Annotated in this window: 48 protein-coding genes (1 of these 48 only partly in view); 24 read left to right on the forward strand and 24 right to left on the reverse strand. The window is 52.8% G+C overall.

Annotation, left to right across the window (positions count from 1 at the left end; all coding sequences use genetic code 11):
• The 6 genes from BS640_RS04745 to ttcA all read left to right on the forward strand — a co-directional run.
• A protein-coding gene (locus BS640_RS04745) for an antibiotic biosynthesis monooxygenase family protein (RefSeq protein WP_084912083.1) crosses the window boundary here: on the forward strand, positions 1-299 show its 3' portion. It extends 13 nt beyond the left edge of the window; only the last 299 of its 312 coding nucleotides appear in the window; the start codon falls outside the window, past its left edge; the stop codon is at positions 297-299.
• Positions 300-302: 3 nt separating this feature from the next.
• Positions 303-692, forward strand: coding sequence for an amino acid-binding protein (locus BS640_RS04750; protein WP_084912084.1), 390 nt, complete (start codon positions 303-305; stop codon positions 690-692).
• Positions 693-697: 5 nt separating this feature from the next.
• Entirely contained in the window at positions 698-1,408 is a 711-nt protein-coding gene (locus BS640_RS04755; protein WP_026110665.1) for an ArsR/SmtB family transcription factor, read from the forward strand.
• A gap of 491 nt (positions 1,409-1,899) precedes the next feature.
• The gene (locus BS640_RS04765; RefSeq protein ID WP_084912086.1) at positions 1,900-4,068 is read left to right on the forward strand and encodes a right-handed parallel beta-helix repeat-containing protein; all 2,169 of its coding nucleotides are present in this window, start codon (positions 1,900-1,902) and stop codon (positions 4,066-4,068) included.
• Positions 4,069-4,137: 69 nt separating this feature from the next.
• Positions 4,138-4,815, forward strand: a complete 678-nt coding sequence (locus BS640_RS04770) for an oligogalacturonate-specific porin KdgM family protein (protein ID WP_017492843.1) — start codon at positions 4,138-4,140, stop codon at positions 4,813-4,815.
• A gap of 339 nt (positions 4,816-5,154) precedes the next feature.
• A complete protein-coding gene (gene ttcA, locus BS640_RS04775) occupies positions 5,155-6,081 on the forward strand; it encodes a tRNA 2-thiocytidine(32) synthetase TtcA (protein ID WP_017492844.1) in 927 nt (308 codons plus the stop codon).
• Positions 6,082-6,163: 82 nt separating this feature from the next.
• Here the strand turns inward: ttcA and BS640_RS04780 are convergent, their stop codons facing one another.
• The 6 genes from BS640_RS04780 to zntB form a co-directional block, all read right to left on the reverse strand.
• Complete coding sequence (locus BS640_RS04780) at positions 6,164-7,750, reverse strand: ABC transporter ATP-binding protein (RefSeq protein WP_084912087.1); 1,587 nt, start codon at positions 7,748-7,750, stop codon at positions 6,164-6,166.
• Complete coding sequence (locus tag BS640_RS04785) at positions 7,743-8,561, reverse strand: ABC transporter permease (protein WP_017494412.1); 819 nt, start codon at positions 8,559-8,561, stop codon at positions 7,743-7,745. The genes BS640_RS04780 and BS640_RS04785 overlap by 8 nt, the downstream gene beginning before the upstream one ends.
• A 22-nt stretch (positions 8,562-8,583) precedes the next feature.
• Positions 8,584-9,573 (reverse strand): ABC transporter permease, encoded by a 990-nt coding sequence (locus tag BS640_RS04790; protein ID WP_084912088.1) that lies wholly within the window; start codon positions 9,571-9,573, stop codon positions 8,584-8,586.
• A 23-nt stretch (positions 9,574-9,596) separates the two neighbouring features.
• Positions 9,597-11,141, reverse strand: coding sequence for an ABC transporter substrate-binding protein (locus tag BS640_RS04795; RefSeq protein ID WP_193791207.1), 1,545 nt, complete (start codon positions 11,139-11,141; stop codon positions 9,597-9,599).
• 68 nt (positions 11,142-11,209) lie between these two features.
• Positions 11,210-12,124 carry a homocysteine S-methyltransferase family protein gene (locus tag BS640_RS04800; RefSeq protein ID WP_084912090.1) on the reverse strand — a complete coding sequence of 305 codons (915 nt, stop codon included), beginning with the start codon at positions 12,122-12,124 and terminating at the stop codon, positions 11,210-11,212.
• Between the two features lie 413 nt (positions 12,125-12,537).
• Positions 12,538-13,521: a zinc transporter ZntB gene (gene zntB / locus BS640_RS04805; protein WP_017493663.1), complete on the reverse strand. Its 984-nt coding sequence runs from the start codon at positions 13,519-13,521 to the stop codon at positions 12,538-12,540.
• Positions 13,522-13,852: 331 nt separating this feature from the next.
• Between zntB and BS640_RS04810 the strand changes: the two genes are divergently transcribed.
• Positions 13,853-14,275: a hypothetical protein gene (locus tag BS640_RS04810; RefSeq protein ID WP_017493662.1), complete on the forward strand. Its 423-nt coding sequence runs from the start codon at positions 13,853-13,855 to the stop codon at positions 14,273-14,275.
• Positions 14,276-14,350: 75 nt separating this feature from the next.
• Here the strand turns inward: BS640_RS04810 and ycjG are convergent, their stop codons facing one another.
• Positions 14,351-15,331, reverse strand: coding sequence for an L-Ala-D/L-Glu epimerase (ycjG, locus tag BS640_RS04815; RefSeq protein ID WP_084912091.1), 981 nt, complete (start codon positions 15,329-15,331; stop codon positions 14,351-14,353).
• Between the two features lie 493 nt (positions 15,332-15,824).
• Here ycjG and tpx point away from each other — a divergent pair, with 493 nt between their 5' ends.
• Complete coding sequence (tpx, locus tag BS640_RS04820) at positions 15,825-16,328, forward strand: thiol peroxidase (RefSeq protein ID WP_084912092.1); 504 nt, start codon at positions 15,825-15,827, stop codon at positions 16,326-16,328.
• Between the two features lie 84 nt (positions 16,329-16,412).
• Here the strand turns inward: tpx and BS640_RS04825 are convergent, their stop codons facing one another.
• The 10 genes from BS640_RS04825 to ilvD form a co-directional block, all read right to left on the reverse strand.
• Entirely contained in the window at positions 16,413-18,101 is a 1,689-nt protein-coding gene (locus BS640_RS04825; RefSeq protein WP_084912093.1) for a thiamine pyrophosphate-binding protein, read from the reverse strand.
• Positions 18,098-19,165 carry a DUF6421 family protein gene (locus BS640_RS04830; protein WP_017493658.1) on the reverse strand — a complete coding sequence of 356 codons (1,068 nt, stop codon included), beginning with the start codon at positions 19,163-19,165 and terminating at the stop codon, positions 18,098-18,100. Before BS640_RS04830 ends, BS640_RS04825 begins: the two co-directional genes overlap by 4 nt.
• Positions 19,166-19,264: 99 nt before the next feature.
• Positions 19,265-19,786, reverse strand: a complete 522-nt coding sequence (locus BS640_RS04835; protein ID WP_084912094.1) for a gamma-glutamylcyclotransferase family protein — start codon at positions 19,784-19,786, stop codon at positions 19,265-19,267.
• A gap of 49 nt (positions 19,787-19,835) precedes the next feature.
• Positions 19,836-20,102 carry an acyl carrier protein gene (locus BS640_RS04840; RefSeq protein WP_017493656.1) on the reverse strand — a complete coding sequence of 89 codons (267 nt, stop codon included), beginning with the start codon at positions 20,100-20,102 and terminating at the stop codon, positions 19,836-19,838.
• Positions 20,103-20,182: 80 nt separating this feature from the next.
• Complete coding sequence (locus tag BS640_RS04845; RefSeq protein ID WP_084912095.1) at positions 20,183-20,836, reverse strand: glutathione S-transferase family protein; 654 nt, start codon at positions 20,834-20,836, stop codon at positions 20,183-20,185.
• A 132-nt stretch (positions 20,837-20,968) separates the two neighbouring features.
• Entirely contained in the window at positions 20,969-22,129 is a 1,161-nt protein-coding gene (locus BS640_RS04850) for a mandelate racemase/muconate lactonizing enzyme family protein (RefSeq protein WP_017493654.1), read from the reverse strand.
• A gap of 44 nt (positions 22,130-22,173) precedes the next feature.
• Entirely contained in the window at positions 22,174-23,367 is a 1,194-nt protein-coding gene (locus BS640_RS04855; protein WP_017493653.1) for a benzoate/H(+) symporter BenE family transporter, read from the reverse strand.
• A 140-nt stretch (positions 23,368-23,507) separates the two neighbouring features.
• A complete protein-coding gene (locus tag BS640_RS04860; protein ID WP_084912096.1) occupies positions 23,508-24,827 on the reverse strand; it encodes an LLM class flavin-dependent oxidoreductase in 1,320 nt (439 codons plus the stop codon).
• Between the two features lie 30 nt (positions 24,828-24,857).
• On the reverse strand, positions 24,858-26,057 hold the full coding sequence (gene metC / locus BS640_RS04865; protein ID WP_084912097.1) for a cystathionine beta-lyase: 1,200 nt from the start codon (positions 26,055-26,057) through the stop codon (positions 24,858-24,860).
• Positions 26,054-27,895 (reverse strand): dihydroxy-acid dehydratase, encoded by a 1,842-nt coding sequence (gene ilvD, locus BS640_RS04870; RefSeq protein WP_026110410.1) that lies wholly within the window; start codon positions 27,893-27,895, stop codon positions 26,054-26,056. The genes metC and ilvD overlap by 4 nt, the downstream gene beginning before the upstream one ends.
• Before the next feature lie 114 nt (positions 27,896-28,009).
• Here ilvD and BS640_RS04875 point away from each other — a divergent pair, with 114 nt between their 5' ends.
• Positions 28,010-28,912, forward strand: coding sequence for a LysR family transcriptional regulator (locus tag BS640_RS04875; protein ID WP_017491019.1), 903 nt, complete (start codon positions 28,010-28,012; stop codon positions 28,910-28,912).
• A 422-nt stretch (positions 28,913-29,334) separates the two neighbouring features.
• On the opposite strand, the gene tyrR is transcribed toward BS640_RS04875, so the two are convergent.
• A complete protein-coding gene (tyrR, locus tag BS640_RS04880; protein WP_017491018.1) occupies positions 29,335-30,906 on the reverse strand; it encodes a transcriptional regulator TyrR in 1,572 nt (523 codons plus the stop codon).
• Between the two features lie 250 nt (positions 30,907-31,156).
• Here tyrR and xthA point away from each other — a divergent pair, with 250 nt between their 5' ends.
• Positions 31,157-31,966 (forward strand): exodeoxyribonuclease III, encoded by an 810-nt coding sequence (xthA, locus tag BS640_RS04885; RefSeq protein ID WP_017491017.1) that lies wholly within the window; start codon positions 31,157-31,159, stop codon positions 31,964-31,966.
• Complete coding sequence (locus BS640_RS04890; protein ID WP_084912098.1) at positions 31,963-32,370, forward strand: pyrimidine (deoxy)nucleoside triphosphate diphosphatase; 408 nt, start codon at positions 31,963-31,965, stop codon at positions 32,368-32,370. The genes xthA and BS640_RS04890 overlap by 4 nt, the downstream gene beginning before the upstream one ends.
• 6 nt (positions 32,371-32,376) lie before the next feature.
• On the opposite strand, the gene BS640_RS04895 is transcribed toward BS640_RS04890, so the two are convergent.
• Entirely contained in the window at positions 32,377-34,305 is a 1,929-nt protein-coding gene (locus BS640_RS04895) for a DNA topoisomerase III (protein ID WP_017491015.1), read from the reverse strand.
• Positions 34,306-34,639: 334 nt separating this feature from the next.
• Positions 34,640-35,191 carry an NAD(P)H nitroreductase gene (locus BS640_RS04900; RefSeq protein ID WP_084912099.1) on the reverse strand — a complete coding sequence of 184 codons (552 nt, stop codon included), beginning with the start codon at positions 35,189-35,191 and terminating at the stop codon, positions 34,640-34,642.
• A gap of 185 nt (positions 35,192-35,376) precedes the next feature.
• On the opposite strand from BS640_RS04900, the gene sppA reads away from it, so the two are divergent.
• From sppA to BS640_RS04940, 8 genes are all read left to right on the forward strand, one after another.
• On the forward strand, positions 35,377-37,233 hold the full coding sequence (gene sppA / locus BS640_RS04905; RefSeq protein WP_017491013.1) for a signal peptide peptidase SppA: 1,857 nt from the start codon (positions 35,377-35,379) through the stop codon (positions 37,231-37,233).
• A gap of 163 nt (positions 37,234-37,396) precedes the next feature.
• Positions 37,397-38,407 carry an asparaginase gene (gene ansA, locus BS640_RS04910; RefSeq protein ID WP_017491012.1) on the forward strand — a complete coding sequence of 337 codons (1,011 nt, stop codon included), beginning with the start codon at positions 37,397-37,399 and terminating at the stop codon, positions 38,405-38,407.
• 9 nt (positions 38,408-38,416) lie between these two features.
• Complete coding sequence (gene pncA, locus BS640_RS04915; RefSeq protein WP_084912100.1) at positions 38,417-39,064, forward strand: bifunctional nicotinamidase/pyrazinamidase; 648 nt, start codon at positions 38,417-38,419, stop codon at positions 39,062-39,064.
• A gap of 65 nt (positions 39,065-39,129) precedes the next feature.
• Entirely contained in the window at positions 39,130-39,912 is a 783-nt protein-coding gene (map, locus tag BS640_RS04920) for a type I methionyl aminopeptidase (protein ID WP_017491010.1), read from the forward strand.
• A 327-nt stretch (positions 39,913-40,239) separates the two neighbouring features.
• A complete protein-coding gene (locus BS640_RS04925; RefSeq protein ID WP_084912101.1) occupies positions 40,240-40,485 on the forward strand; it encodes a hypothetical protein in 246 nt (81 codons plus the stop codon).
• A gap of 133 nt (positions 40,486-40,618) precedes the next feature.
• Positions 40,619-41,764, forward strand: coding sequence for an efflux RND transporter periplasmic adaptor subunit (locus BS640_RS04930; RefSeq protein ID WP_017491008.1), 1,146 nt, complete (start codon positions 40,619-40,621; stop codon positions 41,762-41,764).
• The gene (locus BS640_RS04935; protein WP_084912102.1) at positions 41,761-43,737 is read left to right on the forward strand and encodes a MacB family efflux pump subunit; all 1,977 of its coding nucleotides are present in this window, start codon (positions 41,761-41,763) and stop codon (positions 43,735-43,737) included. The genes BS640_RS04930 and BS640_RS04935 overlap by 4 nt, the downstream gene beginning before the upstream one ends.
• 29 nt (positions 43,738-43,766) lie before the next feature.
• Positions 43,767-45,113, forward strand: a complete 1,347-nt coding sequence (locus BS640_RS04940) for an efflux transporter outer membrane subunit (protein ID WP_227956145.1) — start codon at positions 43,767-43,769, stop codon at positions 45,111-45,113.
• Positions 45,114-45,200: 87 nt separating this feature from the next.
• Here BS640_RS04940 and BS640_RS04945 read toward each other — a convergent pair whose 3' ends face one another.
• Both BS640_RS04945 and msrB read right to left on the reverse strand, forming a co-directional pair.
• The gene (locus tag BS640_RS04945) at positions 45,201-45,476 is read right to left on the reverse strand and encodes a YeaC family protein (protein ID WP_017491005.1); all 276 of its coding nucleotides are present in this window, start codon (positions 45,474-45,476) and stop codon (positions 45,201-45,203) included.
• A 130-nt stretch (positions 45,477-45,606) separates the two neighbouring features.
• Positions 45,607-46,020: a peptide-methionine (R)-S-oxide reductase MsrB gene (gene msrB, locus BS640_RS04950; RefSeq protein ID WP_017491004.1), complete on the reverse strand. Its 414-nt coding sequence runs from the start codon at positions 46,018-46,020 to the stop codon at positions 45,607-45,609.
• 345 nt (positions 46,021-46,365) lie between these two features.
• Here msrB and gapA point away from each other — a divergent pair, with 345 nt between their 5' ends.
• Positions 46,366-47,364 (forward strand): glyceraldehyde-3-phosphate dehydrogenase, encoded by a 999-nt coding sequence (gene gapA / locus BS640_RS04955; protein ID WP_017491003.1) that lies wholly within the window; start codon positions 46,366-46,368, stop codon positions 47,362-47,364.
• Positions 47,365-47,481: 117 nt separating this feature from the next.
• Complete coding sequence (locus BS640_RS04960; RefSeq protein WP_017491002.1) at positions 47,482-48,348, forward strand: D-hexose-6-phosphate mutarotase; 867 nt, start codon at positions 47,482-47,484, stop codon at positions 48,346-48,348.
• A gap of 61 nt (positions 48,349-48,409) precedes the next feature.
• Here BS640_RS04960 and BS640_RS04965 read toward each other — a convergent pair whose 3' ends face one another.
• On the reverse strand, positions 48,410-49,264 hold the full coding sequence (locus BS640_RS04965) for an aldo/keto reductase (RefSeq protein ID WP_017491001.1): 855 nt from the start codon (positions 49,262-49,264) through the stop codon (positions 48,410-48,412).
• Positions 49,265-49,467: 203 nt separating this feature from the next.
• Positions 49,468-50,217 carry a MipA/OmpV family protein gene (locus tag BS640_RS04970; protein WP_017490999.1) on the reverse strand — a complete coding sequence of 250 codons (750 nt, stop codon included), beginning with the start codon at positions 50,215-50,217 and terminating at the stop codon, positions 49,468-49,470.
• A gap of 473 nt (positions 50,218-50,690) precedes the next feature.
• On the opposite strand from BS640_RS04970, the gene yeaG reads away from it, so the two are divergent.
• The 3 genes from yeaG to BS640_RS22180 all read left to right on the forward strand — a co-directional run.
• Positions 50,691-52,625 (forward strand): protein kinase YeaG, encoded by a 1,935-nt coding sequence (gene yeaG, locus BS640_RS04975; protein ID WP_017490998.1) that lies wholly within the window; start codon positions 50,691-50,693, stop codon positions 52,623-52,625.
• Positions 52,626-52,677: 52 nt separating this feature from the next.
• Positions 52,678-53,952, forward strand: coding sequence for a YeaH/YhbH family protein (locus tag BS640_RS04980; RefSeq protein WP_017490997.1), 1,275 nt, complete (start codon positions 52,678-52,680; stop codon positions 53,950-53,952).
• A 942-nt stretch (positions 53,953-54,894) separates the two neighbouring features.
• The coding region (locus BS640_RS22180) for a hypothetical protein (protein WP_206600909.1) at positions 54,895-55,214 on the forward strand (320 nt) is incomplete at its 3' end.

Genomic DNA, 55,214 nt, shown 5'->3' on the forward strand with positions numbered 1-55,214 from the left:
TTTTTGAAGCTGAGTCCAATATTACTCTGCAGGAAAGATATTTGGCGCTCGCCGCCGAGCTAAAACCGATGCTCGCAGAGATTGACGGGTTTATTTCCATAGAGCGTTTTCAGAGCCTGGCATCAACGGGGAAAATTCTATCACTTTCCTGGTGGCGCGATGAAGAGGCGGTCCTGACCTGGAAAAAGAATATCTTCCATATGAGCGCACAGGCGGAAGGTCGGGATTCTATTTTCACATTTTACAGAATTCGTATCGCTCAGGTCATACGCGATTATTCATCGGAAGACAGAGGATAACAAATGTACGATATTCACGTGATTCTGAAGAATATCCCGGGTGAACTGGCCTGGTTGGGTAAAATACTGGGGCATCACGGCGTCGGTCTGGAAGGAGGCGGCATTTTTACGGCAGGTAATGAATGCCACGCGCACTTCCTCGTTGAGGAGGGTAATAAAGCTAAATGGGTCCTTGAGAGTGAAGGGTTTAGGGTCAAAAGTATCAATGAACCCATCATCAGAAAGCTTAAGCAGGAGTGCCCCGGCGAGTTTGGCGAAATTGCCGCCGCGTTGTCTAAAAACGGTGTTAATATTCTGACTCAGTACAGTGATCATGCCAATAGACTGATTTTAATCACCGATAATCAACAAATTGCAGCTAAAATTACTGAGCCATGGGCTCCGGTTTCCTGATAAATATGCTTAACAAAATCGAAGTCGATGATAGTGATACTCAGCTCGAATCCTCTATGGCGGCCCTCGCGGCCGCCATGTCTGACCCGTCGCGCGTCAAAATGTTGTGTGCGTTGATGGACGGGAGAGCGTGGACCGCCACTGAACTCAGCGCCGTTGCGGATATTGCTTCATCAACGGCGAGCTCTCACCTGAACCGGCTGGTCAATAGCCATCTGATCACTTGCCTTTCGCAGGGGAGACATCGTTATTATCGCCTTGCAGGCCATGAAGTTGGGCAGTTGGTCGAGATGATGATGGGTGTGTCGTGGAAAAGAATTCCCCCGCCTAAAACTCGAACTCCGGTGCAATTGAGAGTGGCACGTACCTGCTATGACCATTTGGCCGGAGAAGTCGCGGTAGAAATTTACGAATCTATGAGGCGCGAGGGCTGGATAAACGATGATGGCACTCACCTCACGGAAAAAGGTCACGAAAATTTTCAGCAAATGGGCGTCGTGCTTGACCCTAAAACCAAACGAAAGCCTTGCTGCGCCTGTCTGGACTGGAGCGAACGACGCTCTCATCTAGGGGGAGATGCTGGCGCTGCTTTTTTTACTCTCTGTGAACACCGGGGTTGGCTAAAACGCGTTCAGGGTTTCAGAGAGGTGAATATCACCTCATCAGGAAAGGCTGCCTTTCGAAAATGGTTTGCTCTGTCAGGCAATCCAGACTGACCCACTACGCCCTTTTATCGCAGGGACTCAGCGGCCTACTCCTGTCAGTCCTCGAGAAATTCAGGCAGATTTACCTTAGTCAGATAATGCCGCTGTATGCCTGCTACAGGAGAATCAGGCCCCCTCAATGATTCCCTCGCTGTTGCGACTATAAACCCCAGCGCCCCCCAGCCGCTCGAATCAATAAATTGTCCGTTACAGCGCCTCAATCGCTTAAAAAGTTCTTCCCGCTCCTGGTCGGTAATCATGTCGGTGACGGTGATATCCAAAAGCACGCCCTACTTCGAGGCTGTGCCGAAATACTACGGGCATCGCAAAACGGTCCAAAAAAAGCTAACCCGCTTATTCAAACGTGAATCGCTTCACATTAATTCTCCCCAATCCTGCAATATAAAATGCTATACATTTAAAAATGAAACGTTGTTTCATTTTTAAATGGTCGGGTTCATCCCGTAACCAGCACAATTTATGTTTTTAGGATGAGAACAATTATGTGGGAATCTAAGGTATTGATTGTTGCGCTGTCATGCGGAATAAGTGCGCAAGTCTTGGCGGGTACTGTGCCTGAAGCGAGCAGTCTGATTTGGCACAGCATCACCTTCGGTCAGTCGACCGACGTTAATTTCGCCACCAATGTCCTGCAGGATAAAATTGGCATCAATGAAACGCTTCTGGCGGACGGGAAATCCGTTCCCACGGCCGGTGTAAAACTTGCCACACCTTTTACGCTGGAAAGTCGAGGCGGTAAAATAGGTAACAGCCATGACGGCCTGACTTATTTCTATACACGACTGCCGGCTGATGTAAATTTCCAGCTGGAAGCCGATGTCACGCTGAATCAATTAGGTCCTGAAAACGGGGCAAAACCTGCCGGACAGGAAGGTGCCGGATTATTAGTACGCAATATCCTGGGCAAGGCACGGCAACCAGTAACCAAACCCGGCGTTGAGGAGCTTCCGGCAGCCTCCAATATGGTGATGAACACGGTAATGGCAATCGGAGATAAGCCACAGGAAGTAGCCTTAATAGCCCGCCAGGGAGTGAAACATCCATGGGGTAATATCGGTATAGGTATTGTGCGCGAGGCCTATCATCCTTTGACAACGCCTGCACATTTCTCTTTGCGACTGACTCGGACCGATAATGGGTTTGAGGTCTCCTATGCGCCAGAAAGCAGCCACCGGTGGGTAAGTAAAACTCTCAATGGCGCTGACCTGATTACAAAGCTGGATAAAACGGGTTATTACGTTGGGTTTTTCGCCTCGCGCAACGCCCGCATTACCGTTAACCATACCAAACTGATACTCAGCGCGGCCGATACCCAACCGTCTCCGCCTTATGTCGCGCCGCCTCTCGAGCCCCATATCGAGATCATGTCATCGCCTGTTGTAGCAAGCCAGAACGGCATTTTCCAGCTGCGAACCAATGAGCGCGGGCAGATACAGATCAAAATGGGTGAACAAACGCTGCTTAGCCAGACGGCTATTGGCGGTGGTGAAGCGGTCGCTGTACCATTTCATCTCCAACAACCCGAGGGCAAAATAAACATAGAATTTATCCCGGATAACGCTAAACCCCTGAGCCGCATTTTCCCTGTCAAACGGGTGCCGGTGAGTCATCCGCAGCGGCTTTACGTTTCAGCCAAGGGGGCAGCAGATAACGATGGAACTCGGCAACATCCGCTGGATTTCGCGACCGCAGTCAACCTGTTAGCCCCCGGCGGCACGCTGTGGATGGCTGACGGTGAATACCCTGCCAGCGAGATCCCGGCAACGGCGAGTGGCACGGCAAAAAAACCTAAAACGCTGCGTCCGGAGAGTAATAACGTGGTGTTCAACGGGCTTACCCTCGACGCAAGCTATTGGCAAATTGAGGGGATCACCGTGACTCAAAAGAGCTTTCACATTGCTGGTAGTTATAATCACATCAACAACGTTAAGGCACATAACGCAGACGATACGGGTATTTGGGTTGCCTCACCGGAGGGTATTGGCCGCGCACTTTGGGCCAGTCATAATCTAATAAGCAATTCAGAATCCTGGGGAAATAAAGATCCGGGGCATAAAAATGCCGATGGATTTGCAGTGAAAATGCGCGTAGGAGAGGGAAATCGCCTCGTTAACTGCTACTCGCACGATAACATCGATGACGGTTTTGATTTGTTCAACAAGATTGAAGACGGTCCGAACGGCAGCGTCACAATAGAAAACAGCCTCTCGGTACACAACGGCAGCAACGGCTTTAAACTCGGCGGCGAAGGCCTGCCTGTCGCTCATGTTATCCGCAATAATGTTGCCGTAGAAAACGGCATGGACGGCTTCACCGATAACTTCAACCCAGGTGCCTTGATCGTTGAAAATAATCGTGCCGTTGACAATAAAAGATTCAACTTCCTGTTCCGTCCTTCACCCTATACCCCAGCGGATAAACAAGGAACGTTTAAAGCCAATATTTCGCTGAGATCCTCAGAGGGCAGATATAACGATGTAGTCAGCGGAAACGTAGACAGCAGCAATTATTTCTATGCCCATCGCAGAACGGTGAATGCTTTGCATCAAGAGATCCAGCCCGACAGCTTTATTTCCACGCGGCTTCCAAGCCCCATTTCACGTCTTCCTGACGGAGAATTTAATTACTCCAATTTTTTAGCAAGGAAATAAAGGCAGTTTCATTAACAGGAAGAGACGCTAAATACCCTAATACTGCTCAATATTTCAGGGAGCTCTAAAATGATAAATCACAGACTGCTGATCTGCGGCCTGCTGCTGGCCAGCGCAAGCAGTCATGCCGTTACCCTTGATATTCGACACGAATGGCTTGATGACAGTAAACAGCATAAAGACCGGATCTTAATATCACACCGCTTTGCCAATGGTATCGGTTTATCTTTCGAAGATAAATGGCGCTCCGGGGATAATAACCCCAATCAACCGTTTAACAGAATGGTGGGTAACGGCACGGAAACGACGCTTACCTATCAATATAAAGCAACAAAGTCGTTTTTTTTGCAGCCAGGATTTGCCGCAGAGGTGAATTCCGGCAATAAAGTCTACAAGCCGTCGTTGGCCGCTGGATACACTTTCTCCAGCGGCATTTATTTTAATACACGCTATCGTTATGAAGAGACACACTATGACAACGGTAATAATGATAAAAAAACTCATCGCGGAGAGATTTGGCTCGGCTATCGCCTTGCCGACTGGCGTTTCGAATATAACTATATTTATAAACACAGTAATCAGGTTCTGTTTGATAATGCTAAATGGGACTATGAAGAAGATTTTAAAGTTGCCTACAACATCAATCACCATTGGACGCCCTATGCCGAAATTGGCAATGTCTCGGTTCGAAAAAATACCCACGAAAGGCAGACCCGCCTGCGGGTGGGAATTCAATACAGCTTCTAAGGTTCGGTATAGGAAATGAAGCAAAATCTTGTCGAGTCCCTTTAACACCTCACGACATATCAGAGTACAAGTCTGATATGTCAGGGAATTTTTTAGGGCCTTTGCTGCACAGTCTGACTTTAGGTTAGTAGCAAACAGAACTCAACGCAGAAAACTGCCATGCCTTATACAGCCTCAATATCCTTAAAAACCCAGCCTAACCCCGCTTAAAACGTGTTGGCTTTCGCCCGCGTAATCCGTAACATACACGCCAATTAACTCCGTGCCGCATTTTGTCGGCTGGCGCCAGCCTGAATATTGCCCCACTGGTGCCCTTTTTAGATCTCGAGTGTCGATATAATGTTTGATAATCAAGAAGTTAGCAAGAAAGAGCAATACAACCTGAATAAACTCCAAAAGCGTCTGCGTCGTGACGTTGGTAAAGCTATTGCTGATTTTGGCATGATTGAAGAAGGCGACCGCATCATGGTCTGCCTGTCTGGTGGTAAAGACAGCTATACCATGCTTGAAATTCTGCGCAATTTGCAGCAAAGCGCGCCGGTCAATTTCTCTCTGGTTGCCGTTAATCTTGACCAGAAACAACCGGGTTTCCCGGCGCACATTCTGCCGGAATACCTTGATAAGCAGGGTGTCGAATACAAGATCGTTGAAGAAAATACCTACGCTATCGTAAAAGACAAAATCCCGGAGGGCAAAACCACCTGCTCGCTGTGCTCCCGTCTGCGCCGCGGTATCCTTTACCGCACGGCTACCGAATTAGGCTGTACCAAAATCGCGCTCGGCCATCATCGCGACGATATCCTGCAAACCCTGTTCCTCAACATGTTCTATGGCGGCAAACTGAAAGGTATGCCCCCTAAGCTGATGAGCGACGACGGCAAACACATCGTTATCCGCCCACTGGCCTACTGCCGTGAAAAAGACATCGAGCGTTTTGCGATTGCTCGTGGTTATCCGATTATCCCTTGCAACCTGTGCGGCTCGCAGCCAAACCTACAGCGTCAGGTCATTAGCGACATGCTGAAAGACTGGGACAAACGTTATCCGGGCCGTATCGAGACCATGTTCAGCGCCATGCAGAACGTCGTGCCTTCGCACCTTAACGATACCAACCTGTTCGACTTCAAGGGCATCAAGCACGGTGATGAAATCGTTGACGGCGGTGATTTGGCCTTCGATCGCGAAGACATCCCAATGCAGCCCGTCGGCTGGCAGGCGGAAGAGGACCTGGTAGTCGAACGTCTTGACGTCCTGCAGATCAAGTAATCCCCCGCCTCTGCGGACAAAATAAAAAACGCGCTGAAGCCTAAGCTTACAGCGCGTTTTTTATTACCTGTGTCGCAAAAAATCAGGCCGTCTGTTCTTCCAGCCAACCGATACGCATCTCTGGCACCGAACGCAGCAGCTCCCGGGTGTAATTATCCAAAGGCTCTGAAAGCGTGGTGTTCACCGAGCCATTGCGCACAATCTCGCCTTTAAACAGCACGGCGACTTCGTCGGCAACCTCACGCACCACCTGCAGGTCATGAGTAATAAACAGGTATGAAATACCGGTCTGATGCTGAATCTGACGCAACAGTGCCAACACGTCGCGGGCAACCAGCGGGTCCAGCGCTGAGGTGGGTTCATCACAGACAATCAGCTTGGGTTCAGCGGCCAGCGCGCGAGCAATACAGACGCGCTGCTTCTGTCCGCCCGACAGCGCCGCAGGATAACGGGCAGCCAGTTCAGGACTCAGCCCCACCTGCGTCAGCAGCTCGGAAACGCGCTCGGCACGCTGCTGGCGGGTAAGTTCGGTGAAACACTCGAGCACGCGCGAAATCTGCTTGCCGATAATCTCTTTCGGGTTCAGCGCAGTATCGGGAATTTGATGGATAAGTTGTATATCACGTAGCTGTTGGCGACTGCGCGCCCGCAGACCTGCGCTCAACGCCTGCCCTTCAATGCTCACTTCGCCGTTTTCCGGCTTGTGCAGCCCGCAAATCACTTTGCCTAACGTCGATTTACCGGAACCCGATTCGCCAATAACCGCCAACGTCCGCCCCTGGGGTAGTGACAGGGAAAGATTTTTTAGCACCGGCTGATGATGGTATCGCGCGCTGATGTTATCGATGCGCAACAGCTCGGGCTGATTCATCGGCATCGCCTCGCGCGGTTCACCCTGTGCGGTCAGCAGGCGTTTGGTATAGTCTTGTTCCGGCGCGTGCAGCAGTCTTTCGGTGGTCGCGTGCTCCACCGTCTTGCCGTGCTGCAACACCATGATTCGATTGCTTATCTGCGCCACCACCGCCAGGTCATGGCTAATATAAATGGCCGCTACACCGGAAAGGCGGATGACGTCGGCAATGGCTTTGAGCACGCCAAGCTGGGTGGTCACGTCGAGCGCGGTGGTCGGCTCGTCGAAAATCAGTAACTCCGGTCCCGCGCAGAGCGCCATCGCTATCATGGCGCGCTGAAGTTGCCCGCCGGAAACCTGATGCGGATAGCGCTGATAAAACTGCGCCGGTTCCGGCAGACCCAGCTGGGTGAACAGTTCGATAGCTTTCGCCTGCGCCTGTTGGCGAGGAAGAATACGATGCTTGAGCGTCGCCTCGATAACCTGTTCGCCGATAGTTATCGCAGGGTTAAACGCCGCGCCGGAAGATTGCGCCACATAGGCGATTTTTCTGCCGCGCAGCGTTCTCAACTGCCGCTGCGACTGTCGGGCCAATTCAGTGCCATTAAATCTGATACTGCCCGACGCGATGCGCATGCCGTGACGGCAGTGGCCGAGAATCGCCAGTCCGATAGTCGATTTCCCCGCACCAGACTCGCCAATTAGTCCCAGCACTTCACCGGCCTTCAGGTCGAAGCTGACATTATCGACCAAACGGCGCTGAGTTTTATCGCTCGAAACCACGACCAGCTGCTCAACCTGAAGCAAAGGATTACCCATGATGACCTCCCCATGAACGCGTCGAGCCGCTCATCAGCCAATCGGCGACCGCATTGATGGCGAGCGCCAGAACAGCAATCGCGCCGCCCGGAACCAGTGCGGCCCAGACGCCAAACAGGATGCCGTCTTTATTATCACGCGCCAGTCCGCCCCAGTCGGCCGTCGGCGGTTGAATGCCCAGTCCAAGGAACGACAGTGCGGACAGGAACAGCAAAATAAAGATAAAGCGCAGCCCAAACTCGGCAATCAGCGTTTGCAGCGAATTGGGCAAAATGACTCGCCAGAGGATCCAACCGAGGCTTTCACCGCGCAGTCGGGCGACGTCCACGAACTCCATCACGCCGATTTCAACCGCCAGCGCACGCGCGACACGCAGTACGCGGGTGGACTCCAGCAGCCCTAGCACCAGCGTTAGCGTCAGAATAGTTTTAGGCAACACCGCAAGCACGATCAGAGCGAAAATCAGCGTGGGAATAGCCATGATCATATCGTTGATGCGCGAGATAGTCTGGTCGAGCCAGCCGCCACTCACCCCTGCGATAAAGCCGAGCGTACAGCCCACGACGAAGGCCAGCACGGCGGCCAGAGCGGTAACGCCGAGCGACACCCGAGTCCCCCAAATCATACGCGACAGCAGGTCACGCCCCAGATTATCGGTGCCGAGACGCAGCGTGGCGTCGGGCGCCTGCCAGGCCATCCCGATGACTTTATCCGGCGCATAAGGCGCCAGCCAAGGCGCGAAGACGGCAATCAGCACGAACAGGGTCAGCCCTGTCAGTCCCAGAATTGCGGTTGGTTTTAATGCAGGCATCTCAAAATTCCTTTAGCAGCACTTAACGACGATGGCGTAAACGCGGGTTGGCAATCAACGCCAACACGTCGGCCAGCAGGTTGAGCAGGATGTAAATCCCCGCCAGCAGCAGCGCACAGTCCTGCATGACCGGGATGTCGCGCTTGCTGATGCTGTCCACCATGTACTGCCCTAATCCGGGATAAACAAATACGTTCTCAACGATGACCACGCCAACCATCAGGTAGGCCAGGTTGATGGCGACCACGTTGATTATCGGACCGAGTGCGTTCGGCAATACGTGACGCCACAGAATGCGTGCCGGCGTTAGCCCTTTCAGCAGCGCGGTGTCAACGTAGGCCGCGCTCTGGGCAGCAATCAGCGCCGCTCGGGTCATGTTGCTCATATGGCCGACAATCGCCAGCACTAAGGTAGCGCACGGCAGCGCGATGGCAGACAGTCTTGCGGTGAAGGACATCGAATCAGACAACGTACTGTTGCTTGGGGCCCAGGCCAGCGTGATGGCAAAAATCAGGATAAGCAGATAGCCGGAGAAAAACTCCGGCAGCGCCACGGCGGCGCGCGCTACACCGTTGAGCAACGTATCGATAATCCCCCCCTGATATCGCACCGACAGAAAACCGATACCCAGCGCCAACGGCACGGCAATCACCGCCGTGCACCCTGCCAGGAACAGCGTGTTGCCAAGGCGGACAAACAGCGGGCCGGCGATAGACTCTCGGCTGGTATAGCTGATGCCAAAATCACCGTGCAGAATGCCTGCAAGCCAATTGAGATAGCGTCCAACGGCGGGTTTATCCAACCCCAATTGCAGGTTCAGCTCACGGATGGCGTCGGGCGTGGCGCTCTGCCCCAGAATCGCCGTGGCGGCGTTGCCCGGTAAAAGCTGAACGCCAATAAAGATAAGCACCGAAACGGCCAGCACCATCAACACGCCGTAGCACAGGCGCAGCGCGACCAGTCGCAGTAAAGATGAACGGCCCGAAGGCCGTTGCGTAATCATTTCCGACATACTTTTTTATCCGCGTTATGGCTTCAGCTCTCGATCCAGACTTTTTCCGCCGCGCGGTTGCCGCTCAGCGGCATCCCCGGTACTGAGGTAAAGCCTTTGATTTTGGTTGAACAGCCGTCGAGGGCGTCAGCGTAAAGCGGAATAATTTCGCTGCCCTGATCGACCAGCATCACCTGAATATCGTGATAAATCTGCCTGCGGCGCGCTTCGTCCTGCTCGCCTCGCGCGGCTTTTACCATCGCGTCAAAGGCCGGAACGTGCCATGCGGACTCATTCCAGGATGACTGGCTGGTAAACACCAGTGACAGCATGGCATCAGCGGTCGGGCGGCTGGCCCAGTTAGAAGAAACAAACACCTTTTTCTGCCAGGTATCGTTCCAGAAAGCGTCATCCGGCACGTGATCGACCTTGAGATCGATACCGGCCTTGGCGGCAGACTGCTGATAGAGCTGTGCCGCGTCCACCGAACCGGGGAAACCGGCATCGGCAACGGACAGGGTTAATGGACCGGTAAAGCCTGACTTTTTCCAGTGGAAGCGTGCCTGATCCGGATCGTAAGGACGCTGCGGAATGTCTTTGGCAAAGTAGCGATTCGACGGGAAGAACGGGTTATCGTTCGCCACGCTGGCGTAGCCGCCGAGCACAGTGTTGATAATTTGTTTACGATCGATGGCGTATTTTAGCGCCAGACGGCCGTCGACATTGTTGAACGGCGCAAGATTAGACAGCCCCGGGAAGGTATAAATTGCGCTGTCTTTCGCTCGCACCAGCTGAATATTCGGCATGTGCTGAATACGGCCCACGATGCGCGGATTAACGCGGTTGATAAGCTGCGCGGAGCCACTCACCAGCGCAGCAACGCGCGCCGTGGAGTCGTTCATCGCCAACGTTTCAACTGAATCAACGTGGCCGCGTTCGCTGTTCCAGTGATTAGGATTACGTTTGGTCAGCGTAGTCACGCCGGGCTGGAATTTCTCGAGAATAAAGGCACCGGTGCCGATGCCTTTGTCGAAGCTTTCGTTTTCTGCGGTAATCACAAAGTGTACCGCGCTCAGCAGCCACACAAACTCGACGTCCGCCGCGTTCAACTTGACAGTCACTTCATGGTCGCCGGTCGCGGTAATCGACTCAACCGGGTCAAGATAGCCTTTGACCGGCGAGGTCGACTTTTCGCCTCGGTGGTGATTAAGCGAATAAACCACGTCTTTGGCGGTCAATGCGCGCCCGTCATGAAACTGCACGCCCTGACGAATTTTCAGGATCCAGGTCTTGCTGCCGTCGGCGGACGACCAGGACTCTGCCAGTGATGGGGCCAGTTCGCCCTTTTCATCTATCTCGACCAGGCTGTTGAAAATCTGCGAGCCGACAAAATACATATAGGTTTCAAACCAGAAAGCCGGATCGAGACGGTCGGTGCTGGAGGCATTATCAATGCCGACCACCAGGTGTCCACCCTTTTTAGGTACCGCTGTAACAGCGGCAAAAGCGTTTGAAAACGGCCACAGAGAACTGGTTGCCGCCACGGCAGAGAGAGCCCCTGCGCCTTTGATAAACGAACGACGATCTATCATGAGTATCCCTTAATGAGAGGCACAGCCTCCAATCGCTGATTATTATTTTTAAGAATTCGTTGTTTTTAAGATTTGCTTGTTGAAGCCAGCGCCTGATTCAGGGCAGCAATATGTTCAGGGCCGATGCCACAACAGCCGCCAATCATCGTGGCACCGGCCGCGACCCACTCCTCGGCAAAGCTCAAATATCCCTGTGGATCGGTATCTTTACGCATCTCGCTGAGACCTTCGTTAGCCCCGCGCTTGTTGTCAGAAGGCTCGAACGCATTGGCATAAACGCCAATGTCCAGCGAGACGCCCTGTTGTTTCAATATTTTGCTGGCTTCAGCGACGGCGCTCGCCATCACTTCCGGACGGCTACAGTTGAACAACACCGCTTGTGCGTTAAGGCGCAACGCGGCGTCTACGGCTGCAGCCACCGATTCGCCAGAGCGCAGCACGGCCTGTTCCTGCGGGTTCAGGGCGTCTTGCAGAGTAAACGACAGCCAAAGCGGGCGTTTATCGTCGCCCAAAACCTCGCGTACCAGCTCCACTTCAGCGACAGAACTCTGCGTTTCAGCCAGCCATAAATCGACGTTTTCATTAAGTCCAGCCACCAGCACCGAGAGCAGCGCTCGGGCTTTCACTGGCTCAAACAGGTCGGGACGATAAGAGCCCAGCACCGGCGGTAGCGAACCCGCGACCTTGACCGGCCTGGGAGCCGCGTCCGCCGCCTCGCGCGCCAGCTTGCCCGATAGCGCGATCAGCTCGGCACCGCGCTGCGAGAAGACATCGTCGCCAACGTGAAATGGCACCACGGCATAGCTATTGGTGGTAATGACCTGTGAACCCGCGGCAATAAAGGCGTCGTGGGCCTGACGAACAAAGTGTGGTGCTTCCATCAATGCTAAAGCAGACCACTCGGGTTGACGAAACGGTGCGCCCATTCGGGCCAGTTCGCGGCCCATGCCGCCATCGAGGATCACAATGTTACTGGTCATTTTTTGTATGTTTACCCACTGGTTACTGTTTAGATGAAGAATTATTTAACCTGGCAACACTGTACAAAAGCGGCGTTTAGATGTCTAGATATCTTTATGGATAGAGGGATGAAGTATGTCAGGAGCATCGGCAAAGAGAGGGAAATGGCGGTGAACTCTCATCAGAATCTGAAAAGCAGCGGTGCGAGGAAAAAAAGAGGGCTGTTTACGGACAAAAACTTGTTCTAAATCAATAAATATCAGCGTGGATTGAAGCAATATCTATTTCGCAGGTGAATGCAACGTCAAGCGATGGGCGTTGTGCTCCATATTGTCTTATTTAGTTATTTAGAATTATTGCATAGCGTTTGATTCGAATAATGCCGGTCTATGACCGGCTTTTTTTTATGCTTTTTTACCCGCTACGTAGGGAGTTACAGCCATTTGCTGCGCTTCATCCACCAGGCGACGCCGCCGACCAATACCACCAGCAGCGCACAGAATATTGCAAAGCTCATGTGGTTACTCGAGCCAGGAATACCGCCGAGGTTGACGCCGAACAAACCGGTCAGGAACGTGGTTGGCAGGAAGACCATTGCCAACAGCGACATGGTGTAAGTACGGCGGTTCAAGGCATCGGCCATTAACGAGCTAATTTCATCGGAAAGCACCCCGGTACGGGCAATGCTGCCGTCCAGATCGTCAAGTCCACGGCCCAAACGGTCGGCGATTTCCTGCATGCGGCGACGCTCATCATCGGTCATCCACGGGAAACGTTCGCTTGCCAGACGAGCAAACACGTCACGCTGTGGCGCCATATAACGACGCAGAACAATCAGCTGTTTGCGCAGCAGCGCCATCTCACCGCGCTCTGGCAGCTGTTGCTCCAGCAGCGCATCCTCAAAGTCAATTATCTTGTCGTGGAGGTCCTCGATAAAATCGCTGGTGTGATCGGTCAACGCATCACACATTTCAACCAGCCAGCTGCCGGTATCGGTCGGACCGGTGCCATGCTGCATATCATTGATGATTTCATTCATCGAGAACACTTTGCGGTGACGGGTCGAGATAATCATCTTGTCGGTCAGATAAACGCGAATAGTCACCAACTGGTCCGGACGCGCGTTGGCATTGAGATTGATGCTACGCAGGGTTATTAGCGTGCCGTCACCCATACGCAAAACCTTCGGACGAATACTCTCTCCGGCAAGCGCTTCACGCACGCTGTCTGGCAGAACCGGCGTACTGTTAATCCATTTTTCGCTGTCAGGCATTGAATAATCGAGGTGCAGCCAGCAGGGCTTGTCGGTACTGGCCTGACAGTTTTGATCTATGTCCTGTACGCCACCTTTACCGTCTAGCTGATAAGCATAAACAGCATCCGAAACTTGTAACTCTTCACCCTTGATGACTTCCACGGTATTCCTCACTCTCTCTACTATTTAAAATTAGTTTAGCGTTAACTCTTTGAAGCTCCAACAAATCGGCCGAAAATGCTCGGGTAATTCAGGTAATAATGACCGATAAAGCCAGTAATAATGCCATGGGTGGTCGAGGAAGGTGTAAACGCAGCGGGATAGAGTGTTTCAAGATGTGGGACGTGACGTGGAACGTGTTTTTTTGAGCGTATTTTTAGCCTAACACTTTGCATATTATGATACTTTGTTACAAATTCTCATCGACTCATATTGTATAAGTATCACGCCCGGCACACGTGGTGGCTGGCTTAAACATCAGGTTAAACAAAAAATGAAAAAATTGCTTCTGTCATTGTTGGTTGTTGGTTCCATGACCAACGTGGTGCATGCAGCCGAGATGATTGGCAACTATACTGCAGCGGGCTACACCCACTGTGGCGGCATGAAGGTTCTGACCAGTGCTATCACTAGCCAAGACACGATGGTGTTGCAGATTACCGATCCTAAAACTAACGCTTCACAGATTTATTTCGGTAACCGTGACGCCGATATGAGTGACAAGGTGAAGTACGTGTTGTCCACCTATAACCCGGACACTAAAACTTTCACGCCAGACCCGTCAAATACCACCATCCTGTTCGGTATTGACGAGGCGCCAGCGGGTACCAGCGGTGCCGAGCTCTATCATTTGACGATGGCTGGCCAGCAGTATAACTGTACCGCCTATACGGTCTTTAACCCGCTAGAGAAATAATCCCCTTCTCTGGACGCGTTAATCAAGCCCCTGTAGCCCACCGCTCAGGGGCTTGATTCGTTTTATGGAACCCCGTTAGTCCCCCGTGGCCTGCAAATCAATGACGCCACAGTGAAACGCCAGACCGGGTACCACGTCTTTTTCAAGCCAGGTCGGCCCATCGAGGTCAATAAACTTTGCGCCTGTAGTTAATGGCAGCGCGGCCCGCACCGCTCGCGAGGTGCAAAGCATGCAGCCGAGCATAACCTCCATTCCTCGTTCTTTGGCAGCCGACGCCAGCGCCAATGCCCCGGTAAGTCCCCCCGTTTTGTCCAGCTTGATGTTCACCATTTGATAGCGGCCAACCAGCTGCGGCAGGCTCTCGACGGTATGGCAGCTTTCATCGGCGCAAATCGGCAATGGATGAATAAAATTGGCTAACGCATCGTCTTGTCCCACCGGCAGGGGTTGTTCAAGCATCAATACGCCTAAGTCGGCCAGCAGCTGACAGCGTGCCGCCAGCCCTTCGCTCTGCCACGATTCGTTGGCGTCGACAATCAGCGAAACATTCGGTACCGCACTGCGAATCGCCACCATGCGCTCGGTGATGAAATGATCATCGAGCTTAATCTTCAGCAGGGTTGCGCCATTTTGCTGATTGGCGATAGCGGCCTGTGCCATCGCTTCGGGTGTATCAATGCTTAGGGTCTGCGCCATGCTGATGGAAGGCAGCGGCGTGGTGCCAGTGAGCTGCCACAAAGTTTGACCGCTCTGCTGCTGTTCAAGATTCCACAGCGCAGAGTCCAGCGCATTCCGCGCCGCCCCGGCGGGCAGCAGACTTTGCAGTTCCCACCGGCTGGTGCCCTGCTCGATAATCGGCGCAGTGGCACCGAGCTGCGCCATGACCGAAATTTCACTTTCCCCAAAATGCGGATACGGGGTGCATTCACCGACGCCGATCACACCGTTCTCTTCAATTTCAACCACGATGACCCTTGCTTCGCTGCGGCTGCCGCGGGCTATCACAAAGGCCGTATGCAGAGGCCAGGCTTCCGGATAAAAGCGTACACGTCTCATTCACCGCTCCATAAAAGCGCCTTCGGGCAGAATGCAGGGAGGCTGTAGTTATTATAGACAGGGGGGGGCTTTTAATTACAAATAGGCTTTTAATTGCAAATTTTTTGGGGGAAGGTCAAGGACTTTTGGATCAAGAGTGGAAAGCGCCACCTCTTGCCTCTCTGCGCCTTTTATCCATCTTGATACGTGTCGCCGCTCATGTTTGGAGTGCTTTCCAGTGGCACGGAGCGTGGCGTAGGCCGCTGAAACAAACTCATCGGCTGGCAAGACACATGCACCGATAACAAGGCGTGGGGTTCCAAGGGGCCTTGGCTGGTCTGGGTCAGCGCCCAGCGTGCAGGGCACGTGCTTTTGACCCAAAAGCGAATAAGGGCCGCTCTGTCCTCCCCCCGCCCTAATTGAAAAGTTCCCTACCAAACAAATACTTGTTAACTTACACTGTGGAAGTTCGCAAAAACTTAATAACCTGGCTTAATAGCACAAAGGACAAATCATGACTCAGACCGTACATCTTCAGGGTAACCCCGTTAGCGTTGCTGGCCAGCTGCCGCAAAAAGGCGACGTTGCCAAACCTTTCACACTGGTTGCCAAAGACCTTTCCGACGTTGCGCTGAGCAGCTTCGTCGGTAAGCGTAAAGTTCTGAACATCTTCCCAAGCGTTGACACCGGTGTTTGTGCCGCGTCCGTGCGTAAATTCAATGAAGCTGCGGGCGAAATCGACAACACCGTCGTGCTGTGCATCTCTTCCGACCTGCCGTTCGCCCAGTCACGCTTCTGCGGCGCAGAAGGCCTGTCTAACGTCGTTACCCTGTCCACCCTGCGCGGTGACGAGTTCAAACTGACCTACGGCGTTGCTATCACCGACGGTCCTCTGGCTGGCCTGACTTCTCGCGCAGTCGTGGTGCTGGATGAGCAAGACAACGTGCTTTACAGCCAGCTGGTCGGTGAAATCACCGATGAGCCAGACTACGAGTCTGCCCTCGCGGCTCTGAAGTAATTTCGACCAAAAAAGCCCCGTCTGAAAACGGGGCTTTTTCCTGGCAATCGGGCATTGCTGCCGCGGCAATACTGATATCAGCTATCAGCCCGCACTCACGATTATCTCAATTAAGTTAGGCTTCTCGCTGGCAATCGCTGCCTCAATCGCCGGTGCAATATCCTCGGCACGTCGGATCTGCCTGCCGCTCAATCCCATCGACTGCGCCAGCGCCAGATAATCAATACTTGGATTCACAATATCCATCGCGATAAACGTGTTGCTCTGCGACGAAGAGTAATGCGCCTGATTACGCATGAAATTCTTCAAAATATTGTATTCCTGGTTGTTCATGACCACGTAAGTGATCGGCAGGTTCTCGTGTGCCGCAGTCCACATTGCCTGCGGCGAATACAGGGCGGCGCCGTCACCGACCAGACAGACCACGGGTTGCTTGGCCAGACCTAGGGAGTAGCCGATAGCCGCCGGCATCCCCCACCCCAATGCACCGCCGCGCATAAAGGCGTACTGGCCTGAATGATGGCTGTTAAGGAACTTGCGCATCAGCGATGAAACGCACAGTGCCTCGTCGACAATCGCCACGTCTGGCCCAATAGCCCTGACCACCTCATGAGCGGCAACAATCGGAGCTATCACCGGTAACGAGAATTTTTCGGCGACGCTGGCCTCAAGCTGTTCGCGGGCATATTTTCGTTCATCAGCCGCGCGGCTAATCAGCACAGCGTAACGCGACCGATTTGCCGCCGTGGCCTCTTTTAACGCCGGTATAAGCGCCTTGAGTGAGGCACTGATATCACCGACGATCGACAGCTTCGTCGCATATGAACGCCCCAAATCGTTGACGTCCGCCGACAGTTGATAGACCGTGCAACCCTCAGGAACTGCGGGTCCTTCGCTGTAAAGGATAGTGATTAGCGATTTGCCGCCCAGCGCGAAAATGGCCTCGTAGTTTTTGAGAATTTCGGCGATGCTGGCCGCTGTCGTCGGCATGTTGCCCCGCCACAGCGCATGTGAGGTCGGATAAGGGATACGTGAGGGCCAAGAGGACCCATAAACGTGCGCGCCCAGCAGCTCCGCTACCGCAATGGTTTCCTTCGCCGCCTGACTGTGATGAATTTCGTCACCGGCAATAATCGCCAGCTTGCCGGGCGTGCACTGCGTCAACGCCTGCGCCAGGCGTGGCAGTGAACCGCCTATCGCCTTGCGGTCTATCTCGGAGCGTTCGCCAATATCAACGTCACTGAGTTGGTCCATGATGTCCATCGGCAGTGAAAGAAACACCGGGCCACTCGGTGCGGCGTTGGCATCGTGAAACGCGCGACGCAAAAGCACCGGAAGTTGCGACGCATTGGAGACATCCTGCGCCCATTTGACCGCCGGCTCCGCAATGCTGACCAAATCGTCATACAGCAGCGGATCGCTTATCGAATGGCGGGTATCCTGCTGCCCCGCCGTCACCACCAGCGGCGTTTGCGACACCTTGGCGTTGAGCAGATTGCCCATCCCATGCCCCAGCCCTCCCGCCGTATGCAGGTTGAGGAAACCAGGCTTACCGGAGGCCTGTGCGTAGCCGTCGGCCATTGCTACGGCGCTGGCTTCCTGAAGCGCCAGAATATATTTCAGCGACGGATTACGTAATAGCGCGTCCATCAACGGCAATTCCGTGGTCCCTGGATTACCAAAAATGTACTCGACGCCCTCGCTGTGCAGCGTTTCAAGCAGTACGTCGGCACCCCGTCGATTGTGTAGACTGTTTGCTCGGGTTACAGTCATGACAGTAACTCCCAACGATTATTGTTTTTAGCCAAATCTGGCAACAGGAAAGACAGTTTCTTTTTGCGATCGTCCGCCGGTGACTGACTAATACGATATTCCAGCGCAGTAATCTTGACCAGTATAGATCTCAACGCTTCGCCGAGTCTTGCGTAGCCGCCCACAAAATAGAACCTTCCGCCTTTACGGCCGATCACGCCATGTCGTTGTAAATATTCAAAGAGTGCGACGGATGAACGCGCATCATAGTTCTCTTTCGGCGGTGCCTGCAGGGGATAACGAATCAAACGTTCTGCAAGAATGTACTGAATCGAGGCACGCAACACGGGGTCGTTGGCGTGTAAATCCAGCAGCGCCAAAATGGACAGGATATCCACCCGCAGCTCCTCCGCGCCCGCGCCATTACGAGAGCTTTTTTCTTTGAGATGTTCAGGCAGCGGCAGATAGCCCGTTCGGTGATAATACTCATGCAGGTGCACCCATATCGCACTGGCGCGGGTGAGTAAATCATCGTCGGCGGTGATGACATCGGGAAACGCGGTCGGTGACCACGCCGCCTCGATAGCAGGTCGGGTATAAGATTTAAAGCGGTCGACAAATTTTTCTATCAGGTAATAGGCTTTATGGTAGGGCTTAACCTCGGCATCGCGAAAGTTTTCGGCAAAGATGGCAACCGATAGCGGATTTTTAAACCCATCAGAACAGCAGTGAAGCAATACCGGCAACGCTTCCGATTCAGGAACAATATCTAGCACGTTTTGTGGAATCGCAATGGCTTCAACGAAAGCGGCCTCAAGGAAGGCGTCCGGGTTATAAGGCACCTCAAAAAAGCCCAAAATAAAGTCAGGATCGTCGGTAAACGTTAATTCCAATAAATTATTCGAACCTAATTGATGATTTTCCATATTCTCTAATAAAAGCTTTACGTGCGCGTTATCACTATGTCCCTCAAGGGTTTTCCGTACGCATTGTGCGATACGAACAGGGTCTGAGGATGCGCCCTCCGAGAGAATTTCTAGCCGACAATGATTTATCTCTTCAACTATTTTTATTTTATGCTGCATCTTCTCGTTCCTTGCTGTGAAATTAAAATCATTCATTGCTTTTAAATAGGCCTTTATAAGCCTTGGACTTTGTTTTTTAAGAAGGTGTCGGACCCTGCGTCACGAAATGTTCATTAGCCGTTCGGGCAATGAATCAAGATGTTGACGCAGGGATAATTTATATCTGCTGGACACTCTTGCATCGTACAATCCCTGAAGCAGCAGGTCGCTATAACGAATACTCGGCGCCGCCTCATCGTTTAACGTGACCAGACCAAAATAGGCAAACGCGGTGGTATCCTGCCCCTCGGTAAGCGTTGTGACACCTACCCGTTGTCGCTTGTAGCGTCCCAGCGGTACACCTTCTCGGGCATCAATAATGTCGAGAAATCGAGTCGGGAGTCGATACAGCGCGCCCTCCACTCGATGACCGTAGTCAGGCCGAATATTGGCGCAACAGACAGGCTCGTTTAATGAAGAATAATTAAATATCAACCGATGATGGGCCAACAGTGCTGGCCCGATAAAATAAGCTTTGGCATCCGTTAATAACGTTTTTGAAAGACTTTCATGGTTCATACAGGAACCATAGGCGAACAATTGGAAATACTCGTCCTTTAGAAAGCAGGAATCATTAGGCATCTCTTTTTTCTCACGGATAGATTCACCAGGATGTGTGTCTCTCTTCGGGCTATGGCCTGTTTAATGACTCCAGCACATAGTTGTCATAAATGGCCCCTACGGTTTTAATCGAATTCAATTCAAAATCGCCAATAGGGATCTCCCGGCTTAATACTTCCTCAAGAAAAATAACAAAATGCACAACCGACAATGAGTCGAGAAAATCATTATCAATCAGGTTAGTATCAACCTCTATGGGGTGACACTCACCCTTGCCGTGCTTAATAAAAAACCCGTTAACGTTGTCGACTAAATTCCCCAGACTGATTAATGCCATAAATCCCCCAGATTTCTTCGGATGATGCGTTTATATGAAATAAATACCTGCACTCAGCCAGCTATGGTCCTGCCCGGGAATTAATTCCCGATGACAATCTCTTCCGTGGCTAGCGCTTTCTGAACGGCAGGACGTTGAAGCATGCGTTGAGTATGAGCAGCCCAATGACTAAACTGATTCATATCAAGCTCTAATAACGTTCCCCACCTGAAGTAAATTAATACCACGGGATCGACTATCGAATACCCTTCCTTTAGCGCCCATTGATTCTCGGCCAGTCGATGATTAATCTGCTCGAAAACCTTGATAACCTCGAGACGCCCGCGCGCCTTAATACCGTTGAAAGATTCGACCTCATCGGTAAAACGCGAAGGATGAAAATTGAGCGCAATAACGCCCGTTAACATGCAACTTAACCAGTTGAGCCACTCAATGGCTCTGGCGGCGCCGACGGGAGTCGGCGGGAGCAGCCCGCTTTCCGGATGAGACAGCGCGAGATAAAGCAAAATAGCCGAGGACTCGGTGAGAATTTCATTCTCGGTGATTAACACCGGGACCTTGCCTTTCGGATTTAGCTTCCTGAAACTTTCCCGCTGAGTATCGCCCGCTTTTATAGAAAGACGAGCAAGTTCGAAAGGCTTGCCCAACTCGTTTAACACGACGTGAGGGGCAAAAGAGAGGTGTCCGGGACAATAATATAAAGTGGGATACTTTTTCGGTTTTATTATATTCATTACAAGGCTGCCTTTTTATTTACGCTATTGCCATTGCCCCCAAAGACCCGCTCATGTCATCCTTGACATATCAATAAAATCCATAATAAAAAACGCCACTCCTGGAGACTTCCGATGAGTTAATTAACTCAATCAGGCTTTACCGTGCCCTAATGAGAATGGACCTTTAGAAAATTCACCGAGCGCTTCCTTGTTGAGTTCAAAACCCAGCCCCGGCGCCGTGGGCAGGGTTAATTTTCCATTGTCCCAATCGGGTAATCCTTTAAAGAGTTTCCGGCAGATATCAATCACCACAACGTGCCACTCGACCATTCCGCCGTTGGCAACTCCGGCGTGCAAATGCATATTTTGGAAAGGGAACGTGCCGCCATTGTCGATGGGAACACCAAAGGACCTTGCGAGGCTTGCGGCACGAAGTCCCGCCGAGTATCCACCGCAGATACAGACATTTGGCTGCAAGATATCGACAGCGCCGCGGGTTAACATGTCGCGAAAACGGAACAGCTGCCCTTCGCTCTGCCCGGCGGCAACGGGGATTGAAATTCTATTGCGCAGATCGGCAAGTTTTAACGGATCGTTGTCTGCAATCGGCTCTTCAAAAAAGGCGATATTACAATCGGAGATATTCTGTGCCAGACGCAGGGCGTGATAATGATCCAGGCCACAGTTGGCATCGATGTAAATTTCCACCTCATCGCCAACGGCTTCGCGCACCGCACGCACTCGACGGGCATCGTCATGTATAACATCGTCCAGCGAACGGCCCTGGTCGCGCCGCGCCAATGCGTGATAGCCCACCAGCATTTTAAGACGCTTATGCCCCGCTTTTACCAGGCCCGAAGCGGCATGCGCGAGCTGCTCTTGATCAAGAGAGCCAAAACCGAAAGTGGTATATAACGAAACCTCTGAACGCGCCCCGCCCAGCAATTGCCACACCGGCAGCGTGGTCGATTTGCCGATAATATCCCAGATCGCGATATCAATGGCTGAAATGGCATGGCTTGCGTAGCCGGTTTGGCCGCGTGGGGTGAGTAACCAGTAAAGTTTTTCCGAGATGGCCTCACGATTAATGGCGTCCATGCCTAATAAATTCGGTGTCACGACAGAGCGAATAATAGCAGCGATGACTTCTTCATCGGTCACCGCGGTAAAACCGTGTCCGATAATACCGCCAGCCGTTTCAATCTCAACGATAACGCCCGAGAGTTTTCCGGCAATGGTTAATCCCGCAACGTCAACCTCGCCCGGTACAAAAACAGGCGTTGCCTCGATTCGAATGATCTTGTGTAACATACGTCGCTCTCTTATATTTTTTGAATAATTAACGTTTAAAAGATTTAATTGCGCTCAGCGTTAGCTTTAAACAGGTAAAGCATGGCGATCCCCACCAATAGGCCCCAGAACGCACCGCCAATACCGAAAAATGCGTGACCGCCAATGGTTACCAAAAAGGTCACGATTGCAGCATCACGGCTATTTTTATCGTTCAGGGAATTAACCAGTGAATTTCCCAGCGCTCCCATTAATGCAAGCCCTGCCACTGCCTCGATAAATACCGGCGGTGAGACGGAAATCAGTTGCGTAGCGGCACCGGCGGCCAGGCCGTAAATAATGTAGGCCGCACCGCATACCACGCCGGCCCAATAGCGCCGGGCAGGATCGTCTCCCGCCTCTTCTCCGGCACAAATCGCTGCCGTGATGGCTGCAAGACCGATAGCCGGGCCACCAAATGGCGCAGCCAGCAGACTACACAGGCCGGTGCTGGTAAATAATGGCGTAGCGTCGGGTTTATAACCATTGACGTTTAGCACCGCGACACCGGGAATATTCTGTGAAGCCATGGTGACAATAAAAAGCGGTATAGCAATGCTCACCAATGAAGAGAGATTAAATACCGGTGATGCCAGCATTAAATGTGGCAAGATACTGCCCCGCGTTATATGGCTCAGGTCTGAGGTCAGATAAATAATTACCAGCGTCGCAATGGCGGCACACGGAATAGCCAGAATCCTCTTCACTTTGAGCATAATTAGCCAAACCAGCAGCACGGGCGCGAAATAAAGCGGGTATTGTGCCATGGCATGAACAGGCGCGACGCAAAGGTTAAGAATAATGCCCGCCAGCATGGCATTGGCCACCGAAGAAGGAATTTTGGAAATTACCCGGCCGAGAGGTTTACATAAACCGGCCAGAGTCAGCATGACCCCGGCCATAATGAGCGCTCCAATGGCAGCAGGAAAGCCTCCTTTGACCGCGCCAATGCCTAATAACAGTGCTGCACCTGGCGTTGACCAAGCCACGCTAACCGGCATTTTATTCTTGATACTTAACGCAATACCCGCGACCCCCATCGCGATAGACACCGCCATGAGTCCTGAGGCCGCTTCTTTCTGAGTCGCGCCGACGTTTACCAGCGCCTGAACGATAAGTGTAAAGGTTGACGCAAAGCCAACAAAAGAAGACAGCAAGCCTGCCCCCGCAGCATGCCATGAAAAATCGGCTTTATTTTTTCTGATTACTATATTCGTCACCGTAGAAACTCCTGAAATAAACTTTGCTTAATCCATTTTCAATAACACTGTCTTTGCCCAGCAATGAATAAGGGGATCCCCCTCATCAAATAACAAGGTAAAGACATAACGCGATATCAGTATTCAAAGGAGGACAGTAATTAGTTATCTAACGGGCTGTTGGGCCTTGGCAAACCGATATTTTCCCTTAGCGTATTCCCGGTATATTCTGTTCGCATCAGGCCGCGACGCTGTAATTCAGGAACAACCATCGTTACAAAGTCGTCATAGCCATCGGGCACGGTGTGAAATACGATAATGAATCCGTCACAGGCACCGGTCATTAACCACTCCTCCATTTGGTCGGCAATCTCACTCGGTGTGCCCACCATTTCGCCGGTCCCCGACTCCGCTGCCCTTTTCGCCAGCTCACGCACGGTGAGTTTTTCCCGGCGTGCGAGAGCCACCCATTCACGCTGATTTCCTTGCCCCTGTTCAGTCACCGGCAGTTCGGGTAAAAGTTTGTCAGGGTCGAATTTGGAGCAATCGACACCGAGACGAATGGAAAGGTTGGGAATATTGCTTTCAACGTGAACCAGGTCATCCATGCTGCGTTTTTTAGCGATTGCCTCTGCGCGGGTATGTCCCACATAAACCTGATTAGCCGGAAGAATTTTAATATGGTCGGGGTTTCGTCCAAACGCCACGGCGCGAGATTTCATGTCCTGATAAAAACTGCGCCCGGTCTCGATACTGCGGGCGTTGCCAAATACCAGGTCTGCCGACTTAGCGGCCATCTGCCGCGCACCTTCCGATGCTCCGGCCAGCGCAACGACCGGCCACCCTTGCACGGGGCGCGCAATATTCAGCGGCCCTTTTACCGAGAAATACTTGCCTTTATGATTAATCGGCCGGATGCGCTCTATGTCTGAAAACACTCCGCTCTCTTTGTCCATTTTCAGCGCATTGTCCGACCAACCGTCCCACAGCTTGGTCACCACCTCAAAAAACTCGTCGGCACGCTCGTACCTTTGTGCATGCCTCAGCGCCGTTTCCAGACCGAAGTTCAGCGCGGCTTCGGGATTCACGGTGGTCACAATATTCCATCCGGCGCGACCGTTACTCAGGTGATCGAGCGAGGCGAAACGCCTTGCCAGCAAATAAGGGTCTTCGTAACTGGTTGACCCGGTCGCTATCAGCCCAATACGGTCGGTGCAGGCCGCAATGGCCGAGAGCATCATCAACGGGTCAAACGAGGTGACCGTCGCGCTTCTCTTTAACGCTTCGGGCGGCATCGGCATCAGGGCAAGATGGTCAGCGGTAAAAATGGCGTCAAAGCAGGCCCGCTCGAGTTTCTGAGCCAAAGACTTGATGACCGGCCAGTTAAAATTGGCGTCAGCGGGGGCTTCGGGATGTCGCCACCACGCCGTGTGTAAGCAAATCGGGCGCATAAAGCCCCCAAGACAAAGTTGTTTTGTCATCTATGTTCATTCTTGTTGGAAATGGAAAGATCAACGCGCATCCCATGCCGCGTTGAAGCGCACAAATCCAGCCTCAAGATCGGCTGTTAAATCATTAACATCCTCAAGACCAATGTAAAAACGCACACAGGGGCCGACGGGTTTTCGTGATGAGGCGCTGCGATAGGCGGTGCAGTCAAAGGGCAGCACCAGGCTTTCAAAACCTCCCCAGGAATAACCCAGGCCGAAATAGCGTAATCCTTCCAGGAAGGCAGACACCGCCTTGTTCGATGCGGGCTGCAGTACTACGGAAAACAGGCTCGAGGCTCCGGTAAAGTCCCTCGCCCACAGGGAATGGCCAGGGTCGCCTTCGAGTGCGGGATACCAAACGCATTGCACCTCGGGTCTGGTGGCTAGCCAGGTGGCAATGCGCAGCGCATTCTCCTGATGCTGGCGAAGGCGTACGCCCAGGGTGCGTAAGCCGCGAAGCGTCAGCCAGGCATCATCCGGGCTGACGCACATACCGATTTCTCGATAGTACTTTTGCAGCTGCGCCAGCGCGCGCGGCGAGGCTGAGACCATGCCAATCATCACATCCGAGTGCCCACAGATATATTTCGTGCCCGCCTGCACCACCAGATCTGCCCCGTGCCCGATAGCATCAAAGAACAGCGGCGTTGCCCAGGTGTTATCCATGATGACCAGAAGATTAAACTCGCGCGCTACCGCCACTATTGCGGCAATGTCAGAGACCTCCATGCTCTGTGAGCCGGGAACCTCCAGATAGATGGCTCGCGTTTCCTGTCGGATTAACCGGCGCAATGCCTCGCCGCTCAGTAAAGGGTCAAAGTAGGTTGTTTCAACGCCACTGCGCCGCAGAACGCCCTCGCAGAGCGTGCGCGCTGGCCGATAGGCTGCGTCCGTCATCAACAAATGATCGCCCGCGGTCAGGCACGACATCAGCGCGGTCGAAATCGCCGCCAGGCCGGAGGGACACAGTACCACTCCGGCACTGTTGTCCAACGAACGCAGGGTTTCCTGCAATGCCACTGTCGTCGGACTGCCGAGGCGGCCATAAACGAAGGGCTGACGATAGCCCAGTAAGTCATCGACCGTCGGCGCAAGGACGGTTGACCCACGGTAAAGCGGCGTATTGACGAACCCCTGATTCGCCGCGGGACAGCGCCCCGCGTGAGTTAGCCGGGAGTCGATGCCCGGCGCAGCGTCCGTTTCTCCCAGGCAACGTTTCATTCATCCTCCTCGATGATGCGTACCGCCCCTTTGGCGGCGCTGGAGGTCATTGCCGCATAGGCTTTGAGCGCAGAGGAAACGCGGCGTTTGCGCGCCCCCGGCTTCCAGGCCTGACGCCCGCGCAGCTCCATTTTTTCACGGCGCAGCGCGAGTTCAGCCTCTGTCACCTTGAGTTGAATCGAGCGGGACGGGATATCGATTTCAATCAGGTCGCCATCCTCAATCAGGGCAATATTGCCGCCCTCGGCGGCTTCTGGCGAAGCATGGCCGATAGAAAGCCCTGAGGATCCGCCCGAAAAACGTCCATCGGTGATCAAGGCGCATTTCTTGTTTAACGCCTTGGACTTCAGATAGCTGGTCGGATACAGCATTTCCTGCATACCCGGTCCGCCGCGAGGCCCCTCGTAGCGGACAATCACCACGTCGCCCGCTTTGACAACGCCGGAAAGAATGCCCTCTACTGCTTCGTCCTGCCCCTCAAATACTTTCGCGGTGCCGGTGAAGCAAATCATGCTTGGATCAACGCTTGCCGTTTTCACAATGCACCCCTCTTCGGCGATGTTGCCAAACAGCACGGCAAGGCCGCCATCGCGGGAGAAGGCGTGCTCTGCATCACGCAGACAGCCGGTGCGTCGGTTGGTGTCCAACGCCGGATAGAAGTTATTTTGGCTAAAGGCCACCTTAGTACGCACACCGCCTGGCGCAGCGCGATAGAACTGCCTTACGCTGTCCGAGGTGGAGGTTTTAATGTCCCACAACTTCAGCGCCTCACCCAGGGTGGCAGAATGCACGGTCGGCAGGTCAGTGTGGAGCAGGCCAGCACGCGCCAGTTCGGCCAGAACGCCCATCACCCCTCCTGCACGGTGTATATCCTCCATGTGCACGTTTTCAACCGCCGGTGCGACCTTGCACAGAACCGGCACTTTTCTCGACAGACGATCGATGTCAGCCATCGTGAAATCAACTTTGCCTTCATAGGCGGCGGCCAATAAATGCAGCACGGTATTGGTGGAGCCGCCCATCGCGACATCCAGCGCCATGGCGTTTTCGAAGGCGCTGACACTCGCGATGGCGCGCGGTAACACGCTTTCATCCTTCTGCTCATAGTAGCGGCGGCACAGCTCGACGATTTTACGTCCTGACTCTAAAAACAGTGATTTACGCAGGGCATGCGTCGCCAGCATTGAACCGTTACCCGGCAACGCAAGCCCCATCGCCTCGGTCAGGCAGTTCATCGAGTTGGCGGTAAACATGCCCGAGCAGGATCCGCAGGTTGGACAGGCGGCCTCCTCGACGGCTTTCACCTCTTCGTCGGTCATGCTGTCGTCGGCGGCAACGACCATGGCATCAATCAGATCGAAAGAACGCTTTTCACCGCGCAGCGTCATCTTGCCCGACTCCATCGGCCCTCCTGACACAAAAATAGTGGGAATATTTAAGCGCAACGCCGCCATCAGCATGCCTGGGGTTATTTTGTCGCAGTTGGAAATACAGACCATGGCATCGGCACAGTGTGCGTTAACCATATACTCGACGCTGTCCGCAATCAGTTCACGCGAAGGAAGGCTGTAGAGCATGCCGTCATGCCCCATCGCAATCCCGTCATCGATGGCAATCGTATTGAACTCTTTGGCAACGCCACCGGCCTCTTCAATTTCTCTGGCAACCATTTGCCCAAGATCTTTTAAATGCACATGCCCTGGGACGAATTGCGTAAAGGAATTCACGACGGCAATAATTGGCTTGTCAAAGTCGCCATCTGTCATACCTGTGGCTCGCCATAAACTTCTTGCGCCTGCCATATTACGGCCGTGGGTTGAGGTGCGTGAACGATACATTTATAAGTTGCCCTGTCTTAATAATAAAGATTATGTGGAACTCATATTAGAATCGACAAAACTCCCTGTGAAATATATTCTGCTATAGCAATTAAGTTACTGGGGATATTAGTCATGGACACGAGACAGCTGAAACATTTCGTTACCGTCGCCGAGACACTGCATTTCGGTAAGGCCGCCGAACGTCTGAATATGACGCAGCCTCCGCTAAGCCAATCAATAATGGCGCTGGAGAAAGAACTTGGCGACGCACTTTTTTTGCGTACCAAAAGAAATGTCTCGCTGACCCCTTTCGGAGAACAATGGCTATTCCACGTCAAAAGCGTTTTGAATAGTATGAACTCATTGCCTGAGATAGCCGACAGATTGCGTAAGGGTGAATCAGGACAGCTCATGTTATCGTTTATTAGCAGCGCCGGTTACAATATCCTTCCCCAGCTAGTGAGCCATTTCAGAGAGCGATATCCGGCGGTCGAACTGGTATTAACGGAAGCGACCACCGATGTGCAAACCACCGCGATTATCAATGAAAAAATTGATGCCGGGATCATCATCCCGCCCGCTGACAAGCAATTCCCTGCTATTTTGAGCTACAAAAAAATCATGTCGGAACCGCTGATTGCTGCCGTTCCGGCCTCATGGCTGGCCAAGGATAGAATCCATCTTACCCAGGGTAAGCTGTGCCCTAACATGGTTATAGATTCACCGCTTATTATTTTCCCTCAGCAGGTTGCACCGTCTTTTTACGCCCTGGTCATGAGCTATTATGCCTCGCACGGCGCCCAGCCAAATATCATTCAGCAGGCTATTCAAATGCAAACGATAATAAATCTCGTTGCATCGGGAATAGGTATTGCATTAGTCCCTTGCTCTCTGCGCCATTTAGCCAGAACCGGGGTTGTTTATCTTGATTTACTTGAAACGCCGCCTCAGCTTGAGGTTGGGATAATGTGGCGAGAAAACAATAACTCCGCCATTCTTCAAAACCTGATAAAAATAGCCACTGAAACGGAGTGATTCATAAATATCAAAACTTCGTTTCATTAAAATAATTATTGGGTGCAGGGGTTAATACCGACTCTCGCGTGAAATGCTTTGAAATATTTTATGGGAGAATATCCTATTCCTTATTTAATTAACTGAAACATCAGGAGGGTTTATAAACGCAGGCAGGTTATTTTAATCAACTTAGTTCCTATTATCGGGAGATAATTGAAATAACGCTCGTTTCTGCACACTTGCTGTTTCCAGCTTTCCTGACAGGGTCAATCTTATAGAACATTGCTAGCGATGCCCGTGAAACGGCTTTTATGCAAAGAATTTGGCAGATACTGCCAGCCGCCCTTCGTGCTCAAGAGGCCTTATCGATTTCAGATTATGACACCGCGCACATGATGTGCGCCGGTCACAGGCCTCGTAGTGAAAAGACAAAGGGGGGCTTACTCGTCAGAATCGCCCTCAGGCTTGCGGGTACTCAAGCCGTATTCGCGCAGCTTGTTAGCAATGGCGGTATGCGAGACGCCCAAACGTTTCGCCAGTTTGCGGGTGCTCGGATAAGTGCGATACAGCCGCGTCAAAACCGAACGCTCGAAGCGCTTGCTGATATCGTCGAGCGAACCATTGAGCGCTTCTTCACCCAGCGTAACCTCGACGTCAAAGTCCGGCAGCGCCAGATCCTGCGGGCGAAGCTCATTGCCTTCCAGCTGGGTTAACGCACGATAAATCGCATTCTTCAGTTGGCGCACGTTGCCCGGCCAACCGTAGTGCGTCAGATAGCTGCCCAGCTGCCCGTTCAGCTTCGGACGCGGCATGCCCTGTTCGTCGGCAAAGCGCGCCACAAATAGCTCGGTCAGCGGCATAATATCGGACGGACGTTCGCGCAGCGGCGGCAGCGTCACGGTCAGCACGTTGAGACGGTAATAAAGGTCTTCGCGGAATTCGCCGCGCTGCACCAGTTCGACCAGATTCTTCTGCGTGGCGCAAATGACGCGCACGTCAACCCGCACCTCATGCTCCTCACCCACCCGACGGAAGGTGCCGTCATTGAGGAACCGCAGCAGTTTTATCTGCATTCTTGGCGACATCTCGCCAATCTCGTCGAGCAATACCGAACCGCCGTTGGCCTGCTCGAAGAAGCCTTTCTTGCCTTCAAGCGCGTTCGGATAAGCCCCTGGCGCGTAACCAAACAGCTCACTCTCGACCACGTCGTCAGGCAGCGAGGCGCAGTTGAGACCGAGGAAAGGATTCTTGCCGCGTGAACTGCGCAGGTGACAGGCGCGGGCCAGTAAATCTTTGCCGGTACCGGTATCGCCAACAATCAATAGCGGGGCGTCGAGCATCGCCAGCTTCTTGGCCTGATCCAACACCTGACGCATCTTCGGACTCACCGCCACGATGTGGTCAAACTCGCGTTCGTCGTTGATGGTTAAATCTTGCAGCTGACGACCCATACGCGCCGCCGATTTCAACATCACCACCGCACCAACCACTTCGCTGGCCTGATTCTCGTCATCGAGTTTGATAGGGGTGAGATCCATCAGGAAGTCCTGCCCCTGAATCACCACCCGTTCAGTGTGCGGTTTGTCACTGTCGTGATCCAGCCAGCGGGTGAAGTTGTAGCCGCTGATGAGACTTGCCGCGGTATGATTGCGGATTCGTCCTTCATCCAGTTCGAAAAGGCTTTGAGCGGCAGGGTTTGCCTGCTCGACTTTGCCTTTCATATCGATGGAGAAAACCGGTTCTGGCATCGACACCAGCAGCGCACGCAGGGCGCGGTGCTCACGTTCGGAGGGCATAAATGGCACGGTTCGGACGTCGGTCACGCCTTCAATGCGGCGAATTTCGGCCATCAGTGCGCGGAAGGTGTCAAAATCCAGCTGTGAAAAGTTGAGGTAGATACGGCCAATCGACGCAATTTCTATCCCATGCAAATCAATACTGCGCAGCACTAATAAATCGAGCAATTCTCGGGCAAGACCCAGACGGTCCTCACAAAAAACTTCCAGGCGCATCAGTTTTGACCTTATTCAGAAAACGCAAAAATTCTTGCACTTATAATACCCTGTCGCGACCACTGTAAAAAGAGACTGTCACAAAATGTTGACAGAAAATTCTCTGCCTGCCGAATTCGTCACCAAATCAGCGCCATCCCGCCTTGTAAGATGCTGTTAACCTGGGTTCACAGGCCCCTCTTCGAGTGACATCGTTGACAAAACTCTGCTAACATCACTGCCTGATTTCAACGCCAAATGGTTCCCGACTATGAAGTTCGTCTCTTTTAATATCAACGGATTGCGTGCCCGTCCCCATCAGCTTGCCGCGATTATCGAACAACATCAGCCAGACGTCATCGGCCTGCAGGAAACAAAAGTCCACGACGACATGTTCCCGCTCGAAGAGGTCAGCCAGTATGGCTATCACGTCTATTACCACGGTCAAAAGGGTCATTATGGCGTTGCGCTGTTGACCAAAGAAGAGCCGGTAGCGGTGCGTCGCGGTTTCCCAACCGACGAAGAAGACGCGCAGCGCCGTATCATCATGGCCGACATTCAAACGCCACAGGGTCTGTTGACCGTGATCAACGGCTATTTCCCGCAGGGCGAAAGCCGCGACCATCCCACCAAATTCCCGGCCAAACAGCGTTTCTATCAGGATTTGCAGGACTATTTACAGCTGCAAATGTCGGTAGAGAACCCGGTGCTGGTGATGGGCGACGTCAATATCAGTCCGACGGACCTGGATATCGGTATCGGTGAAGACAGTCGCAAACGTTGGTTGCGTACCGGTAAGTGCTCGTTCCTGCCGGAAGAGCGCGAATGGATGGAGCGCCTTAAGGGCTGGGGTCTGGTTGACACGTTCCGTCACGCCAATCCTGAAGTCAACGACCAGTTCTCATGGTTCGACTATCGTTCAAAGGGTTTTGACGACAACCGTGGTCTGCGTATTGATCTGGTGTTAGCAAGCACGCCGCTGGCGGCTCGCTGTAAGGCAACCGGCATCGATTATGCGATTCGCGGAATGGAAAAACCGTCGGATCACGCACCGGTGTGGGCAGAGTTCGACCTGAAGTGAACGGCTTAAAAACGGTCGTTGTGGTCGCCGCGATAATAGAACGCGACGGCCGCATTCTGCTGGCCCGACGCGATGCCCAGAGCAGCCAGGCGGGTATGTGGGAGTTTCCCGGCGGTAAGGTTGAATCGGGTGAAACGCAGCCCGAGGCACTGCGCCGCGAACTGCTTGAAGAGCTGGGCATTGAGGCGGAGATTGACCAGTGGATTGCCAGCAACGACTGGCAACAGGCAGAACGCATCATCGAGCTGCATGCCTGGCGGGTTGGCGACTTTCGGGGTGAGATAACGTTACACTGTCACAGTGACGTGCGTTGGGTCTTGCCGCAGGAGGCGCTCGAGTTTGCACTGGCGCCTGCCGATATTCCTCTGCTCGACGCCTACATCACTCAGCTTTCCTCCCCGTAGTCCTCGCTATTCCCCGGTTTGCGCCGCCTTTGACGGTGGGCGTTTCCGCTTACCTGCCGCCGCAGCTTTCGGCTTCGACGGCAGGCTGCGGAACATCGGCGAGACGCGATTCTGTCTGGCCTGCACGATCAGGTCCTGCAACGTAGTGACCAGCGGCTGCATAAAGTCCTGATAACGGCAGTTTTTCTCACTGATACGCGTCAGCGTTGATTCCCAATCGGCAGTCATGTCGGGTCTGGCGGCAATATCGGGAAGCGAGTGAATCAATGCCCGACCGGTATCACTCGAATGAATGTAACGTCCTTTTTTGTACAGAAACTCGCGGCGGAACAGCAGTTCGATAATCCCGGCGCGCGTCGCCTCAGTGCCCAGCCCATCAGTGGCACGCAGGATCTTCTTCAACGCCTTGTCCTGCACGAAACGGGCAATGCCGGTCATCGCCGACAGCAGCGTGGCGTCGGTAAACGGCCTCGGCGGTTGAGTCTGGCGCTCGACCACTTCACCGCGTTCACATAAAAGCTCATCCCCCTTGGCGACCACCGGCAGCGGCGTCCCTTCGTTTTCCTCGTCACGCTCTTTGCTGCCCAGCAGCGTGCGCCAGCCCGCCTCGGCCAGAAAACGCGCCTTGGCAACGAATTTTCCACCGGCGATTTCCAGGTCGATCACGCATTTGCGAAATACTGCGTCGGCGCAGAATTGCATCAGATATTGACGCGCAATGAGGCCATAAATTCGGCTTTCATCTTCGGTCAAATTCACCTTACTGCTGCGCGCGGTAGGAATAATCGCGTGGTGAGCATCGACCTTTTTGTCGTCCCAGCAGCGGTTGCGTTTATCGACATCGAGTGCGGGCTGCGGCAGCAGATTGGGCTGATGAATACCGATAGCGTTGAGCACCGAATGACGTCCGGCGAAGTGCTCCTCTGGCAGGTAACGGCTGTCGGAACGTGGATAGGTAATCAGCTTATGCGTCTCATACAAACGCTGACAGATATCGAGTATTTTCTGTGCGCTCAAACCGAAGGCTTTTGCGCCTTCGATTTGCAGCGTGGAGAGCGAGTACGGCAGCGGCGCAACTTCAGACTCGCGCTTGTCGTTATAGCCAGTGACGATCGCCGGTTGGCCCCCTATCCGCGCGACAACGTGGTCGGCAAGCGGACGATGCAACAGGCGGCCCTCTTCATCCTGATAAGGTTCACAGGACTCACTCGGCTGCCACAGCGCCACAAAACGCTCGTCGGCGGGGGTTACGATGTGAGCCTTCACCTCGAAGAAATCTTTCGGCACGAAGTTTTCAATCTCTTCGTCACGACGAACCACCAGCCCAAGCACCGGTGTCTGCACACGGCCGACCGACAGCACGCCGTTATAACCGGCGTTGCGACCGAGAATGGTGTAGGCGCGCGTCATATTGATTCCGTAGAGCCAGTCGGCGCGGGAACGCGCCAACGCCGAGACGCAAAGCGGGATGAAATCGCGGTTGTCGCGCATTCTCGAGACCGCACGCTCTACCGCCTGCGGATTAAGGTCATTCACCAGACAACGTTGCACCTGCTGGCGCTTTTGCGGATTCAGCTCAAGGTAGTCGAGCACTTCATCGACCAGCAGCTGCCCTTCTCTGTCAGGGTCGCCTGCGTGCACAACCTCACTGGCTTCAAGCAGCAGCCTCTTTATTACGTTCAGCTGTTTCGCCACCGACGGACGTGGTTGCAGCTGCCATTTTTCAGGGATAATTGGCAGGTCTTCAAGCGCCCAGCGCGCATAGCGGCTGTTGTAAGCGTCGGGCTGCGCCTGCTCCAGCAGGTGCCCAACGCACCAGGTCACCACGTCCTGATTGCCACAGGCAATAAAACCATCTCCGCGCTTATGCGGTTTAGGTAATACATCAGCGATTGCTCTGGCAAGGCTGGGTTTTTCGGCAATAAACAATCGCATCAGGCATGGCTCACAAACAGGGGGCGACAACTTGTCCTTTAGTTTACCTATGTTAGCCGCTAGGCAGAGAATTGATAAGTCGCTATCGCCAATCAGCCGGGACATTCGCTCACAAAAACGGCGAAAAAGGGAATTATCGGATAAATCAGGCCACGGTAGCGCCTTCGATAAGCGGATAAACCACCGCCGCGATGAGCGCCTACCATGGCCTGTGGTGTTGAAACCGTCTGTTTCCAGACGCGACGCCGCCTTGCTCTCCAGCAGCCCCTGGGGGATTCAAGTTTGATGAGCGTCGCGGCAATGCCGTTTCTTGCTTCCTGAACGGCACGCCTGTTTAGAAGTAGCTGACAAACGCAGCGCTGTCGGCAGGAATAACCTGGGTATTGGATTTCAGCTGTGGCGTACCCAGGTACAGGAAGCCCACAATTTGGTCGTTCTCGGCGCAGCCAAAGGCGTGTCGTACTGCGGCGTGCTCGGTCCACGGGCCAGTTCGCCAGATACCGTTGAAGCCCTGAGCCAGTGCGGCCATCTGCATCGCATGCACGGCACAACCGGCGGAAACGATCTGTTCCCACTTCGGTACTTTCGCACTTTCTTTATAGTCGGCAATGACGGTAATAATCTGCGGGGCGCGCATCGGTGCCAGCGTGGCTTTCTCAATGGCTTTCTCGTCCAACCCGTCTTTCTCGGCGGCGCTTTTCAACAGATGGCTAAAACGCGTCAGGCCGTCGTTCTCGACGATCACGAAGCGCCACGGCTGAAGTGCGCCGTGGTCCGGGGCACGCATACCTGCATTAATGATATTCTGCAAAACCTTGCCAGACGGCGCAGGTGCCGTGAGGCGTGAAGCGGAGCGGCGGTTAAGCAGCAGGTCCAGAGCGTCCATAATTCTCTCCTGATAATGAGTTGTATTCACCTTACGTTAACATAACCCCCTGTATTGTGGCTATCAGACAGGGTTAAGGCTATGGGGTGCCTGAGCCGCCTGCCAAATTATGAAATGATTTAAAGCTGACATTTTTCTGGCAGGTCATTAGGATAGCAGCACTAGTCGCTCTAAATGGAGAGAACATGCGCATACTGTGGCGAATCATCGCCGGATTTCTTAGGTGGACCTGGCGTCTGCTTAATTTTGTCAGAGAATTTATTCTTAATCTTTTCCTGGTGTTGATCATTTTGGTCGCCGTCGGGATTTATTTCGAGCTGCAATCCAAGCCTGTCGAGACACCGACCAAGGGTGCACTGTTGGTGAATCTGAGCGGTTCGGTGGTAGATAAACCCACGGTCAACAACAAGGTTCGCCAGATTGGCCGCGAGTTGCTGGGTACCTCGAGCAATCGCCTGCAGGAAACCTCGCTGTTTGACCTGGTTGACACTATTCGTGCCGCCAAAAACGACAGCAACATCACCGGTATGGTGCTCTCGCTGACCGATTTCACCGGCACCGATCAGGCCTCGCTACAGTATATCGGCAAGGCGCTGCGCGAGTTCCGTGACTCCGGCAAACAGATTTACGCCGTGGGTGATAGCTATGACCAGTCACAGTATTATCTGGCCAGCTTCGCCAACAAGATTTATCTGTCGCCGATGGGGACCGTTGACCTGCACGGTTTCGCCACCAACACGCTTTACTACAAGACGCTGCTCGATAAGCTGAAAGTGACCACCAATATCTTCCGCGTGGGGACTTACAAATCAGCGGTTGAACCGTTAATGCGCGACAACATGTCGCCTGCGGCGCGTGATGCGGATACCCGCTGGGTCACCGGCCTGTGGAACAACTATCTGAATACCGTGTCTGCCAACCGCCAATTGACACCGGAACAGCTGTTCCCGGGCGCGGCGGGCATGCTGACCGGTCTACAGCAGGTGGACGGCGATACTGCCGAATACGCGTTGAAAAACAAGCTGGTTGATGTACTGGCCTCACGCGGCGAAGCTGACGATGCGATGATTAAGGCCTTTGGCTACAACAAGCAGAAGAAAGACTTCAATTACGTGAGCCTTGACGACTACTCGCCAAAACAAAAGCAGGATGATAACGCGCCACAAATCGCGGTTATCTTTGCCAACGGTGCGATTGTAGACGGCGAAGGTCAGGCGGGCGACGTGGGCGGCGATACCACCGCTGAGCAAATTCGTCAGGCGAGACTCGATCCTAAAATCAAAGCCATTGTGTTCCGGGTTAACAGTCCGGGTGGCAGCGTAAGCGCCTCAGAGGTTATCCGTTCCGAACTGGCTGCTGCCAGAGCGGCGGGTAAACCGGTGGTGGTCTCTATGGGCGGAATGGCGGCGTCGGGCGGTTACTGGATCTCCACACCGGCCAACTATATTATCGCCAGTCCGAGCACCCTCACCGGCTCTATCGGCATCTTTGGGGTGATCAATACCTATCAGGACACGCTGGGTCAGTTTGGCGTGCACACCGACGGTGTAGCAACCTCCCCGTTGGCCGATATCGCGACCACCAAAGCGCTGCCTGCGGAGTTCTCGCAGATGATGCAGATGAACATTGAGCACGGCTACAAGACCTTCATTGGCCTGGTTGCCAAGGCGCGCAACAAGACGCCTGAGCAGATTGACCAGATTGGGCAGGGCCACGTGTGGATCGGTACCGATGCTAAAAACAACGGTTTGGTCGATCAACTGGGTGATTTCGATGACGCAGTCAAGAAAGCGGCCGAGCTGGCAAAATTGCCAAAATGGCAGCTTAACTGGTACGTCGATCAGCCAAGCCTGACCGATATGGTGTTCTCGCAGATGAACGCCTCCGTTCATGCGATGCTCCCGGCCGTCGCGCAGGCTTATCTGCCTGCTCCGGTTGCCGACGTGGCGTTGAAAATGAGCTCACAGGCGGACCTGTTCAATAATCTGAACGATCCACAAAATCGCTATGCGATGTGTCTCACCTGCGGTGACGTGAAGTAATTCACCCACGCAATAACGCTTAATTTCTGAACGAAAACCCCAAAATGGCCTCTTTTCTGAGGCCATTTTTTTAATCAATTCGCATTCACATTTTATTCCTGCCCCAGTCGCTTTATAATCGCCCCACCTGGCCTGTCTGGCTGATTAAAAAAGAATTGTTCAAATGACTAAAAAATCGATTTACGTTGCTTACACCGGCGGTACCATCGGCATGCAGCGTTCAGAACAGGGCTACATTCCTGTATCCGGCCATTTACAGCGCCAGCTGGCGTTGATGCCCGAGTTCCACCGTCCTGAAATGCCTGATTTCCATATTCAGGAATATTCACCGCTGATGGATTCGTCGGACATGACGCCGGAAGACTGGCAGCACATCGCCGACGACATTCAGGCGCACTATGACCAGTACGACGGTTTTGTTATCTTGCACGGCACGGATACCATGGCGTTCACCGCCTCTGCGCTGTCTTTCATGCTAGAGAACCTCGACAAGCCGGTAATCGTCACCGGTTCGCAGATCCCGCTTGAGGCTTTGCGCTCGGACGGTCAAATCAACCTGCTCAATTCCCTGTATATTGCCGCTAACCACCCGGTTAACGAAGTCACGCTGTTCTTCAACAATCGCCTGTATCGCGGCAACCGCAGCACCAAGGCGCACGCCGATGGTTTTGATGCCTTTGCGTCTCCGAACATGGCACCGTTGCTCGAGGCCGGGATTCATATTCGCCGTCTCGCTACGCCGTCTATTCCGGCAACCCACGGTCCGCTGCGCGTGCATAACATTACGCCGCAACCGATTGGCGTGGTCACGATTTATCCGGGCATTTCTGCTGAAGTGGTGCGTAACTTCCTGCAGCAGCCGGTGAAAGCGCTTATTCTGCGCTCTTACGGCGTTGGCAATGCGCCGCAGAAAGGCGACCTGCTGAAGGAGCTTAAAGAGGCCTCCGAGCGCGGCATCGTGGTGGTAAACCTGACCCAGTGTATCTCCGGCAAGGTGAACATGGGCGGTTACGCAACCGGTAATGCGCTGGCGCACGCGGGCGTTATCAGTGGTTTTGACATGACCGTGGAAGCCACGCTGACTAAGCTGCACTACCTGCTGAGCCAGCCGCTTTCGCCGGAAGAGATCCGCGAACAGATGCAGCAAGACCTGCGCGGAGAGTTAACTCTTTAAGGGGATAAGATGAAATCTGCGCTGTTGATTATCGATCTGCAGAACGATTTTTGCCACGGCGGTGCCTTGGCCGTGGCCGAAGGCGATGAAACGGTCAACATCGCTAATCTGGCTATTGCCGCCTGTCGTCATGCCAATATCAAGGTCGTGGCCTCGCAGGACTGGCACCCGGCAGATCATCGCAGTTTTGCCCTGAACTCCTCGGCCGAGCCGTGGACGGTCGGCGAACTCGAAGGCCTGCCGCAGGTATGGTGGCCGGTACACTGCGTGCAGAACACGCCAGGCGCAGACTTTCACCCCCAGCTCAACACTGCCGGACTGGACTACATTGTGCATAAAGGTCAGGACGCAGCGATTGACAGCTACAGCGCCTTTTTCGATAACGGTAAGCGAGCGGCAACCGCGCTGCACCCCTGGCTGCAACGCGAGCAGGTTGAGCAGCTGATTGTTATGGGGCTAGCGACCGATTACTGCGTCAAGTTCAGCGTGCTCGATGCGCTGGCGCTGGGATATCAGGTGACGCTGTTAAGCGACGGCTGTCGCGGCGTTAATCTTCAGCCCGATGACAGCAAGCGGGCAATCGAAGAGATGCAGCAGGCGGGGGCCAAGGTACAAAACCTCTCTCAGCTGGTCAGCAACCTGCACTTTACCCTTTAAAATTCACGACGTCGGGTGACGGCCCTTTCCCGCCCCGATTCACTACCAAAAGAAGTCGATTAACTATGACTGTAAAGATTCATACCCAGCAGGAAATCGAAAAGGCGCGCATCGCCGGTAACACGGCGGCAAAAGTGCTCGAGTTCATCAAGCCTTACGTCAAAGTCGGCGTCACGACCAATGAAATTGACCAGCTTTGCCACGACTACATCGTTAACGAGCTGAAGGTAACGCCAGCTAACATCGGCTACCACGGCTACACCAAAACCTCGTGTACCTCGGTGAACCACGTGGTTTGCCACGGCATTCCGGCCGATAAAAAACTGAAGGACGGCGATATCGTTAACATTGACGTAGCCATTATTCAGGACGGGTGGTACGGCGATACCAGCCGCATGTACTACGTCGGCAAACCGACCATTCGCGGGCAGCGTCTGGTTGAGGTGACCTATCAGTCGATGGTGGCAGGGATTAAAGCGGTGCGCCCAGGTGCCACGCTAGGCGACGTCGGCGCAGCGATTCAGCAGATTGCCGAGAGCAACGGTTTCTCTGTGGTGCGCGAATACTGTGGCCATGGCGTGGGCGAGGAATACCATACCGAGCCGCAGGTACTGCACTACGGTCGTCCGGGCGAAGGTCTGGTGCTTGAAGCGGGAATGATTTTCACCATCGAACCGATGATCAACGCAGGCAAAGCGGCAACCAGCGTCCTGTCTGACGGCTGGACCGTCGTCACCAAAGACCGCTCGCTGTCGGCACAGTGGGAGCACACCATTGCCGTCACTGAAACCGGTTATGATCTGCTGACTCCGTGGCCAGAAGGTACCGGCGATTACGACGCCCTGTAACGGCATCGCCATTCTTTCTCCTGCTTAAATAAAAGCAGGAGAAAGAATAATTCATAAATAATACCCCACCCAATATTTATATATATTCAGACTGGAAATACTTAACGAAATAAATAAAAAACCTAACTCATAAAATTACGACGCCGATCAAGTTCTGATTAAAAAAACCAATAAATCACTCACTAAATTCTACGCAATGGGCTAGTTTTGATTTCGCCAAACTTAATAATTATTTTATTTTTGGCATGGTGAGTTAACGACAGGAAATAACCTTCTGCTTACGTTAACTCTGAAATTATTTTCCATTAAGGATTAAGGAAACTTCCATTGAATAAATTCAAATCGCTCGCTGCCGTAGCCGTATTGTTTAGTGCCGTTGGTTTCAGCTCTGCGGCTAACGCCGACCTGCTGCCTATCCCACCGATTACTTCCCCAGATATTTGCTCCACGCTGCACAGCCTGGTGCCGGTGGGCACTCCTGCCGACCAAATAGAAGCTGGGGAAATTCTTAAGGCTTTGGGACTATTGCCGGCGGATACCACCGTCGGACAAATATCTGCATGTTATAATTAAATTTCACCCCCCCTCCTGCTTTTGGGAGGGGGGTTATTTATAAGCTTCAACAATATTTCAATATTAATAATTCACCCAATAAATATATAAGCCAGAGTTATTACGAAGCGCACCTTGAAGGATCTTATAAATAATGCCACCGCGCCTACCGCCTAAAAAAAACATAAAATATAAAAAAGAGATTGGCGTAATTATTTTACTGCTGTTGTTAGCCTTCTTATTCTGGGGAGATGGGGAAGCGTTTACCGCGTCTCCTGCTCCGCCGCTGACCGTCAGGGTCACCCGGCAAACGCTCGAACTTACCGTCATGGCCAGCGGCATTCTCCAGCCGATTAAACGCATCGACGTCGGTTCTCAGGCCTCGGGGCAGCTTAAAACCCTAAGCGTCACGCCCGGAGACTTTGTTCATCAAGGTCAAGTGCTCGGCGAGATTGACCCTACCCTGTCCCAGAATACCCTGCAGGATGCCGAGGTTGCGCTCAACAGTTTACTGGCGCAAAAGAGGGCTAATCAGGCGCTGGTGAAGCGCTCTGCCCTGTTGCTCAAACGCCAGCAGGCAATGTATACGCAAAGCGCGGCCTCGCAGCAGGACGTGGAGTCGGCCGAGGCGGATATCGCGGTGCAGCAGGCACAACTCACCTCGATGAATGCACAAATCCACCAGCAGCAAATTCGCGTCGATACCGCCAAGACCAATCTTGGCTACACGCGGATTATCGCGCCGGTTAGCGGCACGGTGGTGTCGGTCAATACCCAAGCTGGCCAGACAGTCGTGGCCTCCTACCAGATACCGGTTATTTTACAGATTGCTGACCTAAGCATCATGACCGTACGCGCGCAGATCCCCGAGGCAGACATCAGCCGGGTAAAACCTGGCCTGCCGGTGTGTTTTACCACCCTTGGAGCCGACACTCGCCCGTTATGTAGCACGCTTCGCACCCTCGAACCCGCGCCGGAGACCATTAACAATGCCGTTTTTTATAATGCCCTGTTTGACGTCGCCAATCCGCAGGGCACGCTTAGGCCTGAGATGACTGCGTTGGTCAGCGTTGTGCTGCAACGCGCCGATAACGTGCTCACGATCCCCGTCACCGCCCTTGGCCCGCAGATTGACGCCAGCCACTATCGGGTCAACCTGATGGGCACCGAGGGGAAAACGGTCGCACGAACCATCCTGACCGGCATTGACGACGGTACGAGGATTGAGGTCAAGGAGGGTTTACAGGACGGGGAGGCGTTGGTGATAGCGAGCCTGCCGCCGAGCGAGACGACGAAATGACGCCGCCGCTGCTCTCTCTGACCGCTATTAGTCGCCGTTTTCAGAACGGAAACGCGGAAGTCACGGTGCTCAATAACCTTTCTTTGGATATTCATGCCGGCGAGATGGTGGCGATTATGGGGCCGTCTGGCTCGGGAAAGTCCACGCTGATGAATATCCTTGGCTGCCTGGACCGGCCGAGTGACGGGGCTTATCGCATCGATGGGCGAGACGTTCAGCATTTTGACAGCAACGCCCGCGCGCGCCTGCGCAGAGAGCGGTTCGGGTTTATTTTTCAGCGTTACCATCTGATCCCGTCGCTGTCGGTAGCCGATAACGTCGAGGTCCCTGCTCGTTATGCCCGTCATCCGCGCGCGCTGCGGCGTGATAAAGCCTTGCGTCTCCTGAGTCAGTTGGGTCTGAGCGGCCTGGAGACACGCGGCGTCACTCGCCTTTCTGGCGGCCAGCAGCAGCGTGTCAGTATTGCCCGAGCCCTGATTAACGGCGGGGAGATTATTCTGGCCGATGAGCCGACGGGCGCACTGGACAGCCAAAACGGCCGTGATGTGATGCAATTATTACAGCAGTTACATCGTCAGGGGCACACGGTCATTATCATCACCCATGACATCGAGGTTGCACGCTATGCCGGGCGTATTCTCCGACTCTGCGATGGACAGCTCTGCTCAGACCAACCCAATCAGGCCGAAAAATCGGAATACGTTGAAAAATCGAAAGACGTTAATGCGCCCCCTTTAGTTGCTGGAACCCAGGGAGAGACGCCTCACCGGCGGCTCACTCGCTGGGAAGCCATCACCGATAATCTACTCGGCGCCTGCCGCACGCTCTCGGTTCACAAGATGCGTTCCGGCCTCACGCTGCTGGGCATCGTGATTGGCATTGTTTCCGTCGTCTGTCTCAACGCCGCCGGTGAAGGGGCAAGACGCTACGTTCTGGATACGCTCGCCACGCTGGGCGGCAACGTCATCACGCTGCATCCGGGCAAAGGTTTCGGTGATGATGAGGCCGCAAGCCGACGATCGCTCGGCCCGAGAGATCTCAAGCTACTGCTGGCCCAGCCCTGGGTAAAAGCCGCAACGCCCAACGTCAACGCCAGTCTGCGTATTCGCTGGCAGCGCGCAGACACCAACGCCAGCGTCAACGGCACCAGTGCAGAATTCCTTGAAACCAGCAATCTTGAGACGCTGGCAGGCCGCAGCCTGCTGCCGCGTGACGTGGCGCAAAACGGCTCTGTGGTTATCATCAATCAGGCCTTGCAGCAGAAACTTTTTCCGACGGGTATAGACCCGCTGGGTCAAATTATTCTGGTCGGCACACAGCCGTGCCGTATCGTGGGCGTCATGCGCAGTACTTCAGCCTACAATAACGGGGCGCTAACGCTGTGGATGCCCTGGACCACCGCCAGCAGCCGGCTTCTCGGTCAGAACTGGTTCAGTTCAATAGCCGTTTCATTGGAAAACGGCCTCACGTCAGAATCGGCAAAAAAAGCGATACAAAGCCTCCTGACTCGTCTGCACGGGCGGCAGGACTTTTATATGCAGGACAGCGCGGCTTTCGTGAGTTCTATTGAAAAAACCAGTTTTGCGCTAACGCTGTTTTTATCGCTGATCGCCCTGATTTCACTGCTGGTCGGGGGTATTGGCGTGATGAACATCATGCTGGTCTCAGTCACTGAACGCACCCGAGAAACGGGGGTACGTATGGCGGTCGGTGCGCGTCCGCGCGATATCCAATGGCAATTCCTGACCGAAGCCGTGCTGCTCTGTCTGATAGGTGCCGCGATTGGCGTTACGGTGTCACTCGGCCTCGGCGCTGTGCTGGCGCTGTTTATACCCTCGTGGCAGATGGTATTTTCGTTGAAGGCCATGCTGATTGCCGTGGGCTGTGCGGTCGTGGTCGGCATGCTTTCGGGTTGGCTTCCTGCCTGGCAGGCCGCCCGCTTAGACCCCGCAGAAGCGCTGGCTCGCGAATGAGAAACCTGCGCAGGCTTATGCTGTTGAGTATGTTAATCCCGTTAAGCGGCTGCGGCCTGCTGCGAAGTTCTCCGCCCACGCCGCCGCAGCTCCCCACGCACTGGAGTATGCCGTCCCCTGCGACGAAAGAGCAGACCGATTTTTGGGCCTCTCTGGGTGACGCGGATCTGCCCGCAGTATTGGCGCAGGCGCTGCGTCAAAATGACGATATTAAGCTTAGCGCGCTGCGGGCGAAGCTGGCACAGATTCAGTCGTCATTAAGCGGGCTTTCACGCTGGCCCTCGGATTCACTGGGATTCAATGCCGGCGTCAGTCGCCCAATGAACTCCCCCGAGGGTTTTGCTCCTTCCACTTCGCGCTTTGCGGGGGGAAATTTCACGTTGAGCTATCCGCTGGACATCTGGGGGACAGCGATGGCGCAGCGCGAAGCGGCCGAACTCGATGCACAGGCGAGCGAAAACGACTGGCGGGCGGCGCGTCTGGCGATTTGCGTTGCCGTTGCGCAGACGCGTTGGCAGCTTGGTTATTTGCATCGTCTGCGCACCCAGGCGTTCGCCGACCTGCATGACGCGCGCAGTACTCTGGAGCTAACGCAGATTCGCTATCGCGCGGGGGCAATTTCGGGAGGGGATCAGGTATTTGCCCGGCAGTCGGTAGTCAGCCAGCAGGCAACGTTATCGCAGCTTGAGCAGCAAATTGTCGAGACCAGACATGCGTTTGCGCTACTGATGGGCGCGCCACCGGAGTCACCACAGCCCGAGCTTGATGACTTGCCGGACACTGTCTTGCCTGTCCCTGCGGCAGGATTACCGGTGGACCTGCTCTCACGGCGTGCCGATGTTCACGCCGCAGAACTGAGGGTGCGCAGCAGTCTGGCGGATGCCGATGCCACGCGTCTTAGTTTTTACCCTTCCCTGACCTTGACCGGCAGCTATGGCACCTCAAGTCCCACGCTGACGCAGTATCTGGCCAACCCCATAGGGCAGTTGGCCGCCGCGCTCACCCTGCCATTCGTTCAGTTTAATACCGCCCGGCTCAGTAACCAGAGTGCTCGCGTGGCCTATGAAGCCGAGTCGGTCAGTTTCAGAAAAACGCTGTATCGCGCGTTGCAGGAAACAGAAGACGCACTCTCCGCCCGCGTCCGTTTGAGCGAACAGGCACAGTATCTCAATGAAGCGCTGGCCCTGACGCAGGAGGCTGAACGCGTGACCTTCTCACGCTGGCAGCTTGGGCGCACAGACATTCAACCTTGGCTCGACGCAAAAGGCGCTCGTCGACGAGCGACGTTGAACCTGATGCAAAATACGCTGGCGCGCCGAAATAATGCGGTCCAGATCTATGCGGCGCTCGGCGGCGATTATCACCAGCGCCAATGACCTCGCCATGTGAACAATTAAGGGTTGGGACTCGTCCGGTGCCAGCCCCTGTCTCTAGAGATTGGTTAGAGGAACACCGGTTTACTGTCAGGAACCATTCTTAATCTTGATCAAGCTTTCCTGGAGAAACTGGTGCTTAAGCTCTTGCTTACTCTTTGTGACTATCTGGCCATCGGTACCCACCGTCATATGCTGGGCGTCAACGTTATGGCGTGCCTGATAGAGCATGACGACCTGAAGGCTGTGCTCTTTTTGCTGCTCGGTCAAACGGACGCCGTCCGGCCATTTGCCCAACTCGACGGCCAAGGCGAGACGTTGGTAAATTTCAGGGGTCATGACGTCGACAAGTTCACGAATTTCCATTCAAAACACTCCCACGCTTCACAGAATTATTCCAGCTTGATGAATAAATGGCTGAATCGATTTTGTTAAATGTTTTTAATATTTCCCTGCGGCAGACCCGACGCGGAACTTGCCGGGTCTGCCGAAGAAATTAGCCTGCAGTCTTCTCGCCGTTCTCGCCATCAATGAAGCTCATTGACGCGGAATTCACACAGTAACGGTCACCTGTAGGCTCTGGACCATCAGGGAAAACGTGGCCCAAATGCGCGTCACAGTTGGAACAGCGGATCTCTACGCGCTCCATCCCATGAGAATTATCGGTAAGATAGCGAATAGCATCATGCGTCACCGGTTGATAGAAGCTCGGCCATCCACAGCCCGCATCAAACTTGGTGTCCGAGTAAAACAGCGGCGCATTACAGCACAGGCAGTGATAGATGCCGTCACGCGTATTGTGCAGCAATTTTCCGGTGTAGGGGCGCTCCGTGCCGCGCTCTTGCGTCACATAACGTTGAATTTCAGTAAGTTCTGGATTTTGAGGGGTATCTTTGAATTCGTTGGCCATGGGTGCCGTTCTCTTCGAGATGAAAAAATCAACTAAAATAACAGTTAATAATAACAAAAAAGTAACAACGAGTCAGCCGGTTTTGGCTTAAACTCTATGCCATTGGTGCGGGGCGCAGACATGTGTGATGGTGATCACATATTTGATCTGCGGCAGTTTAAACCCCGTAAATACGCCCCAATATGCGTAACAGCTGATAATGAAACGGAACGTACAATAAGCGAACAATAGTAGGTGCAAGGTTTGACTTACCGCAACAATTGTTGCGATTCCGCTTGACGCTCACCAAGGTTTTTGTAATTTTACAATCAACCTTTATTCACTGAAAAATAGCTGGTGGAATATATGACTATCAAAGTAGGTATCAACGGTTTTGGCCGTATCGGCCGTATCGTTTTCCGTGCTGCGCAGGAACGTTCTGACATCGAAATCGTTGCTATCAACGACCTGTTAGACGCTGACTACATGGCATACATGCTGAAATATGACTCTACTCACGGTCGTTTTGACGGCACCGTTGAAGTAAAAGACGGTCATCTGGTTGTTAACGGCAAAACCATCCGCGTTACCGCTGAGCGTGACCCAGCTAACCTGAAATGGAATGAAGTGAACGTTGACGTTGTAGCGGAAGCTACCGGTATCTTCCTGACCGACGAAACCGCACGTAAACACATCGAAGCTGGCGCTAAGAAAGTTGTTCTGACTGGCCCTTCTAAAGATGACACTCCTATGTTCGTGATGGGCGTGAACCACAACTCTTACGATGGTCAGGAAATCGTTTCTAACGCTTCTTGTACCACCAACTGCCTGGCGCCACTGGCTAAAGTTATCAACGACAAGTTCGGTATCGTTGAAGCGCTGATGACCACTGTTCACGCAACGACTGCAACTCAGAAAACCGTTGATGGCCCGTCTCACAAAGACTGGCGCGGCGGCCGCGGCGCATCTCAGAACATCATCCCTTCTTCTACCGGTGCAGCTAAAGCAGTAGGTAAAGTTATTCCTGCTCTTAACGGTAAACTGACCGGTATGGCTTTCCGCGTACCTACCCCTAACGTTTCCGTTGTTGACCTGACTGCGCGTCTGGAAAAACCAGCTTCTTACAAAGAAATTTGTGCAGAACTGAAACGCGCTTCAGAAAACGAGCTGAAAGGTATCCTGGGCTACACTGAAGACGAAGTGGTTTCTACCGATTTCAACGGCGAAAAACTGACTTCTGTATTCGATGCTAAAGCAGGTATCGCTCTGAACGACAACTTTGTGAAACTGGTTTCCTGGTACGACAACGAAACTGGCTACTCAAATAAAGTTCTGGACCTGATCTCTCACATCGCTAACAAATAAGTTAACGTTGTGTTGGACTGACAGAGGGCGACGATAAGTCGCCCTTTTTCGTTTAGCCCAACGTCTGTCAGTTCTTCCCTGTCGTAGTTTTCACTCGATATTGCACAGGACTACACCATGAGCGAACAATTTTTCACGCTTCCCGTGACCAAACAAATCTCTCCTTCTATCAGCCAAAGCCAAATTGCAGACCTGCCATTGCTGGTTATCACGCATCCGAAGGGTCGTGCGGCCATCACGCTTCAGGGCGCACATCTGGTGAGCTGGCAACCGACTGGCCAGAAACCGGTCATCTGGCTGAGCAGCGAAACTGCCTTCGAGCCGGGTGTTGCCATCCGAGGCGGCGTTCCCGTGTGTTGGCCCTGGTTTGGGCCCGCAGGTAAACCCTCTCACGGCTTCGCACGCAACCTACCCTGGCAGTTAACCGCGCACAGAGAGAATGATTCGGTGGTCAACCTGACCCTTACGCTGAAAGACAGTGAAGAGACGCGCAAATATTGGCCGCACGCCTTTACCTTGCATGCACATTTCTCTTTCGGCGATCAATGCTCCATCGAACTCGAGTCGCACGGCGACTTTGAGACCACCAGCGCCCTGCACGCCTACTTCGAGATTGGTGACATTAGCGAGGTGAAGGTAGAAGGTTTAGGCCAGCCTTATATCGATAAGGTGGCCAATGGCGAAACCGCGTTGTTGCAAGGCCCACTGACGTTCAATGGCTTAACGGATCGCATCTTTACCGATCCCGAAAAAGAAAGCCTGATTGTCGATCCGGTGCTCAAACGAACCCTTAGCGTTAAACATCAAGGCAATAGCGACGTGGTGAGCTGGAATCCGGGTGCGGAGAATTCCGCATCGATGAAAGACATGGCCGATGACGGCTATAAAACCATGGTTTGCGTCGAGACCGCGGCTATCTCACATTCCCAGATAAGCACCGCCGCGGCACCCGCGAAACTGGCGATCGTCTTTGGTATTAAATAAAAGCCTTGGGTTTTAAATAAAAGGTAGCGCCAAAAAGGGACGACCTCTGTCGTCCCTTTTTTTAAACGATATCCAGTGGAGTCTTTTGATTCGGAGCGGGGAACGCCTGGTCGATAAGCGCGAGTTCGTGTGCGTTGAGACGCAGGTTAAGTGCGGCGGCATTCTCTTTGACGTGGTCAGGCTGTACGGCTTTCGGAATAGCAATCACGTTATCGAAACGCGTTACCCACGCCAGCGCGATTTGCGCACTGCTGACGTTTCTTGCCCTCGCCAGCTGTTGCATAATGGGATGATGCAACACCTCCTGCCGGAGATTACCCGCCTGTGCCAGCGGACAATAAGCCATAATCGGCATCTCATGGTCGCGACACCAGGGCAGAAGTTGGTGTTCAATCCCGCGAGAAGCAGCATGGTAAAGCACCTGATCGGTCATGCACTTCTGTCCCCCCTGCACCTGCCAGAGCTCGTCGAGATCATGGGTGTCAAGATTCGAGACACCCCACTGTCGAATTTTACCGGCTTTTTGCAATAACTCCATGGCAAGCACAGTTTCTTCAAGTGGGATCGATCCACGCCAGTGCAACAGATAGAGGTCGATACAGTCCGTTTTAAGACGGTGCAAGCTCTGTTCACAGGCTTTCACTGCGCGAGCGCCCCCTGCGTTCTGCGGATAGACTTTCGAGACCAGGTAAACTTTATCCCTGCGACCGGCAATCGCCTCACCCACCACTCGTTCAGCCCCACCGTCGGCATACATTTCTGCGGTATCAATCAGGGTCATCCCCAGGTCAATCCCCTGCTGTAAGGCATTGACTTCAGAGCGAAAGGCCGACTCTCGCTCTCCCATAAACCAGGTACCCTGTCCAACGGCGGGTACCCGTGTTCCATTAGGAAATTCTACGGTTTTCGCGTTCATCATTTGCTCCTGTCCAGGTCATTATTATTCGGTGTGAAAAGCGTTAAGAGTGTGCAAAGCCTCTTCACCTTTAATACTGTGAGGCAGTTCTCAAAATCAATGACCACGTCGCCGCTGCCCTCCAGACGTGCAAATGGGGCGAAACGCCCCATTAAGTAGCAAAATAAGCACCAAATTAGTGCACCTTGATGCTTATGCCGTCATTAGAAGGTATAGCTTACTCCGGTCATCAGGACGCCAGTATAAGATTTATCTACCATAGGGCTGTCTTTGATTTCATCAGCCAGGCGGATGTAGCGACCGGTCACGAACGCCTGCCACTGTGGGGCAAAGCTGTAACGTGCTGAAACTTCAACATAGGGGTTAACGCTGTCGCCAGGCTTGTAGCTGTTCAGGCCGCTACGGTGAGACTCGCTACTGTTAATGCCGTAGTAGTATTTGTTCTCGTTAGCACTGTCCCACATCACACCCACGCCAGGGACAACGGCCCATTTGTCGCCATGGAAGGTATAAAGATAAGCCAAATCGCCGACAATGCCATTGCTGTAGTTCAGCGTATCGCCGGTCAGCATGGCACGAAGGGTGCCCCACTCCGCATCATGATTATAGGCTACGCCGGCCATCAGTGTGCCGCGACGACGGTTTAGACGTTTCATCTGGTCGTCGTCACTGTCGCTCGGTTTAAAACCGAAAGGATTATAACCTGCTACCAGACTCAGCTGATTTTGCTTGTCTTTCCACAGATAGTATCCTCCCATCAGCGAATGGAAGTAGAAATTGTCTCCTTCGTAGTCGATAACAGGGATCGGATAAACTTTAGTGTCGTATCCGCGATAAACGCTGGAGCTGCCGAGCGCAGCTGCGCCCAGAGACAGGTCACCCGCATAGGCGGACTGGCAGAGCATTGCTGCAACGGCAGCGAAAGGCAGAGCCTTGAGAAAGACAGTTTTCATTACATTCATCCGTAAGTTTTGAAATCGGCGACAGTGTAAAACATCTGTAACGAAGCGTCAGGGAATTCGCACAAAAACCTAAAGCAACCGAATAATTTATATGCGGATTATGAAATAATTATGACTAAAAAATGCTCATTATTCCTGCACCCCACGTCCTGCAAGGCCTGAAAGCGGTATTCCAATAACTGAGTCCTTGATATGGCTTAAAAAACTAACATTTCGCACAGGAAATTTTTGCAAGGTCAAACTACGCTTATATATAGGAGAAAAAACTTGCTGAGGATGTAACCTGTACGTGTTGCTCATGACTGACCATGACTCTACTTAAATTAAATAGAGCAACAATAAGTTGGCATAAGGGTTGCTAAATCTTTAACAGATAGTCAGTAAGGGGAATTTTCTTCCGGGAGCTGTATCACCGCTTTATTGGCTCTCTTTAACCTGTGCTAAATAACGAAGGACGGGCATCTATGAACATATTTGACCATTATCGCCAGCGCTATGAAGCTGCCAAGGATGAAGAGTTCACACTGCAGGAATTTCTTACCATCGCTCGGCAAGATCGCAGTGCTTATGTTAATGCCGCGGAACGCCTGTTGATGGCAATAGGTGAACCCGTCATGGTCGACACCGCGCTTGAACCACGCCTGTCGCGTTTATTCTCCAACCGTGTTGTCGCACGCTATCCAGCCTTTGAAGAATTCTATGGGATGGAGGAAGCAATCGAGCAAATTGTCTCTTATCTCAAACATGCCGCTCAGGGCCTGGAAGAGAAGAAACAGATCCTCTATTTACTCGGCCCAGTCGGCGGCGGTAAATCATCCCTGGCTGAAAGACTAAAAGCGTTAATGCAAAGGGTTCCGATTTACGTCTTGAGCGCCAACGGTGAACGTAGCCCGGTCAACGACCATCCTCTGTGCCTGTTTAATCCGCAGGAGGATGCCCATATTCTTGAAAAAGAATACAACATTCCAACCCGCTACCTCGGCACTATTATGTCGCCCTGGGCGGCAAAACGTCTGCACGAGTTTGGCGGCGATATCACCAAGTTCAAAGTAGTTAAAGTCTGGCCGTCAATTCTCGAACAGATTGCGATAGCCAAGACCGAACCCGGTGACGAAAACAATCAGGATATTTCGGCGCTGGTGGGTAAGGTCGATATCCGCAAACTTGAAAACCACGCGCAGAACGATCCTGACGCCTACGGCTATTCAGGCGCACTGTGCCGTGCAAACCAGGGTGTGATGGAATTCGTCGAGATGTTCAAGGCGCCAATTAAGGTCTTGCATCCGCTGTTGACCGCGACCCAGGAAGGTAACTATAACGGGACTGAGGGGATCTCTGCCCTGCCGTTTAACGGGATTATCCTGGCACACTCCAACGAATCTGAGTGGGTGACCTTCCGCAACAACAAAAACAACGAAGCCTTCCTTGACCGCGTCTATATTGTGAAGGTGCCTTACTGCCTGCGCGTGTCGGAAGAGATGAAGATTTACGACAAACTGCTTAGCCACAGTGAACTAGTGCATGCACCATGCGCACCGGGAACCCTTGAAACCCTGGCGCGGTTCTCTATCCTTTCACGCCTGAAATCACCTGAGAACTCAAGCATTTTCTCCAAAATGCGGGTTTACGACGGTGAAAGCCTGAAAGATACCGACCCGAAAGCCAAGTCGTATCAGGAATACCGTGACTACGCCGGCGTTGATGAAGGAATGAACGGCCTGTCTACGCGTTTTGCCTTCAAAATTCTGTCTCGCGTATTTAACTTTGACCATGCAGAAGTGGCGGCCAACCCGGTTCACCTGTTCTACGTACTGGAACAGCAGATTGAGCGTGAACAGTTCCCGCAGGACGTGGCAGAGAAATATCTCGAGCACCTGAAAGGCTATTTGATCCCTAAATATGCCGAATTCATCGGTAAAGAGATCCAGACCGCCTACCTTGAGTCGTATTCGGAATACGGACAGAACATTTTCGACCGTTATGTCACCTATGCCGACTTTTGGATCCAGGATCAGGAGTATCGCGACCCGGATACCGGCCAGCTGTTTGACCGTGAGTCCCTGAATGCCGAGCTGGAAAAAATTGAGAAACCGGCAGGTATTAGCAACCCTAAAGATTTCCGTAACGAAATAGTCAACTTCGTTCTGCGAGCCCGTGCTAATAATAGTGGTCGTAATCCGAACTGGACAAGTTACGAGAAGTTACGCACGGTTATTGAGAAAAAAATGTTCTCAAATACCGAAGAGTTGCTGCCAGTTATCTCCTTTAACGCCAAGACGTCGACCGATGAGCAGAAAAAGCACGATGACTTTGTCGACCGAATGATGGAAAAAGGATATACACGTAAACAGGTTCGCCTGCTTTGTGAATGGTATCTGCGCGTGAGGAAATCATCGTAACAAGCACTCGGAGTCAAAGCGGGGATCGTTGGCAACGTTGTTTGGGGGCTATATGACGTACTTTATTGACCGTCGACTGAATGGCAAGAATAAAAGCGCGGTTAACCGCCAGCGCTTTTTGCGCCGCTATAAGTCGCAAATAAAACAGTCGATCGCCGAGGCCATCAATAAGCGTTCGGTTACCGACGTTAGCAGCGGGGAGTCCGTGTCGATCCCCGTTGAAGATATCAACGAACCCATGTTTCATCAGGGCCGCGGTGGGTTACGCCACCGCGTTCATCCTGGCAACGATCACTTCGTGCAGAACGACCGCATTGAGCGCCCTCAGGGCGGAGGCGGTGGCGGCAGTGGTCAAGGCGATGCCAGCCAGGATGGTGAAGGTCAGGACGAATTCTCTTTCCAGATATCGAAAGACGAATATCTCGACCTGCTCTTTGAGGATCTGGCGCTGCCGAACCTGAAGAAAAACCAGTATAAGCAGCTTACTGAATACAAAACGCACCGCTCGGGCTTCACCTCCAACGGGGTTCCGGCCAATATTAGCGTCGTCCGTTCTTTGCAAAACTCGTTGGCGCGCCGGACGGCGATGTCGGCAGGGAAAAAACGAACGCTGCGTGAGCTGGAAAGCAACCTTGCCGAGGTTGAGAACAGCGAACCTGCCCAGCTGTTAGAGGAGGAACGGCTGCGAAAAGAAATTGCAGAGTTGAGGCAGCAAATTGCCAAAGTGCCTTTCATTGACACCTTCGACCTGCGCTACAAGAACTATGAACGTCGCCCCGAGCCTTCGAGTCAGGCGGTGATGTTCTGTTTGATGGACGTATCCGGTTCGATGGATCAGGCCACCAAAGATATGGCTAAGCGTTTCTATATCCTGCTCTATCTGTTCCTGAGCCGTACCTATAAAAACGTCGACGTGGTGTATATACGTCACCATACTCAGGCGAAAGAGGTCGACGAACAAGAGTTCTTCTACTCTCAGGAAACGGGGGGAACCATTGTCTCCAGCGCACTGAAGTTGATGGATGAAGTGATTCAGGAACGCTACGACCCTGCTCAGTGGAACATCTATGCGGCGCAGGCGTCGGACGGCGATAACTGGGCCGATGACTCACCGCTGTGCCACCAGCTTTTGGCGCAGAAAATTCTGCCGATGGTACGTTATTACAGCTATATCGAGATTACGCGTCGTGCGCATCAGACGCTGTGGCGTGAGTACGAGGTTCTGCAGCAGCATTTTGGCAACTTTGCTATGCAGCACATCCGTGAACAGGAAGATATTTATCCTGTATTCCGCGAACTGTTCCACAAGCAGACGACAGAAAACTAATCTTCATTGCTTATTAAAATCACAGCCGGTAATTAACCTTACTGGCTGTTTTTTTGTAATTCAACCTGGAGTGTTTACTCTGCCGTCAGTAACTCATAAATATAATAAACGATACAATGTCACACTCAGGGTGTAGTCTATTGATCAGGCTATTTTGGATCATCCCGGTCAGCGCGTCATTCTCATCCCTCTGACAGCATTTGAGGTAAGCACCCTCGTTAGAATGGGAGTTCCCATGGATCCGACAAGGTTTATTTCATTCATTCACGCACACGAGCGCGGTATCAATAAATGAATACTGATCTTACACCAGAAACAGAAGTTTGCCCCTTTTGCCACACAAATTTAGAAGAGAAATCAGACAGATGTAAGCAATGTGGTGCCGAGAGAGTCGTTGGCCACATCAATGCCCAGCAACGTAAAAAGCTCAATTTATTCCGTGCTGCATTATTCATTATTCTCTGCGGGTACTTTTATTTTCAACTGCAGGAACCCGGTAGTATTGTCCTGTTAGTCAGCGTATTTATCGTCGGAATAATTCTGATCGTTATTGTTCCACACCTTTATTACAGGTTTAAAAATAAAAATAACATAATCTGGAAAAGGAAAAGCAGCCCGACGTAAACATGATAATGCCTCTTTTGAGGCATGTTTACCCTCTCCCTCTCGTCATACTTCCCTCTTCATCCCTTAAGGTATGTCTCTCTACAGCGTGCGAGCTCTGCGCGCGCCTGCGTGCCTCCTTCAAAACAGGGTCTTAAAAGCCCATCTCGGATTTTTTTTATGTTTTAGGTTTGCTATAAAGCGCGCTGGTGTTCTAAACTATTGACACAATAAGAGTATTTAATTACATAGCTTTACTATTAATAATCATTTTACTCCATGCCAGCGTATGGAATGCTTTTAACAGTTCAAACTTACGACTACGAAGCGGTATAACGAATGAATAATAAACTCAGGTCCGATACTAACACCTGCTCTATTTGTAATACGGAAATGCCTGCAGACGTGACGCATTGTTCAAACTGCAAGGCTCATATGATAAAAGGTTATATTGATGCATCTGCAAGAAAATCGAGGCGGATGGCTGTGATTACTCTTTTAATTGCAAGCGCACTGACTTTCTACTATTTGTATCCTACTACCAGTAATCCTCCGATGCTTTTCCTGGCATTTGCCTTATCTATTGTGCTTTCATTCATATTTCCCTATATCTATTACAGAGTAAAAAATAAAAACAACATTATCTGGAAGCGTAAAGC

It is taken from the genome of Rouxiella badensis (assembly GCF_002093665.1).
Classification (GTDB): domain Bacteria; phylum Pseudomonadota; class Gammaproteobacteria; order Enterobacterales; family Enterobacteriaceae; genus Rouxiella; species Rouxiella badensis.

What these genes read in the sequence shown, in the direction of transcription:
- BS640_RS04750 (WP_084912084.1), top strand. Translation starts at nt 303, where the DNA reads ATGTACGATATTCACGTGATTCTGAAGAATATCCCGGGTGAACTGGCC.
- BS640_RS04755 (WP_026110665.1), top strand. Translation starts at nt 698, where the DNA reads ATGCTTAACAAAATCGAAGTCGATGATAGTGATACTCAGCTCGAATCC.
- BS640_RS04765 (WP_084912086.1), top strand. Translation starts at nt 1,900, where the DNA reads ATGTGGGAATCTAAGGTATTGATTGTTGCGCTGTCATGCGGAATAAGT.
- BS640_RS04770 (WP_017492843.1), top strand. Translation starts at nt 4,138, where the DNA reads ATGATAAATCACAGACTGCTGATCTGCGGCCTGCTGCTGGCCAGCGCA.
- ttcA (WP_017492844.1), top strand. Translation starts at nt 5,155, where the DNA reads ATGTTTGATAATCAAGAAGTTAGCAAGAAAGAGCAATACAACCTGAAT.
- BS640_RS04780 (WP_084912087.1), bottom strand. Translation starts at nt 7,750, where the DNA reads ATGGGTAATCCTTTGCTTCAGGTTGAGCAGCTGGTCGTGGTTTCGAGC.
- BS640_RS04785 (WP_017494412.1), bottom strand. Translation starts at nt 8,561, where the DNA reads ATGCCTGCATTAAAACCAACCGCAATTCTGGGACTGACAGGGCTGACC.
- BS640_RS04790 (WP_084912088.1), bottom strand. Translation starts at nt 9,573, where the DNA reads ATGTCGGAAATGATTACGCAACGGCCTTCGGGCCGTTCATCTTTACTG.
- BS640_RS04800 (WP_084912090.1), bottom strand. Translation starts at nt 12,124, where the DNA reads ATGACCAGTAACATTGTGATCCTCGATGGCGGCATGGGCCGCGAACTG.
- BS640_RS04810 (WP_017493662.1), top strand. Translation starts at nt 13,853, where the DNA reads ATGAAAAAATTGCTTCTGTCATTGTTGGTTGTTGGTTCCATGACCAAC.
- ycjG (WP_084912091.1), bottom strand. Translation starts at nt 15,331, where the DNA reads ATGAGACGTGTACGCTTTTATCCGGAAGCCTGGCCTCTGCATACGGCC.
- tpx (WP_084912092.1), top strand. Translation starts at nt 15,825, where the DNA reads ATGACTCAGACCGTACATCTTCAGGGTAACCCCGTTAGCGTTGCTGGC.
- BS640_RS04825 (WP_084912093.1), bottom strand. Translation starts at nt 18,101, where the DNA reads ATGACTGTAACCCGAGCAAACAGTCTACACAATCGACGGGGTGCCGAC.
- BS640_RS04830 (WP_017493658.1), bottom strand. Translation starts at nt 19,165, where the DNA reads ATGCAGCATAAAATAAAAATAGTTGAAGAGATAAATCATTGTCGGCTA.
- BS640_RS04835 (WP_084912094.1), bottom strand. Translation starts at nt 19,786, where the DNA reads ATGCCTAATGATTCCTGCTTTCTAAAGGACGAGTATTTCCAATTGTTC.
- BS640_RS04840 (WP_017493656.1), bottom strand. Translation starts at nt 20,102, where the DNA reads ATGGCATTAATCAGTCTGGGGAATTTAGTCGACAACGTTAACGGGTTT.
- BS640_RS04845 (WP_084912095.1), bottom strand. Translation starts at nt 20,836, where the DNA reads ATGAATATAATAAAACCGAAAAAGTATCCCACTTTATATTATTGTCCC.
- BS640_RS04850 (WP_017493654.1), bottom strand. Translation starts at nt 22,129, where the DNA reads ATGTTACACAAGATCATTCGAATCGAGGCAACGCCTGTTTTTGTACCG.
- BS640_RS04860 (WP_084912096.1), bottom strand. Translation starts at nt 24,827, where the DNA reads ATGACAAAACAACTTTGTCTTGGGGGCTTTATGCGCCCGATTTGCTTA.
- metC (WP_084912097.1), bottom strand. Translation starts at nt 26,057, where the DNA reads ATGAAACGTTGCCTGGGAGAAACGGACGCTGCGCCGGGCATCGACTCC.
- ilvD (WP_026110410.1), bottom strand. Translation starts at nt 27,895, where the DNA reads ATGTATCGTTCACGCACCTCAACCCACGGCCGTAATATGGCAGGCGCA.
- BS640_RS04875 (WP_017491019.1), top strand. Translation starts at nt 28,010, where the DNA reads ATGGACACGAGACAGCTGAAACATTTCGTTACCGTCGCCGAGACACTG.
- tyrR (WP_017491018.1), bottom strand. Translation starts at nt 30,906, where the DNA reads ATGCGCCTGGAAGTTTTTTGTGAGGACCGTCTGGGTCTTGCCCGAGAA.
- xthA (WP_017491017.1), top strand. Translation starts at nt 31,157, where the DNA reads ATGAAGTTCGTCTCTTTTAATATCAACGGATTGCGTGCCCGTCCCCAT.
- BS640_RS04895 (WP_017491015.1), bottom strand. Translation starts at nt 34,305, where the DNA reads ATGCGATTGTTTATTGCCGAAAAACCCAGCCTTGCCAGAGCAATCGCT.
- BS640_RS04900 (WP_084912099.1), bottom strand. Translation starts at nt 35,191, where the DNA reads ATGGACGCTCTGGACCTGCTGCTTAACCGCCGCTCCGCTTCACGCCTC.
- sppA (WP_017491013.1), top strand. Translation starts at nt 35,377, where the DNA reads ATGCGCATACTGTGGCGAATCATCGCCGGATTTCTTAGGTGGACCTGG.
- ansA (WP_017491012.1), top strand. Translation starts at nt 37,397, where the DNA reads ATGACTAAAAAATCGATTTACGTTGCTTACACCGGCGGTACCATCGGC.
- pncA (WP_084912100.1), top strand. Translation starts at nt 38,417, where the DNA reads ATGAAATCTGCGCTGTTGATTATCGATCTGCAGAACGATTTTTGCCAC.
- map (WP_017491010.1), top strand. Translation starts at nt 39,130, where the DNA reads ATGACTGTAAAGATTCATACCCAGCAGGAAATCGAAAAGGCGCGCATC.
- BS640_RS04930 (WP_017491008.1), top strand. Translation starts at nt 40,619, where the DNA reads ATGCCACCGCGCCTACCGCCTAAAAAAAACATAAAATATAAAAAAGAG.
- BS640_RS04935 (WP_084912102.1), top strand. Translation starts at nt 41,761, where the DNA reads ATGACGCCGCCGCTGCTCTCTCTGACCGCTATTAGTCGCCGTTTTCAG.
- BS640_RS04940 (WP_227956145.1), top strand. Translation starts at nt 43,767, where the DNA reads ATGTTAATCCCGTTAAGCGGCTGCGGCCTGCTGCGAAGTTCTCCGCCC.
- BS640_RS04945 (WP_017491005.1), bottom strand. Translation starts at nt 45,476, where the DNA reads ATGGAAATTCGTGAACTTGTCGACGTCATGACCCCTGAAATTTACCAA.
- msrB (WP_017491004.1), bottom strand. Translation starts at nt 46,020, where the DNA reads ATGGCCAACGAATTCAAAGATACCCCTCAAAATCCAGAACTTACTGAA.
- gapA (WP_017491003.1), top strand. Translation starts at nt 46,366, where the DNA reads ATGACTATCAAAGTAGGTATCAACGGTTTTGGCCGTATCGGCCGTATC.
- BS640_RS04960 (WP_017491002.1), top strand. Translation starts at nt 47,482, where the DNA reads ATGAGCGAACAATTTTTCACGCTTCCCGTGACCAAACAAATCTCTCCT.
- BS640_RS04965 (WP_017491001.1), bottom strand. Translation starts at nt 49,264, where the DNA reads ATGAACGCGAAAACCGTAGAATTTCCTAATGGAACACGGGTACCCGCC.
- BS640_RS04970 (WP_017490999.1), bottom strand. Translation starts at nt 50,217, where the DNA reads ATGAAAACTGTCTTTCTCAAGGCTCTGCCTTTCGCTGCCGTTGCAGCA.
- yeaG (WP_017490998.1), top strand. Translation starts at nt 50,691, where the DNA reads ATGAACATATTTGACCATTATCGCCAGCGCTATGAAGCTGCCAAGGAT.
- BS640_RS04980 (WP_017490997.1), top strand. Translation starts at nt 52,678, where the DNA reads ATGACGTACTTTATTGACCGTCGACTGAATGGCAAGAATAAAAGCGCG.